This is a genomic window from Sphingobacterium micropteri, from assembly GCF_014692515.1.
GTDB lineage: Bacteria > Bacteroidota > Bacteroidia > Sphingobacteriales > Sphingobacteriaceae > Sphingobacterium > Sphingobacterium micropteri.
The window spans coordinates 57672-114245 of the sequence record NZ_JACOIK010000011.1 but is presented as its reverse complement, the minus strand read 5'-3'; the positions used below and the strand labels follow the sequence as shown (position 1 = coordinate 114245).

Genomic DNA, 56574 nt, shown 5'->3' with positions numbered 1-56574 from the left:
CGGAAGATTCATTGGTATGAAGATAGAATTGATGACATATTGCGAGATAGCCTCGTCATCAAAACCTTCCAGCACGCCGACAAGTATCCGGTACAACTCGCTAATCTTACGACCAAGCTGGCTAAAGAATTTATCTATTTTTATATATACAACGATAACCAGATTGTGCACTGGTCTACCTATATCTACGTTCCTTTCAGTGATGTGGGATTAAGCGAAAAGACTTCTGTCATCCAAACTGAAAATCGTTCTTTCTTAACAAAGAAAAAAGAACTAACAAACGGTATTTCCGTCCTCGCTTTAGTTCCCATAAAGCGGAATTTCGAAAATACAAACCAATTCTTGCACAATAATTTTCTTTCTACTATCGGTGTTAATAATCTTGAAATTGCCGGATACGACGATAATAAAAATATACGTAATATTTATAGTAAAAATGGCAATTATCTATTTTCCGTCAAGTTAATCGAGGGAAAGAAAGATAACTTATTCATCAGTTTACAATTCTTTTGTTGGGTAGCCGGACTGGTATGTTTGATTATCTTGATCAATAGTATTGCAATTTATTTCGCAAAAAAAGGGAAAGCTTGGCTGGGAATTATCTTGTTTGCTAGTACATTGGTAGCTGTACGGTATTTAGATCTAAAATCGAACTGGTTGTTTATCCATTCCAGCCTGGAATTATTTGATCCTAAACATTATGCCTACAACCAATTTTTACCCAATATTTGGTCTTTTTTAGTAAACACATGTGCCATATTTTGGTTTATGTGCTTTATTATGTCTATTCAAAAATACCTTCACCCCCCCGCTTTTTTAACGAATAGAAAGTATGCAATTATCCTCTCCGCGATTGGTATTTTTTCGATCTATTTCTTTGGACATATCATCTATTATTTTCTAGGAACGCTTCTGACGCATTCCCCCGTATATGAAAACGACTTCACCAAAATCCTCAATCTTGGCTACTACGGTTGGTTATGTATTTTGTTATTCTGTATTAATGTACTTACACTGGTATTGTATATTGACCGGGTGGTACAAATGGTGCGTCAACTACTAAATAATATTACCGTTATACTGAATATCGAACTAATCTGCTTGGTTTTTGCCCTAATTGCCACAGCTCTTATAGGTTTTAATATTCTCTTCGGTATTCTTTTTGGTATTTTAGTTTTTCTCCGGACTTACAAAGCCTACCATTTTTCGTCGCCTTATCAGCTCTCTACATTTATTTTAACGGTATTGCTATTTTCAACCATCTCGGTCATCTCTTATAACCACTATAATGAGATAAAAAAGATGAACAGAATGGAGCAGGCCATCGCTCACCTTTTGGCTGAAGATGATGTAAACGCCGTTTCCCTTTTTATTGATCTGGAAAAAAATATCATTAACGATTATCGATTAAGTAAACTCTTTAATCTGCATGATACAATGCCCGATATTCCTTATATTACGGATTATATCAAAACAAGATATATGAGCGGGTATTTGTCAAGATTCGAATTCCAAGCATTCTATTACGACAACGAGGGTACCCCCCTAGAAAACTATACAATAAATAAACCGGCGGAATACCGGGAAAATGTAATTAAAAGTGCTATAAAAATTCCGTTCACCTCAAACTTTTACCGCTTACGTAGCGAGCTGGGGACACATGAATATTTCACCCATTTTTCCATTCCTTATGAGGACAACCCCGATAAGTTTCACCACATTTATCTCAATATAAAAAACCTATCTTATAGTACCTCTCTTCCCTATCCGGAAGTATTAGCGGACAATAATGCGACAAGCTGGCACTTTGAGTCCTTCAGGGATAATTCTTATGCGCTCTATAAAGGCAATAATCTGGTAACACAATACGGCACCTATAGCTATACGGAAAATGACCTAAGCATACCGAATAAACTGCGGGAATATATGCCTTTAACAGTAAACGATCATTATTTTCATCTCGCCTATAAGCCCGATCAATATACAACGATTGTTTTTAGTATGCCAAAAGCCTCCCTTTGGGAACATCTAGCCTTGGCATCTATCGTCTTCATACTCTTGCTCATCTTCTTCGGCCTATTTAATCTCATCAATTATCTTATCAAAACTTTTTCCAGTATATCGTTTCGATGGAATAGGATTCAGTACCATTTTCGCATCCTATTCAACAATATCCAGTATAGTACACGTATTCAAGCGTTGGTTAGTACATCCGTCTTATTGGGCACATTGATATCCGGTGCTGTCGCCTTTATCAGTTTAAACAGGCAGTTGGAAGAAACGACAACCACTAATCGATTAAAGGAAATTGCAGAAATCACTAAAAAGATTGAAAACTATATGGCCGGTAGTCAAAGTCAGGAGGGATTTAAAGAGAAAATTGTAGAAATGCTCAAAGAAATGGCCCCTTCTACCATGACAAACTTCAACCTATACGATAAGTCTGGACGGCTACTTTATTCCTCACAACAACGTATTTTTGATCTGAAGCTTATATCCGACTTTATGAATCCTGCAGCATTAAATAAACTAGCTGTATTGCGGAACTCGGAAGCTTATGAACGGGAACGTATTTCAAATTTTTGGTTCTCTTCTGTATATGCAGCTATCAAATATGAAGATTACACGACGGCTGCTTACCTAAACATCCCGTATTATACGACGGAGAAAGATGCGGCAGATAGTAAGAACCTGTTGCTAAATACCATTTTAAATATCTATACATTTATCATTATTTTATTTGGTTTCATTGCCGTAACATTGTCTCGAAAAATAACCAAACCCCTAGATATTGTACGGATGAAGCTGGCAGAGACACAATTATCCAACAAGATCAACGAACCTCTCTATTGGGATAGAAATGACGAAATCGGGATGCTCATTAAGGAATATAATCATATGTTGATTAAACTGGAAGAGAGCGCCAAACAATTGCGAGACGTGGAACGGGAAACTGCTTGGCGTGAAATGGCAAAACAGGTAGCGCATGAGATTAAAAACCCACTTACACCAATGAAGTTAGGCATTCAGCAGTTGATCCGATCCTATCACGAAAACGACAGCCGCTTTGAAGAACGTTTTCAACGTATATCGACTTCTATTATCGAACAGATTGACCTGTTATCAACTATTGCCACAGAGTTTTCTGCTTTTGCCAAATTGCCGGAGACAAGCCTGGTAAAAATCGATCTTGTTGAAAAAATTCGGAAGGCCATCAATCTCTTTAGCAATACAAGCAATACATCCATCCTTTTAATCAACGAAACATCGGATAAATCGGTCTTTGTGCAAGGCGACCGTGACCAATTCCTTCGGACATTCAACAACTTATTTAAGAATGCGATAGAAGCGAGCCTGGGTCGGAAGAAAATTAAAATTGATATTATTTTACGGTATACCGATGAAGATTTGGTCGAAATCTTGATCCAAGATAACGGTTTTGGTATCCCGCAAGATGTTATTCCTAAAATATTTAAGCCAAATTTCACGACTAAAAGCTCGGGGACCGGATTAGGTTTGGCCTTTGTAAAGCAGACAATAACGGGAATTGGGGGGAAAATTGATTTTATGACTCAAACAAATGTAGGAACAACGTTTGTTATAACGTTACCTATTTATAAAAAGTAATGAGTGATGAGCTAGTTAACTATACAATCACTGATTTACTGGTCACTGATTACTTGTCCACTACCTTAAAACGACACTAGCGCGTCCCATGATCGCATTCTCATTATACAGCAAGACAGTATAGGCTCCCTTTTTGAATTTATCTTGTGACCAAAGGAATTGATACTCTTCCCCATTATTCGTAAAACTAATGGTTTCCTTGAATGTATACTGTAATTTCTCGCCATGCACATAAAACATATTGTTAGCGTCGCCAAATAAATTACCCGATGGATCTATCACCCGAACAAATACTTCTTTATTTCCTTTCGGTGTCAGGACATTGTCTGCGACAGAAAATAAAATCTGTAATTGATCTATTCTACGGGTGCGGGATTCAGTCTCTATTTTGCCTTTTTTTGAGATTGAAATTCCATTAACCTGGATATTGGAAACTTTTAATGCAGAAGCAACATTAACTTTGCCTTTTAGCTCCGTATTTTCCTGTGAAAGAGCGGTTACTTTTTTGTCTGTCGTAGACACCTGTCTAGTCAGCGTTTGGTTCTCTCTTTGAAGAATCTCATTTCTAATTTTTAACTCATTAAGGGCAAGGCGCAAAGTAGATACATCTCCTTTTAATCGCGCAACCTCTCTCGTTGCTACCTGCATATCTTCTTCTGAAATCGTTTGATTTTCAAGCTTCGTCCGCAGTGAACTGATACTCTCCCTAGCCCGTATCTCAGAAGCCTGCATTGTCGAATCTACTCCGACTACTTTTTGCGCAACAAGATTATCTAATTCTGCTTCGATACGGTCAATCTCAATCTGTAAGTCCTGCTTTTGAATAGCCATGGTGTAGAGCTTCTCTCCAGACGACTTGAATTTTACATAAAAATAAACATTGGTTGCAAGCAATGCTGCAATAGCTATAATAAAAAAATAAATCTTCGAATTACTTTTTTTTGACGGCTCTTCGGGATATTTTTTGTTGGTGTCTAGCGCACCTCCTTTATCCTTATTTTGTTCTTTGTACATCCTCTTTTTCACATAAAATGCCGTAAAATCATTGTTATTTCTACGTTAACATCTTACAAAAACTATTCCAATTAAGACTTACGCATATATAGGTATCTATTCAAAATAATTCAGAATGGTGAAGCCTCCTTTTTTCAGGTATTCTTCTTTCCGCATTAACTGCAAATCACTGTCTACCATCTCTTTCACTAACATGGGCAACGTGTATTTTGGGTACCAACCAAGCTTATTGTTTGCTTTGGATGGATCGCCGATTAATAAATCTACCTCTGTAGGTCGGAAATACTGCGGATCAACTTTTACCACAGTTTGGCCCAATTTTATATGTTCCACAGGAATATTCAAGCGGTCCAATATTTCTTCATCACGGTCGATGATAACTCCTTTTTCCTGTTCATCTTTACCACTAAATTCGATCTCTATACCCAGTTCTGCAAAAGCCATACGCACAAAATCTCGAACCGTAGTCGTTACACCGGTCGCAATAACATAGTCTTCAGGTTGTTGCTGCTGCAAAATTAACCACATCGCTTCCACGTAGTCTTTCGCATGTCCCCAATCGCGCTGTGCAGACAGATTGCCTAAAAATAACTTATCCTGTAAACCCAACGCGATCTTTGCGACCGCCCGTGTTATCTTGCGGGTTACAAAAGTTTCTCCGCGTACCGGACTTTCGTGGTTAAACAGAATGCCATTACACGCATACATGCCGTACGCTTCGCGGTAGTTCACCGTAATCCAATAACCGTATAATTTCGCAACGGCATAAGGGCTACGTGGATAAAACGGTGTTCTTTCGCTTTGTGGAACTTCCTGTACCAAACCATACAGCTCCGAAGTAGATGCCTGATATATTTTTGTTTTTCTAGTCAGTCCCAATAGGCGAACCGCATCTAAAATCCGTAATGCACCGATACCATCCGCATTCGCCGTATACTCAGGCGTATCAAAACTTACTTTGACATGGGATTGTGCGGCTAAATTATAGATTTCATCTGGCTGAATTTCCTGAATAATCCGAATCAGATTACTAGAATCTGTCAAATCACCATAATGCAGCATAAAATTACGCTTGTTTGCGTGTGGATCCTGATAAAGATGATCAATACGGTCGGTATTGAATAGGGAAGAACGTCTCTTCAAGCCGTGAACGATGTAGCCTTTCTTTAATAGAAATTCGGCTAGGTAAGCTCCATCTTGACCTGTAATACCGGTAATTAAGGCAACTTTGGTTTTATGTGTATCCATATTTTAGTGAATCGTAATGCGTAAGGAGTGACGAGTAGTCTATACTTTTTACCAGTCACTCCTTATTGATCACTTGATTTAGTCTTGTACGCGCGAGAAATTGAACACCAGATGACCGGTTCCGTTATCCAGTGGGATAGGCATACGCATGATCAATGACTGGCCGTCAGAATACGAAAGATCCAAACGATAACCCGTCGTTACATTCCGAGCTTTCTCACCCGAGTATATTTTCTTAAATTGAAACTGTGGGTGTAAATTATCGTTCGGGATGTCGTATATCGACCATACAATATTCCGTGTCGCGCCATCAGCACATAACGTTCCCGAGGCATTAAAAACAATACTTCCCTGATAGTTACCCCCAGGAAGAGTCCACACACTGCCAATAAAACAATCTACCGGTGCTTCATCAAAAATATTCTTAATCGTGTAGGCGGTAGGAACATCTTCCCGATCTACAGCGTTTAACACCCATTTCCCCTTTAGCCCATTTCGCCACTCACGGGCAGATGGACCGTCATTGCCTAGCGATGTAGCGCTTCCAGCAGAAGATTTTCGTTGAGCTCCACAGGATGCTAAAAGCACCACCAGTGTAAAGATTGTACATACGGATAAGATATGTTTTCGCATAATGTAAAAATTAGTTTTCTGAATTGAGTATATTCGCAAATATATAAATTATAACGCTGCATTGAATGAGCTCATCCAAAAATCATACCATAAGCAAGATTGTTGCAAAGGCTATGCTACGTATTACTATTATCCTTATCGCGTTCCCCATAATTGTTTATTTTACAAATCCCGAGGTGATGTCGCAACGGATTTTCTTTCCGCATCGCTGGGCATTCATTTTCCCCATTTTATTGCTCTTGGTATTTATCGCATTCCTCATACCGGTATTAAGAGATAAATATACAAAAACAGAATATAATTGGCTTTTTTCATTGACCGGTATCTTTGTATGTTTGTATCTTGTGTTGTTCTATACCCGCATTTTATCCGTTTCGTGATGATGGTAATGAAGAAAAGTAAATTCTGGACGTACGTTAAAAACATTTTCAAGATACTCATTACGGTGGCGGCTATCTATTGGGTTTCACAGAAAATATCCTTCATCGAACTGAAGAGCGCATTGGAAAAATGCAATCCAGTATATCTTTTTCTCGCTTTATTGTCTTATGCATTATCGCAATTGATTGCATCATCTCGGTTAAACAGCTTTTTAAAAGTGATCGGGCTTCATATCAGCGAACGTTATAATTTAAGGCTTTATCAAGTCGGTCTGCTCTATAATTTTTTCTTACCAGGGGGTATTGGCGGAGATGGCTATAAAATATATTTTTTAAAAAAGAATTACGCGATCAAAGGAAGAAGGGTATTAACCGCCGTGTTCTTTGATCGGTTGAGCGGATTATGGGCATTATCCATCATTACGGGGTGCCTGATTATGTTTATGCCACGACTAGCCATACCTCATGTCGTCACGATTAGTGTCTTGGTGATAGGTACAGCGACTTATCTGTATTTTTTACAACTTTTTTTCAAAGAATTTCTATCGAAATTCGTCATTACGCACATAAAAGCGCTGGCCGTACAAAGTTTCCAGACCTTGAGTGCCATTGCTATCCTGTATGCACTAGGCTTCGCGGGAAAATTCTCTCCCTATCTATTAATCTTTTTAGTTTCATCGTTGGTTGCTATTGTGCCCTCTATACTGGGAGGTGCCGGTTTACGCGAATCGCTCATGGCATTTGGAGCGACGTATTTTCAACTTGACCCCCACCTTGCCGTGCTGATAAGTTTGCTTTTTTATATTATTTCGTTGCTGGTCGCGAGTTCGGGCCTTTATTATATTTTAAGACCTCAACGTTTGGGAACCAATAAATTGCCCTCAGCGGAAGAGGTAGAAAAAGCTTTAGAAAAAGAAGAATAAATATTATGGCAAATATCATTATTACGGGCGCAAGCAGTGGGATTGGATTTGAAGCGGTTTTAGATTTCACGGCCAAAAAGGAGAACAAAGTAATTGCATTAGCACGCTCGGGAGACAAACTACGCAAACTTCATGAAATCTCTTCTTCGCTCAATCCAGAAGGCGGAGAGCTCTATCCAGCCCAATTTGACGTGATATACGACAACTACCCGGATGCTTTAGTTCCCTTTATCCAATCAAAATTTGACACGGTGGATATCTTGATCAATAATGCGGGAATATTAATTAATAAACCTTTTCTCGAAACGTCATTGGAGGAGTTTGCGCAAGTACTGCAGACCAATCTGCTAGGACATATTAATATGATTAAACATGTTGTTCCGTTTATGAAAAACGGAAGCCATATCGTCAATATAGGAAGCATGGGCGGTTTTCAAGGCGCGTCAAAATTTGCCGGTCTTTCTGCCTATTCCACAAGTAAAGGAGCATTAGCCACTTTAACAGAATGTCTTGCGGAAGAGTTTAAGGAGCAAGGCATTAAGGTAAACTGCCTAGCGTTAGGCTCTTCACAAACGGAGATGTTTGAGGCAGCATTTCCGGGTGCAGAAGCTGGCACACTCGCTTTTGAAATGGGACGTTATATAGCCGATTTTGCGCAAAATGGCCACAAATATTATAATGGGAAGATATTACCCGTTGCAAATACAACCCCGTAGAGACGTAAACATACTGTCTCTACAGATCATTTATCCATTCTGCAAGATCAGAAAGTACCTGCTCATTGAATGTTTCTTCAATTTCAATATATTCCGAAACAGCACCTGTTTCGGCTGTTTGGAAGAGGTGATTTAATCCATCATACGCTTTTAGAAAATTCCTTTCATTTGGAGGTAAATGGTCGGTCAAACTCTCCAAATTAGGCGCGAAGGGAACCTGTACGTCTTTTGTGCCGTAGGCTGCAAACACAGGAACATCTATTTTTTTAATAAAAGGGATGGGATCTATTCGCATAAAATACCGATAAGCCGGTAATACCATCATTTTTATTTCGTCTTTTTGGCTATTGGAAAGGTTTGGCAATGGTAATGACATATTCTCCAGAATTTGGCGGTAAGCATGTTCATCACCCAGATCACTCTTTACAGTGGCAAAATTCCGACGATTCACTTCTTTAGCCTCTTGGAGTTCTTCAACCGACATTCCCATTAGTTTGCCTATTTCGAAAGCTTGCAATACCATAAGCGAATCAATGGGAATCGCCGGTGCTCCTAAAAGACCGATAAAACCTACATCGGCGGAAGATTCGCCAGCAATCAGTTCTGCAATAAGTGCCCCTTCACTATGCCCAATGATTCCCACCCGTGCAGGATCTACTCTTTCTTGTTTTTGTATAAACCCTACAGCAGCAATAACATCACGACTAAAATCACCAATGGTGCTTTTTGGATAGTTCCCGGTAGAAGCACCAATACCACGTTCGTCATACCGCAACACGACCACACCTTGCTTTGTTAGATAATCGGCTATCACTTTAAAAGGTTTATGTCCCATTATCGTTTCGTCTCGATCCTGCGGACCGCTCCCACTCACCAAGACGACAGCTGGTAGCTTCTCACCTTTCCGGGGCGTCGTTATTGTTCCTGCTAACTTGACATCATCGTATTCACTGGAAAACGTAACGTCTACTGTATCATAACTATACGGTGGCTCGGGTAGTTGTGGTCTCCGCCGTTTTGCGAACGTATTCTCCACTTTCGATAGACGCATCGGAAATATCATGCCGTTTTGGGACACAACACCCTCAATTCCTCCATCTGATAACAGTTTACCGTTATAGGTTAAACCAATCGAAGCAACGGCTATCGATATGGAATCCTGGCCAATGTGGATTGCGCTGGCAGGAATTTTAGCGTTTCCTTGCGCAGGGCTCTCCATTGTTCCTTTCCATACCGAAGCATGCTCCAAATGGAAAATCAGCGGAAGTGCAACGCCCTGTACGTTTAGTTCCCCTTGCCAAGTCCCCACAAATTTTTGACTATATCCAAAACAGGATTGAAGCAATCCAATTAAAAAAACAATATAATATTTCATATAAAAAACCCTCTATATACCAATAACGCCATCGCATCCAATACGAACACTACAATTACTATCAAAAAACCATGCCCAAATTTCTTACTATTGATAGAATCCCGGATACCAACTACAAGGAGATAAAAAAATAGACCATCATGAACAGCAAGAAAATAGCGAGAAGGGCGATCCACATCATGTTCGACGGGTCTAATGAGGTGGCAAAATTAATTTCTGATGTTTTTTCAATTGGAATCAGCTTTGCCGTCCAAATAACCAGCAACCCGGCAAATAACATGGGTATACGCGCGATTAGCACATTGTTTAATATATCAACAAAACGAGCTTTTTTATACAGTATCCTCGCGAGTGTAAACAATCCCAATGTTAGGATTGCGATATTCGACAGATTTCCCAATATGATAGCAATTAGACTTGTTGCGCCCATGTGGATTTGAATAACACCATCAAACACAATTTTTCCAAAATAGGAAATTGTTATGCTTGCTACAAAACCAACTAAACCTATCCATAATAGATTTCTCTCCAAATAATCTTCAAATGGGTTTAAGAACAGTCGTTCCATATTATGCTTCATATTTTACCCTTGATTAACTTGACGATATAGTTTTAATATTTCGTTTACCTCTTCCGGCTTTTGTGTCCCAATGAGCATTTTAGCGCTGTTTCTTTGAACCACAAGATGAATTCCATATGAACCCTTCGTCGTAAAAGCTGTTCCTCCTCTACCGAATCGATAGCCCCAACCACCATATTCCCATGGACTATATCGCTTCACATACACATCTCCTATCTCGTCCCAACGCCATGTTTTCTCTTTCCATATAAATGGAAAAAAACGGATATGTATCCCTTCTTCATCTATACGCGATCGAAGCCTCATAAAAAAGATGACGGCAAATACTGCCAAGCCAATTAAGGCTCCTACGGAAAATCCTCCCATTTTCCCTTGATCTGAATTGCTCCATGCTGTGTACACACCTGTTCCTAAAACAAGCAAGTATAATAGACACAGCCACCAAGTTATAAAGCTTTGACTTTCTTTATAGATTTGATTATTCTTCATTTTTCAGCATTTTTATCTTGTTTATCAAATCATCCAGCTTATTCCGTACAGTTGGGTAACTCTTCCCCATTTGATTAGCCATTTCCTTCAGGCTTCCCGAATTTATCAAGAACTGTAAGACAAATTCCTGTTCTTCAATACTTAGCTGCATAAGCACTGGCAAATGATATTTACCGGAAACTTCCGTTTCACAATTCATACAAACCAGTTTTGATACGACTAGTTGATTCTCGCAACTTGGGCAAATTGTCGGTAATTTCATCATACCACCTTCTTTTTTCAAATATAAAAATAAATTATATTAAAATATATATAAATATATTTTAATGCATACTTATCATTATTTATAAAATAAACATATTTCTTTATTTTATTATGATTTAAGGCAATAGCAATTAAGGTACAATCTCGGCGTCGCCACACCCCGATTCCCGATTTCCCGTTAATAATCGTAAATTCGCAAAATTTTGGTCAAATGAGAAAAGCACTTGGTTATATACTTACCCCTATATTTTATATCTGCTTTGCTGTGTCATTGCTAATCTTCCACCCTATTCAATGGCTTTGTCTTAAACTTGGCGGATATGCTGCCCATAAAAAAAGCGTAGACCTCTTAAACGGCTTTTTGGTGGCCTGCAACTACACTTTATTTAATTCAGTACGATTTATAGATAACAAAGGTATTCCGACGGGAAGACCGATTATTTTTGTTGCGAATCACCAGAGTACGTTTGACATTCCGCCCATGATTTATTTTTTACGACGGTTTCACGGAAAATTCATTTCCAAAATTGAGCTAGCTAAAGCAGGAATTCCCAGTATATCTTATAACCTGGTACACGGTGGCGCAGCAAACATAGATCGTAAAGACCCTAAACAATCTATTGCAGAAATATTAAAACTGGCGAACAACATGAAAACCAAAAACTGGTCAGCTTTTATTTTTCCAGAAGGAACACGTACAAAAACAGGTAAAATGAAAGCTTTTTCTGTAGGTGGAATCGCCACCCTCTTGAAAAAGAATCCGGATGCACTCGTCGTTCCTATCGCTATTAAAGGATCCTATTTAATGGTGAAATATGGGATGTTTCCGCTACGCCCGTTCACCTCCATGAGTTGGGAGGTATTGCAACCGTTGGACACGACCGGGCTGAATGCTGAGGAGATTGTCAAGAAAGCTGAAGAGGTTATCAAAGAAAAAGTAGAAGCTTAATTAAGTTAATTGACCTTTCTGCCCTTCCAATCGTATTTTCCAATATTGCCTACTACCCCTATATAGATAAGGTAAACGGCATGAATAAATGACAACGGGAGCAAATTCGCCAACAAAGCATGTCTATTTACAAGACTGCAAAGGGGATAAATAAAAACTAATTCCACCAACACCTTCATTCCGAAAGCCAACAAAAATAATACATGAATGTTAGGTAGATCCACAACAAACTGTAGCAAACCCGCAATTAGCGACAAATTGAACAACCATATACTGACACCTAACCCGACAACCCGTTTGTCTCTATATTTTGTACTCTTGGAGGCCCAACGTCTCCGTTGACTGATAAATCCAGAAAGTGTAACTTTCGCATCGGTGTACACAATAGCTTCTTTTGATTTGCAGAATCTTATTTTTTCAGCATATTTTTCCGCGACTTTATGCAAAAACAGTTCGTCATCACCTGAAGCAAGATTATCTATACCATTAAAACCACCCATTTCGTAGAACAAATCCCGCCGATAAGCAAGATTTGCCCCGTTACAAGTCGTCGGATTCTTATTGCCGATACCCGCTGCTCCTAAACCAATAAGATATAAAAACTCTAACGTCTGAAGTCGTTCAAAATAGCCTTTTTCTTCGGAGTAAGCTACAGGTGATGAAACCATATAAGCACCTGTCTTCTCAAAATAGCTAACCACTGTACGTAGCCAGCTTGTTCCCATGCGGCAGTCTGCATCGGTTGTAATAATTATCTCCCCAGAAGCTTGTGCTATAGCTCGGCTTATCGCTAACTTTTTATACGAGTTGAGCTTGTCCCCCTCATTCAATGAAAGCAGCGTGACACCCCGTGAGGCATACGAAGCGACAATGGTGGCCGTTTTATCGGTAGAATGGTCATCCACCACGATGATCTGCAAAAGTTCTTTTGGAAAGTCTTGCTGCACAATACAGTCTAATGTACGCGCAATATTCTCCTCTTCGTTACGAGCAGCAATCAGTACCGAAACAGGCGTAGATACCGTCGCTTGCTCACTGTTAAAATAAGGAATCTGAAACCATCCGCGCAACATATAGAGCACCAAAACAACATACACGACGGTCATCGTGATGAGAAATATATCAAGACTTGTTGTCACCCACATAATTTACATTTAAAACAAATACAGATCCTATAATAGCGGGCAGAATAAGGTTGACAAACCAAATACAGGAAACGATTGCCATAACTGCTATTTCCTGTGAGGTAATATAACTATATAAATTACTTGCAACAAAACTACGGACGCTAAAATCAAAAATATCGAGGGATGGAACGGCGGATTGGATAAAAAACAGGATGAAAATCATCAACACCATTGAAACAAAAGGCAATTCGGGCAAAAAGACCAACATCAGTACAACATATTGTGAAGTAAATATGATGAAGCGCAGCAATGAAAGAAGAATCACATACAAAAGCTCTCGTGCAGTGAAATCTTCCAGTATAGAGAAGAACGGTTTTATTTTACGCAAAAACCTAAATTTGCCGACAAGATAATCTACCCAATGCACATTAAAATAAAGTACAACAAATGCCACTGCATAAATTATCGCCAATAACCAAACCCCAAATTTGACACTATCCGGTGTCGGCAGATAAGTGGCAACAAACCAAGCGATACTCAAAGAACCAAATACACTCGTGAGAACTAACTGCGCAAAGAGTCCAACGCCCATTGCTATCGCGCCCCTTGCTCTACTGCGCGGTTTTAGAAGAAGAATACGCCCCCCATATTCTCCTATTCTATTGGGTGTAAATATTGCCCAGGTAAGTCCACAAAAGACCGACTTAATTGTTTTCCACCAACTAATAACCTCGATCCGCCGACTGAGATATTTCCATTTAACGACCTCAATTGCCCAATTCATTAGCATCATCAATACGACAAGGATCAGTGTTCCACGAACGGTCCACAGATCAACACTTTGCAATAGAGACTTAAATTCGCGAAGATTCTGTTGGTTGTTAACCTTAGAAACGATGAACCATGTCGCCAATCCTACAATGACCAACTTAATTCCCAGATTCAGATATTTCTTTTGTTGTTTTGTCAATTATTTAAAATAAAAGCACAATGTTACTAATTTTTCATTAAAATAATTTATCTATACGCGTAAGATTTCAGGTTTCAAAATTGTTATATTGCAACATGCAAAGAGAGAAGGCCAAAGAACGTATTATTTTGGGAATTGACCCGGGGACAGTTGTTATGGGCTATGGAGTAGTCAAGCAAACGGGACAAAAAATATCATTATTAAGCCTAGGTGTAGTCAAAATGGGCCATTTAGATGATCAAGGACTAAAACTACAGCGTATTTTTAAAAAAACGATGGCTCTCATACAAGAGTATCAGCCCGATTGTGTCGCCCTGGAAGCACCTTTTTATGGAAAAAACATTCAGGTCATGCTAAAACTCGGGAGAGCGCAGGGTGTTGCTATGGCAGCCGCACTGAGCGTAGATATTCCTATCTTTGAATATGCCCCGCGTAAAATAAAACAATCTGTCACTGGAAATGGAAGCGCTAGCAAAGAACAGGTGGCAGCGATGTTAAAAACAATCCTTCAGTTTAAGGAGACACCCGAATTCTTGGATGCAACGGATGGACTAGCGGTCGCGGTATGCCACGCCTTCCAACAAAATAATGGTTTGGAGAAAAAGAGTTATTCGGGATGGGAAGCTTTTGTAAAAGACAATCAACGTAGATTAAGTTAGAGTTTCACCTGGCGAATGACATTCTTCACATTCAATTCCACGATATCCGTCATGGATCTGCACTCCAAATACGCTTCATTATTGTAAAATGCCCGATAACCTTCTCTTAAATTCTTAATATTCTCAGGTGTTGATAACGCCTGCAATTTAGAAGCGTCGCGTAAATCTTTAATACGATGACGTTCGCTACGTACGCGGTGCACAATCGAAGAACGCTCTTCCTGCTGATATTGCAACACGGTTTTTTCATTCAAATGTTCCATAGCTAATTTCACATAGGGCAGATTTTCCTTGAAATATTGAGGCATATATACCTTTGGATTTCCTTCGTAAAACTGTTGATCGAAATCGATAGCCCGGATACGAAATTGGAAATCGTCAAAATCGGGCGTGATCTGCATAACAAAGTTATATGCCCGCATATCCCCAAGCAGCGAAATAATACAACGTTCATTGAACTTCACAAATTCTTTGGCAATACGGGTCTGGTTATATTCTGGATTATCTATGCCAAATTTACTGAAAACATCACCTGGTATGCCGACGATATGTTCTTCCACCAACGTGTCACGATCTACAAGATAGTTTACCTGATTAGGCGAAAGAATCTCCTCCAACTCCAGCCCATATATCCGGGAGGCATCAGCCTGCTTAATATAAAAATAATCGTACACATCATTTAACCTGTTGATAATACGCACTCGAAAAGGTTTGGTATTCCCGAATGCACAATACTCTATTCTATCAATAATTTTATGCTCTACAATACGCGTATTACCTGATGCTTTAAGTTTTGCATACACTACGCGTAGTGCATCATACAGTTGATCCTGTAAATGAGGCGGGTATAGCGGTGTCTCCCACAGCGTGTCTTCTCCGTTTTTATCCATCACAGGCACAGCTTCCACAAAATTTAGCAGCTCGCTATATGCCAAAGGCAACTTCGCATCCCGCTGATACATACGCAGATATTTGTTTAGTCCGGCACCTACGGGATAAATAGGCTTTTTACGCGATATGGTAACATCATCGATTTCCATCACGGTTTTTTTCGAAAAATACAAAATTTAAAATAAAAGAAAAAGAAAAGATATAATAAAACATTCATAATAAATAGACTGTTTTTTATAAAAAATAAAATTATATAACAAAAATACTTAGTATTTTTACAAAAATAAAAAAATAGTTCAGCATCAGGTTTAAAATAGGAAGGCATAAATGAAGAAACTCCCCGGGGAGAGGAGTTTCTTACGCTAACCAATTATAAACCTATGTTATTTTGAGGGAAGTAACATGCTTTTACTACAACTAGAGATGATTTTCATCCCTTTTGTCAATACAAATATAAAAAACACATGAAAATATTATGTAATTTTATTTTATTTTTACACATATTTTAAAATACGCATCATTTTTTAACAAAAAATACCTTTTTTTATGGACAAAAAGTATTCAAATTACGATTTAGACAATTTAGACATACAAATTTTGTCTATTTTGATGAATGACGCATCAATTCCATACACCGAAATAGCAAAAAAACTAATAGTTTCAGGAGGAACCATCCATGTAAGGATGAAAAAGATGGAAGAACTAGGAATAATCAAAGGTTCCCAGCTTATTATTAATCCACAAAAGGTAGGTTTTGACATTACAGCTTTCTTAGGAATCTATTTAGAGAAAGGTTCGCAATATTCTGATGCTGTCAAACAATTACAAGATATAAAAGAAGTAGTCGAACTGCATTACTGCACAGGGCAGTACAGTATGTTTGCCAAGATTGTATGCCGTGATACAGCACATTTGCGCAAAGTATTAAATGAAGATATTCAGTCGTTGACGGGTATCCAACGCACGGAGACGATTATCTCGCTAGAAGAAAGTATAAAAAGGCAAATAACGTTGTAGATATTTTTTTACACGATATTTTTCAGCAAATCGACATAAAAAATAATACCATGTTCGATTTCCGCTAAAAATATATATTCATCTGCAGAATGTGACCGTGCAGAATCTCCCGGCCCTATTTTTACAGACGGAATAGGTAGCAGCGCTTGGTCACTCATTGTCGGACTTCCAAACGTTTTGGCTCCTAGACGCACTCCCGATTGGACGACAGGATGATCTAGCGCAATCGCGGAAGGGTTGAGTCTAGTGGAACGAGGATTCACTTTGACCGAAACATGTTGCCTAATGATGTCCAGAACTTCTTGGTTATTATAAACATCTGTTGTACGCACATCGACGACGAATGTACAGGATGCGGGGACAACATTATGTTGTGTACCAGCATTCACTACGGTAACGGACATCTTTATGGGCCCTAAGTGTGATGAAACTTTCGGAAACTGAAATGTGCGAAACCAGTTTATCGCCTCCATAGCTTTATATATTGCATTCTCTCCCTCCTCCCGTGCAGCATGTCCAGATACGCCTATCGCTTCACAATCCAAGACCATCAATCCTTTTTCTGCGACAGCCATCTGTAGTTGAGTAGGCTCTCCAACAATAGCGAAATCCATCAACCCAATATGCTTGATCGCTTCTTCGACTCCGTTTTTCCCCGAAATCTCTTCCTCTGCTGAGGCTAATAAACATAGATTATAGCGTAAATCTTCTTGTTCATAATAATACAGAAATGCGGCGATCAACGATACCAAACATCCTCCCGCATCGTTACTTCCCAAACCATACAGCTTATTATCTGCCTCCACGGGATCAAAAGGCCCTTTGGTATAACCGCTATTCGGCTTTACCGTATCATGGTGGGAATTTAACAGGATACAAGGTTTCGAATCGTCTCTATATTTATTATAAGCCCACACATTATTAGCGAAACGTTTATACGCCACGCCACGTTCATGAAAAAAACGACACAGCAAATCCGCTGTGTCGTTTTCTTCTTTACTAAAAGATGGCAGGGCTATCAATTGCTTTAATAGCGATATAGCTTCTTCTGTCAGATGGGCTATATTTTTATTCATTATATAATCCCCCAGCTTTTTCTGCAGACAATTTTATTCCTTTTATAAATGCCGAACTGAACCCATGGTGCTCCATTTCATTCAACCCGGCGATCGTACATCCTTTGGGGGACGTTACCTTATCAATCTCTCCTTCGGGGTGGTTTTGCGTCTGCAGTAACAAATCTGCAGCCCCTTTAGCCGTTTGTACAGCCATCTTTAAGGCATCATGTGCATGAAAGCCTATTTCTACACCACCTTGCGAAGCTGCCCGGATAGCGCGTAAGAAAAAAGCAATACCACACGCACAAAGCGCAGTCGCAGACGTCATGAGATCTTCCTGAATAACTACGACAGCACCTACCGCTTCAAATAATTGTTCCACCTTTTTTATTTCCGTATCCGCAGCATAGTCAGTCGCTATACAGGTCATTGACTGCCCAATAGCAATAGCTGTATTTGGCATAGCGCGAACAACCAATTTATCGTCACCAAGTACTTGCTTGATATCAGCACAGCTTACACCTGACACGACAGAAACAATAATCTGTCCGGCATGCACGGTATCCTTCACTTCTTCCAATACTTTACGAAGTTGTTGCGGCAAGATAGCTAGCACCACTATTTCAGCACCGATAACGGCCTGTGTATTATTATCGTGTACTTGAAAGCCGAGTGCAGCTTCCTCTTGAAGGTTAGCGAGGTACCTGCGCGTGAGCATGATCTCAGCGGCTGTATATTGTCCGGACTTTACAAGTCCTTTGGCAAGGGAAAGTCCGATATTTCCACTACCGATTATTGTTATTTTGCTCATTTTTTGGTTTATTTCGATAATAAACAAGTACCAAATTCCCCCTGTTGATATTTGTGCAGATTTAAGGCATTGCCAATATATACATTTTTGACGCCCTTGCTTAGTGCCTCAAAAGCGTTCTCCAGTTTTGGAATCATCCCTTCGTAAATTACTTTCTCTAATTTTAGTTTTTCGAATTCATCTGGATTTATGGATTTGATAACAGATTCGGAATCATCTACATCACGTAATACGCCCTCTTTTTCAAAACAGTAGATCAGCTTTGTCTCATATATCTTCGCCAACGAGACCGCCAACGCGGAAGCAATAGTATCCGCATTGGTATTTAATAACTGTCCCAAACCGTTATGCGTAATAGCAGAAAATACCGGAGTAAATCCTGCTTCCAAAAATTTCTTTATACTTAGGGTATTCACGGAATCTACTAAGATATCTCCGGCATATCCATAGTCAATTTCTCGAACAGGACGCTTAATTGCCTTAATCGTATTACCATCTGCTCCAGACAACCCTAATGCATCGCAACCAAATTTCTGCAGAGAAGAAACCACATGTTTATTGGTTAGACCAGCATAAACCATGGTTGCCACATCGAGCATAGCCTTATCTGTAATACGTCGGCCATTAATCATTTTCGCCTCAATCCCCAGATCAGCGGCAATTCGTGTAGCAATCTTTCCTCCGCCGTGGACTAATACCTTTTTACCTTGTAATGCCGCAAATTTTTCCAAAAAACTCTGCAACTGTACATCGTCATCAATAACGTTACCTCCGATTTTGATAATATGTAACCCACTTCCCATAGCTAATTAAATACATTTACTTCTTAAGATTCTCCAACATTCGCTTTAACACCACCTGAGCTGCCCACACCCGGTTGGCCGCTTCTTTAACAACCAAAGAGTTAGGCCCGTCAAGAATTTCTGATGACAACTCTAAATCACGTCGCACTGGCAGACAATGCATCACTTTCGCATCGTTTGTCAATCCTAATTTATCGTTGGTCATTAGCCAGTCTTCTTGAACAGGATAAACCTGTCCGTAATCGCTATAAGAAGACCAGTTTTTTACATATACAAAATCAGCTCCGTTCAGCGCCTGGTTTAAATCATACACTATTTGCGCACCCACCGTAAATTCCTCGTTCAATTCGTATCCAGCAGGATGAGCGATCGTAAAATCAACCAAATCCTGCTCCTGCGCTTTGCACATCCATTCCGAAAAAGAATTCGGAACGGCTTGGGGTAATGCCTTCACATGAGGTGCCCAGGCCAACACGACTTTAGGTTTAGCTATCTGTTTATGCTCTGTAATGGTAATTAAATCCGTCAAACTTTGCAAAGGGTGACGCGTAGCGCTTTCCAAAGAAACCACGGGAACCCCACAAAATTTAATAAATTTGTTAAACAGTTCTTCTGTATAGTCTGCTACTTTATCTTTCAAACTAGGAAAAGAACGCAATCCTAATATATCACAATATTCGCCCATCACGGCAGCAGCTTCCCGGATATGTTCCACCGTTGTTCCGTTCATAATGACACCATCTTGCGTCTCTAACGCCCAGCCTTCTTTATCCATATTGATGACCATCACGTCCATCCCAAGACTCATCGCTGCCTTTTGGGTGCTCAAACGCGTACGCAAGCTCGGATTCAGAAATACTAAACCCAATGTTTTATTCTTACCTAATTCCCGCCAAGCATAAGGATCGGCTTTTAGCGACAAGGCTTCTTGCACGACCGAATCTAAATCATCAATATCTGCAACTGAAAAAAAATTATTCATCTTTCCAAGTAAAAAGTAAAAAATAAGGTCATTCCTCCACTTAGTCGAAATGCCTGTTAAATCGTTCGCCAAACAAGCTAAACTGTCTTTAATCGCTCATCCAGCGCCGTTAAAAAAGTATCTGCTATAGCACTTGTAATATTTAAAGCAGGCAAAATCCGTATAACATTTGGTTTTGCTTCCCCTGTAAAAATTCGATTTTTCACCAATAAATCCTTTTTCACATCGGATAATTCTACCGGTAATTCAACACCTATCATCAGTCCTCTACCTCTTACCTCTTTAACTTTATCAAACTTTTTCAATTCTGTGATAAGGTAGTTTCCAATGTGTCGAGCATTTTCCAATAGACAATCCCGTTGAATGATGTCAAGCACAGCGATTGCAGCTGCACAAGCCAGATGATTACCGCCAAAAGTAGTCCCTAACATACCAAAGGACGCCTTGAATTTAGGAGATATACTAATCGCCCCGATAGGAAATCCATTCCCCATCCCTTTCGCCATGGAATAAATATCTGCATTTATACCCGCGTAATCTTGCGAATAAAAATCACCCGTACGACCGTAGCCGCATTGTACAGCATCCGCAATAAATACAGCTTCATGCGTGTCGCAAAGCGAACGGATCAACCGAAGAAAGGAAACTGAAGCTTCTCTTATTCCACCCACACCTTGTATACCTTCAATGATCACAGCGGAGATTTCCTGTCCAAAAACCTGAAAAGCGCGTGTTAGTGCCTCCTCATCATTAAAGGGCAAAAATACTACATTTTCCGTTCTGTTTACCGGAGCCACAATAGTGGGATTGTCTGTCGCGGCTACAGCCAATGAAGTACGACCATGAAAAGACTTCGTGAACGCGATAATCTTTTTTCGCCCATTGTGGAATGATGCCAGTTTTAATGCGTTTTCATTCGCCTCTGCTCCCGAATTACAAAGAAATAGTGCATAATCATCCTTTCCAGATATTTCACCTAGCTGGCGCGCCAGTTGACGCTGTAAAGGAATCTCTACGGAATTTGAATAGAATCCGATTTGATGCAATTGATTGGTGATGGATTCCACATAATGTGGATGACTATGTCCAATGGATATCACGGCATGTCCACCATATAAATCAAGGTATTCCGTACCCGAAGCGTCCCAAACGCTGGATCCCTTAGCTCTAACAATATTAATAGGGTTTATGGGATAAACATTAAATAAATCCATGTATAAAAAAATAAACTGGTATGGATAAAATACTATACGCAAATATAGCGTAACATGCTGAAAATAATAAGTAATTATGAAATAAAAAAGCCCGTCATGATATGTGACGGGCTTTTTTATAAATGAGAAAAATATTAATCTTTTTTCTCTTCCGTTTCCGAAGATTCTTCTTTTGCAGGCGCTTCTTCAGCTGCTGGAGTTTCTTCCGCTGTTGCTTCTGCTTTAGGTGCTTCTTCTTTAACTTCCTCCGTCACCTCTGCTACATCAGCTTCTTCCGCTACTGCGCCTTCAGCCGACTTTTCTGTCGCTTTTTTCTTGCTACTTCCACGACGACGAGTGGCTTTCTTCTCCGTCTTCGCTGTTTGACCGTAGATTTCGTTGTAGTCTACTAACTCGATGAACGCCATTTCTGCGTTGTCACCAAGACGATTTTCCAACTTGATGATGCGTGTATAACCACCTGGACGAGACGCTACTTTTTCCGAAATCTCACGGAATAATATAGTAACCGCTTCTTTGTCTTTTAGGTAGGCGAATACCGTCCGGCGAGAATGTGTTGTATCACTTTTTGATTTCGTAATCAACGGCTCAACATACTTACGCAATGCTTTAGCTTTCGCTAACGTTGTCGTGATACGCTTATGCCTGATCAATGAAGTCGCCATGTTAGCTAACATCGCCTTCCGGTGACTGTCAGTGCGCCCTAATTTGTCTACTTTTTTTCCGTGTCTCATTTTTTTGTGTTTTTGTGCGTACCGTTCTTAAAAGAGGAATTACGCAACAGGTCGCTTATTTATTATTAATATTATTCTTCGTCCAATTTATATTTGGACAGATTCATACCGAACGACAAACCTTTCGATTTAACCAGCTCTTGAATTTCGCTCAAAGACTTCTTACCGAAGTTGCGGAACTTCAACATATCCGCAACGTCATAAGTCACCAATTCTGCCAATGTACGAATATCAGCTGCTTTCAAGCAGTTCAACGCACGAACAGAAAGATCTAAATCCACCAACTCGGTTTTCAATATTTTACGCATGTGTAAAATTTCCTCGTCCACTACCTTGGTTTCTTCTTTTGTTTGAGACTCTAACAACATATTTTCATCAGAGAATAACATGAAGTGTTGAATCAAAATCTTAGCAGCTTCTTTTAAAGCCTCTTCGGGATGAATAGAACCGTCGGTAGAAATATCCAACAACAATTTCTCGTAGTCGGTTTTTTGTTCTACACGATAATTCTCGATGGTGTATTTTACGTTCTTAATTGGCGTGTAAATAGAATCTACAGCGATAAAACCAACAGGACCGTCTGTAACTTTATTTTCTTCAGCATTTACATAACCACGTCCCTTCGCTACAGAGAGTTCAACCTCTATAGTAACGGAATTATCCATATTACAGATAACCAACTCTGGATTTAAAACTGTAAAATTATTGGAGAACTTCGTAATATCGCCCGCTTTAAATTGATCTTGACCATTAATAACGACAAAGATCTTTTCGCTATCGCCCTGCTCACCAGTTTTCTTGAAACGAACTTGCTTCAAGTTCAAAATGATCTCGGTAACATCTTCAACAACACCTTTGATAGTAGAAAACTCGTGCGAAACGCCTGAAAACCTTACCGACGTAATTGCATATCCTTCTAAGGAGGACAATAAAATACGGCGCAAAGCATTACCAATAGTTACACCAAAACCAGGCTCTAATGGACGAAATTCGAAAGTACCATCAAAATCTGTTGATTTTTGCATGATAACTTTATCCGGTCTTTGAAATGCTAAAATTGCCATTTATTTTCTTTTAAAAGTTTTTATTAATAACGTAAAATATAATAAGAGTAAGCATAATCCAAAGATTTGGCTTACTCCTATTAATTACTATTTAGAGTACAACTCTACGATTAAGTTTTCTTTAATGTTTTCTGGAATATCAACTCTTTCAGGGAAAGAAACGAACGTTCCTGTTAATTCATTCGCGTTCCACTCTAACCAACTGAATTTGTTAATCTTTCTTCCTTCTACAGAAGCTACGATAGCTTCTAAAGATTTAGAGCGCTCACGAACGGCAATTACATCGCCCGGACGTAGGCTATATGATGGGATGTTAACGACTTCTCCGTTAACGGTAACGTGCTTGTGTGAAACCAACTGACGAGCTGCTGCACGTGTTGGAGCAATACCCAAACGGTAAACAACATTATCTAGACGAGCTTCTAATAATCTCAAGAAGTTCTCCCCAGTAATACCTTGCTTCGCTGATGCCTTTGCAAACAACGTACGGAACTGACGCTCCAAAACACCGTAGGTGTATTTTGCTTTTTGCTTTTCTAGCAACTGAATAGCGTATTCAGATTGCTTACCTCTTCTTTTTGACGGACCGTGTTGTCCTGGAGGATAATTCTTTTTTTCTAATGCCTTATCAGGGCCAAATATAGGCTCTCTGAATTTACGTGCAATTTTGGACTTAGGTCCTGTATATCTTGCCATTTTTTCTCTCTGTTTGAAGTATCTATCAACCTATAGCTGACGAATCTTATCTTAAACAATAAAATTATTAAACTCTTCTCCGTTTTGGAGGACGACAACCATTGTGCGGAAGTGGCGTGATATCCTTGATGGTAGTCACGTCGATTCCAATGGTCTGTAATGTACGGATTGCCGACTCACGTCCAGCTCCCGGACCTTTTACAAAAACTTCAACCTTGCGTAAACCTAAGTCGTGTGCAACTTTACCACAGTCTTGAGCAGCTTGACCAGCAGCGTACGGAGTATTCTTTTTAGAACCTCTGAAACCCATTTTACCAGCTGAAGACCATGAAATAGTCTGACCTTGATTGTTTGTCAAAGTAATGATGATGTTGTTAAAGGTAGCGTTGATATGAGCTTGACCTACTGGCTCAATAACGACGATACGCTTTTTTGTAACCTTTTTACTTTTAGCCATTTCTTAATTATTATTTAGTAGCTTTTTTCTTGTTTGCAACTGTTTTACGTTTACCTTTACGGGTACGTGAGTTGTTTTTTGTACGTTGACCGCGAAGAGGTAAATGTTTACGGTGACGTAGGCCACGGTAACAACCAATATCCATCAAACGTTTGATGTTTAACTGCACTTCAGAACGCAAAGCACCTTCAACTTTAACTTCTTCGTTGATGATGTTACGGATGGCCGTTAATTGATCATCGTTCCATTCAGATACTTTAACATCCTCACTGATACCCGCTTTTTTCAAGATATAAGCCGCTGTGGAACGACCAATACCGAAGATGTAGGTAAGGCCTATTACGCCTCTTTTGTTTTTAGGTAAATCTATACCTGCTATCCTTGCCATATAATACTTTAAGCGATTATGTTAATAAACTACCCTTGACGTTGCTTAAACTTAGGGTTCTTTTTGTTGATTACAAAAACCTTTCCTTTGCGACGGATAACTTTACAATCCGCGCTACGTTTTTTTATTGATGCTCTAACTTTCATTGTTGTAGTATTTTAAAAGCCTATTATACCGAAAAGAAAAACAACCGCTATTTATAGCGATACGTAATTCTTCCCTTTGTTAAATCATAAGGCGACATTTCCAACTTCACTTTATCTCCAGGTAAAATTTTGATATAATGCATACGCATTTTCCCGGAAATATGCGCAATAATTTCATGCCCATTTTCCAATTCTACACGGAACATCGCATTAGAAAGCGCCTCCTTAATTATACCGTCTTGTTCTATCGAGGCTTGTTTAGCCATATATCCTATGTTAATTTACTTTTTTAGCCTGTACAAACAGGAGTGCAAAGATAAATAAAAAATATTGAAAACCAACTACTTTTTACCCAAAACTTCTTCTACGTGTTCGAATGTCAGCAACACATCCGGCGTACCTTTTCGGATAGCAACCATCTGTTCAAAATGAGCAGATAACTTTCCATCAACAGTACTCACCGTCCAACCATCATCCCAAAACTTCACACCAGCTTTGCCTGCATTGATCATCGGCTCAATACAAATGACCAAACCGGCGTCCAATTTCGGTCCAGAACCACGCTTTCCGTAATTTGGCACTTCAGGTTTTTCGTGCAAATGTAAACCAACACCATGTCCTACTAGTTCTCTTACGATACCATAATGGTAAGGCGCAACATGTTCCTGCACGGCTGCTGAAATATCACCTACACGTTTTCCGGCGACTGCCTGCTCGATGCCTTTATACAAAGCTGCTTTGGTCACCTCCAACAATTGTTGTGCTTCTGCCGAAATATCACCTACACCAAAAGTATAGGCTGAATCACTAATAAATCCCTTTAGATTGACACCACCGTCTACCGAAACGATATCACCTTCCTTCAATACATAATCACTCGGAAATCCGTGAACAATTTGATCGTTTACCGATATACATAGCGAAAAAGGGAAACCTTGATAATTCAGGAATGCAGGGGTACCTCCATTGTCATGAATAAAATCATAGGCTAATTTATCTAGCGATAACGTAGTAATTCCAGGCTTTACTTCCTTTGCAATCTCACCAAGTAATAACGAGAGTACCTTTGCAGACTCTCGTATTTGCTCGATTTGTTCTTCTGTTTTATAATAAACTTTGGACATTTATTAAAGTGCTGATTGATCGATACCTTCTACGGTAGCTGTCGAACGACCCTTTACTCTGCCCGTCTTCATCAAGCCGTCGTAATGACGCATTAACAGATGACTCTCAATCTGCTGTAATGTATCTAACACTACACCTACCAGAATCAATAAAGAAGTACCTCCATAGAAATGTGCGAATTGGTTATTCACACCTAATTTAGCCGCTAAAGCAGGCATCACCGCAATAATCGCAATGAATATAGCCCCCGGGAAGGTAATACGCGAGATGACGTTATCGATAAAAATATTCGTATCGTAACCCGGTTTAATTCCAGGAATAAAACCGCCATTCTTCTTCATGTCTTCAGACATCTGCTGTGGATTTACCATAATTGCCGTATAGAAAAATGTAAACGCAATAATGAGAACAGCAAATGTTACGTTGTAGGCAACGGATGTATAGTTACTTAATGACGCTAAAAAATCAGACTGTAAATCTGGAAAAAACTGTGATAAAGCCATTGGTAAGAACATAATAGCCTGTGCAAATATAATAGGCATAACGCCCGCAGCATTCACTTTTAAAGGAATATACTGACGTACCCCACCGACCTGCTTGTTACCAACAATCTTTTTGGCGTATTGTACAGGGACTTTACGAATACCTTGCACCACCAAGATAGCAAAAATCACAACAAAGAAAAGAGCGACAAACTCTAATAAAAGTGGAATAGGTCCACCTCCACTAGGGCTCATACGAGATCCCCACTCCGCGACAATACCTGCTGGCAACTGTGCAATGATACCTGCCATGATAATTAAGGAGATACCATTACCAATACCTTTATCTGTAATTTTTTCACCAAGCCACATCACAAACAAGGTACCTGCTGTTAACACAATTGCAGAAAGAATAGTGAACATTGGTTCTGCTAATGTTTTCGCTTCTGCAGGGACTTGTGTTTTCACATAAGCTACTGCTTGCACCAACGTAATCGCCAATGTTAGGTAACGCGTAATCTGTGTCATTTTTTTACGACCCGATTCGCCTTCTTTTTGCATTTTCTGAAATGCAGGAACCGCTATCCCCAATAACTGAACAACGATTGATGCAGAAATGTAGGGCATTACACCCAACGCGAAAATTGCCGACCGGGAGAACGACCCTCCAGCAAACATATTGATTAAGTCCAATATGCTGTTTCCTTCGCTACTTCTAGCCACTAATGCATCAGGGTTGACACCCGGCAGAACCACGTGACAACCAATACGGTAGATAAGAAGAAGAAGCAATGTGGTAATAATACGATTGCGTAAATCTTCTATTTTCCATATATTGGTTAAGGTTGTGATTAGTTTCTTCATGTAATTTTATAGTTTTTCGATAGAACCACCTGCAGCTTCAATCGCTTTCTGTGCCGAAGCAGAAAAAGCATGGGCTTTAACTTCTACTTTAGTAGTCAACTCGCCGCGACCTAAGATTTTCACTAAGTCTTTTTTGGCAACTAATCCATGCGCTTTTAAAGTATCGAAGTCGATAGCTGTTAAATTGTACTTAGCTACCAGCTCCTGCAATACGTCCAAGTTAATTCCTTTATACTCGACGCGATTCATGTTTTTGAAACCGAACTTAGGTACGCGACGTTGCAAAGGCATTTGACCACCTTCGAAACCAATCTTCGTAGAGTGTCCTGAACGCGAACCAGCACCTTTGTGGCCACGAGTTGATGTACCGCCACGACCAGATCCTTGACCTCTACCGATACGCTTTCTGTTTTTTACAGAACCTTTAGCTGGTTTTAAACTACTTAAATTCATTTTGTTTTAAAATGTTGTGTTACGCCTTCGCTCTCACTAAACAGGTCGTAACGATGAATAATTAATTAATAAACGGAATGGAAAGAATCCGAAAATCCTTTCCATTTACCTATTCTATCTTAAACAGTCTCTACCGCTACTAAGTGGTTGACTTTTCTGACCATACCGATAATGGATGGTGTAGCTTCAACTTCTACGAAGTGGTTGATACGTTTCAAGCCAAGGGCCTGAATAGTTCTCTTTTGGCGCTCGCTTCTGTCGATAACGCTCTTTATCTGGGTGATTTTGATTTTTGCCATGATAATTAACCGTTAAATACTTTGTTTAAATCGACACCGCGGTTTTGGGCAACGGTGTAGGCATCACGAAGTTTAACCAATGCATCAACTGTTGCTTTCACAACGTTGTGCGGATTGGATGAACCCAATGATTTCGCTAATACGTCCTTAATACCCGCACTCTCCAATACCGCACGCATTGCACCACCTGCTAGTACGCCCGTACCGCCAACAGCTGGCTTAATCAAAACGCGACCTCCAGAGAATTTGCCATGTTGTTCATGAGGAACCGTACCGTTGATGATAGGAACTTTAATCAAGTTTTTCTTCGCATCATCGATACCTTTCGTAATAGCCTCAGTAACCTCTTTTGCTTTACCAAGTCCGTAACCCACGATACCATTTTCGTCACCCACAACAACGATAGCCGAGAAACTGAAGGTACGACCGCCTTTAGTCACTTTCGCTACGCGTTGGATGCTTACTAAGCGATCTTTTAATTCAATTTCGCTTGATTTTACTCTTTTTATATTGCTTAATGCCATGTTCTTATTGATTAAAAGTCCAAACCGCCTTCGCGAGCACCTTCAGCCAATGATTTCACACGGCCATGGTATAAGTACCCATTACGGTCAAAAACTACTTTGCTAATACCTGCTGCTACAGCTTTTTCTGCCACTAATTTTCCGACAGCCTTCGATTGCTCTATTTTTGTACCGCTTGCGGCAAAATCCTTCGAACCTGAAGACGCTGAAGCTAACGTTTTTCCAGCCTCATCATCGATAATTTGAGCATAGATACCTTTATTGCTTCTGAAAACGGATAAACGTGGACGCTCAGCCGTTCCAGTCAGGCTCTTTCTTATTCCTTTTTTGATTCGCTCTCTGCGAGATGTTTTATTTCCTGCCATGGTTATTATTTTTTAGCTGATTTACCTGCTTTTCTTCTTAATACTTCACCTACAAATTTAACACCTTTTCCTTTGTAAGGCTCCGGCTTACGGAAGCTACGGATTTTCGCAGCAATCTGACCGATTAACTGCTTATCAGCACTTTCCAACGTAATAGTAGGGTTTTTACCTTTTTCTGCAGTAGTAGTTACTTTAATTTCCTTTGGCAATATAAAAACAATCGGGTGAGAGAACCCTAAGGCTAACTCCAATGTATTACCTGTACTTGTTGCACGGTAACCTACACCAACTAGTTCCTGTGTAGTTTTGTATCCTTCCGTAACACCTACAACCATATTATTGATTAAGGCGCGGTACAAACCATGTAATGATTTGTGTCTTTTTTGTTCAGTAGGACGTGATACTATAATATTATCGTCTTCTTGTTTTACGGTAATATCACTATCCACTTGTTGTGTTAGTTCGCCTTTCGGTCCTTTTACCGTTACCAGATTTTTATCTGATACGTTGATCGTTACTCCCGAAGGAATAGCGATAGGCGCTTTTCCAATTCTTGACATTTCTTCTGTGTTTTTACCTAGATTAATAAACGTAACATAAAACCTCACCACCTACGTTTTGCAGACGGGCCTCTTTATCTGTCATTACTCCTTTGGAAGTCGACAGAATTGCGATACCCAGACCATTCAAAACACGAGGCATGCTGTCAACACCTGCATACTTTCTTAAACCAGGTTTACTCACACGTGTCAATGTGCGAATAGCCGGAATTTTGCTAATCGGATGGTACTTCAAAGCTATCTTAATGTTACCTTGAGGACCGTTTTCTTCGAATTTGTAATTAGCAATGTAACCTTTATCGAAAAGAACTTTAGTGATTTCTTTCTTAAGGTTCGATGCAGGAATTTCAACAACCCTGTGGTTGGCCTTAATGGCATTCCTTACTCGTGTAAGGTAATCCGCTATTGGATCTGTATTCATTATGTATAAAAATTGCGATAATGGTTTCTCACGGACTAACCAAAGTCTGGAGACCTGTCATCTGTTAATAAAATTTGCAAAACAAATTGCCCCGATAAACCGATTCACGATTTATCCGGGCAAAAGTAAATGTTTTTTTCTTGATTACCAAGAAGCTTTTTTCACTCCCGGGATTTTACCGTCCAAAGCCATCTCACGGAAAGTTACACGAGAGATACCAAATTGGCGCATATATCCTTTAGGACGACCAGTTAATTTACAACGGTTGTGCAAACGTACTGGTGAAGCATTCTTCGGCAACTTATCTAACGCAGCGTAGTCGCCAGCAGCTTTCAAAGCTGCACGTTTCTCCGCAAATTTAGCGACCAGTTTTTGACGTTTGAGTTCGCGTGCTTTTATTCCTTCTTTAGCCATTATTGTTTGAATTTTGATTTTTGAATGGTAAACCGAATTGTTTCAACAACTCCAAAGCCTCCACATCATTGTCGGCCGAAGTTACAAAAGTGATATCCATACCTTGGATTTTATTGATCTTATCAATATTAATCTCTGGAAAGATAATCTGCTCGGTGATACCTAAATTATAGTTACCTCTTCCGTCAAAACCTTTTTCGTTGATACCACGAAAATCGCGGATACGAGGCAAAGATACAGCTACCAAACGATCAAGGAATTCATACATATTGTTGTCACGTAATGTTACACGTGCCCCAATTGGCATTCCTTTACGTAGTTTAAAGTTCGAGATGTCCTTTTTTGATTTTGTAGGAACCGCTTGCTGACCTGTGATCAAGGTTAATTCAGCCACTGCATTGTCAATCAACTTCTTATCAGCAGTAGCAGCACCGATACCTTGCGATACAACAATCTTCTCAAGCTTCGGAACTTGCATAACGCTTTTATACTGGAATTTTTCCTTTAGCGCTGTACGGATTTCATCCGCATATTTCGCTTTTAATCTTGGTACGTAAGTCATTATTTAATTTCCTCCCCTGATTTTTTTGCGTAACGAACAATTTTGCCATCTGCATTCACACGACGACCAACACGAGTAGGCTCACCTGATTTCGGATCGATCAACGCGATATTGGAGATGTGGATAGCAGCTTCTTTTTCAATAATACCACCGTTAGGATTAGCTGCACTAGGTTTAGTATGTTTTTTAACAATATTAGCGCCTTCTACAACCGCTCTATTAGTTTCTTTTATAACCTGTAGAACTTTACCCTGAACACCTTTAGCGTTACCGGCGATAACTTTCACTAAATCACCTTTTTTAATTTTGATTTTGTGCGTAGTTGTTTTTTTCTTCTGTGCCATAATTATAAAACCTCCGGTGCTAGTGATACAATTTTCATGAACTGCTTCTCACGTAGTTCCCTAGCTACTGGGCCGAAGATACGTGTTCCGCGTGGTTCATCGTTATTATTTAATAATACAGCAGCATTGTCATCGAAACGGATGTAAGAACCATCTTTACGACGGATTTCTTTTTTCGTACGTACGACTACTGCCTTGGAAACGGTTCCTTTCTTCACATTTCCTGAAGGTAAAGCGCTCTTTACGGTAACAACAACTTTATCACCGATAGATGCATAGCGCTTACGCGTACCGCCTAATACACGGATTACTAAAACTTCTTTAGCTCCTGAGTTGTCGGCTACATTTAATCTTGATTCCTGTTGTACCATTATTTAGCCCTTTCTAATATTTCAACCAATCTCCAATTCTTTGTTTTACTCAGCGGACGTGTTTCCATGATTAATACCGTGTCGCCGATACCGCAGGTATTCTCCTCGTCATGAGCTTTGAATTTGGTAGTTTTTTTCACGAACTTACCATAGATAGGGTGCTTCACTTTACGTTCAACAGCCACCACGATAGACTTGTCCATCTTGTTGCTAACTACCAAGCCGATTCTTGTTTTTCTTAAATTTCTTTCCATTTTTCGACTTTACATTTATGCCTCAGCGGCTGTTTCGGATTGTGCAGCAATTCTACGTTTTGAAATCTCTGTAGAGATACGAGCGATAGTTTTGCGCCCTGCTTTGATCGCATTGGGGTTCTCAATAGCAGAAACAGCATGTGCAAATTTCAACTTGTTAAGAGCAGCTTTCTCTTGTGCGAGACGAGCTGTAAGTTCCTCTTGTGATAATTCGATAATTTCTGAATTCTTCATTTTCTTTCAGTATTGTGTCGGGTTATCTTAAGGTTTATATATCATCTTGTGGGTAACGGCCACAAGATCTAAACCCATTGACATTACCAACGTTTATGCTTCTACGTAGTCTCTACGTATAACAAACTTTGTTTGAACCGGTAATTTTTGAGCAGCTAAACGCAATGCTTCTTTGGCAATCTCTAAAGGTACACCTTCTGCTTCAAATAACATACGGCCTGGACGCACTACGGCTACCCAGTATTCGGGAGCTCCCTTACCTTTACCCATACGTACCTCTGCAGGTTTTTTGGTAACAGGTTTGTCAGGGAAAATACGGATCCACACTTGACCTTCACGTTTCATGTAACGTGTTACGGCAATACGCGCAGCCTCAATTTGGCGGCTAGTGATCCATGCTGGCTCCATTGACTTGATACCGAAAGAACCGAAAGCTAACTCTGCTCCACGAGAAGCGTTACCTTTCATGCGGCCTTTCTGCATCTTTCTGAACTTCGTTCTTTTTGGCTGTAACATGTTCGTATTTTTTTAATCCGCCAAGCTGACGGATATCTGTTTTAATCTATTAATTAATTATCCTCTGTTTGAACCACCACGGTTTCCGCCACGGTCACGATTGCTTCCACCACGATTTCCACCGCGTCCACCGCCTTTACGGTTGTCACGACGATCGCCTCCGCCTCCGCCTTCGTTTCCACCACGGGTTTTCGTGTTAGACGTTTGTCCGATATTAGGGGATAGGTCACGTTTACCGTAAACTTCACCTTTACAGATCCAAACTTTCACACCGATTTTACCGTAAGTAGTCAAGGCCTCTGCTAATGCATAGTCGATGTCAGCACGTAATGTATGCAAAGGCGTTCTTCCTTCTTTATATTGTTCGGTACGTGCCATTTCAGCACCACCCAAACGACCTGAACACATTACCTTGATACCTTCGGCACCCATACGCATGGTTGAAGCAATTGCTGTTTTCATTGCACGACGGAATGAAATACGTGCTTCTAATTGTTTAGCAATACCTTCTGCTACCAATTTCGCATCAAGCTCTGGGCGTTTGATTTCAAAGATGTTGATTTGAACGTCTTTTTTCGTCAATTTTTTCAACTCTTCTTTAATCTTGTCAACTTCTTGACCGCCTTTACCGATAACGATTCCCGGACGAGCCGTGTGAATAGTAACTGTGATGCGCTTCAAAGTTCTTTCAATAACAACTTTTGCTACGCCTCCTTTTGCGATACGTACAGAAAGATATTTTCTGATTTTTTCGTCCTCAACTAACTTATCAGAATAGTTGTTGCCTCCGAACCAATTAGAGTCCCATCCTTTGATGATCCCTAATCTGCTACCTATTGGATTTGCCTTTTGTCCCATTCTTATCTAAATTAGTTGTTTACGTTATTTAAACTATCTACGACCAAAGTTACATGGTTTGAACGTTTACGAATTCTATAGCCACGACCTTGTGGAGCTGGACGCAATCTCTTCAATTGACGACCTCCGCCTACCTGTATTTCTTTCACATACAAAGCGCTGTCTTCCAAAGAAGCACCTTCATTCTTTGCTTCCCAGTTTTTGATCGCTGATAATAATAATTTCTCAACACGAGCAGCAGCTTCTTTTCCAGAATGCTTCAAGATATAAAGAGCCGATTCCACTTTTTCGCCGCGGATAAGATCTACCACTAAACGCATTTTACGCGGTGAAGTAGGGCAGTTCAATAACTTGGCAGTAGAAGCTCCTCCTACTTGAGCTTTTTCCTGCTCTTTGCGCTGTCTGATTAAGACAGATTTTTTGAGTTTTTTTGTTGCTTCCATTACCTAATTATTTTTTCTTTTCTGCGTGGCCTTTGAATGTACGCGTAGGCGCGAATTCACCAAGCTTGTGACCAACCATATTTTCTGTTACATAAACAGGGATGAACTTATTCCCGTTGTGCACTGCGAAGGTATGGCCAACAAAATCAGGTGAAATCATTGATCTACGAGACCATGTTTTGATTACTGATTTTTTGTTTGTTTCATTCATAGAAAGAACTTTTCTTTCTAAGTTGTGATCGATATAAGGACCTTTTTTAATTGAACGAGCCATTATTTTTTCCTTCTCTCAATGATGTAACGATTCGATATTTTCTTCTTAGAGCGTGTTTTGAAGCCTTTAGCCAACACACCTGTACGTGAACGAGGGTGACCTCCTGATGAACGGCCTTCACCACCACCCATTGGGTGATCAACCGGGTTCATAGCCACACCACGAACGCGAGGACGACGTCCTAAATGACGTTTACGACCTGCTTTACCCAACACTTGATTCGCTCTTTCCGCGTTCGATACCGAACCGATAGTCGCAACACAGGTTAACAAAATCATACGGGTCTCGCCTGAAGGTAATTTAATAATAGCATACTTACCATCACGAGCGGACAATTGTGCGTACGTACCAGCCGAACGAGCGATTGACCCACCTTGACCAGGATTCAACTCAATATTATGAATGATAGAACCTAGCGGGATATTTGCTAATGGCAATGTATTTCCTACTTCTGGGGCTGCATGATCACCTGCTATTACCGTTTGACCAACTGTTAATCCAGCCGGGGCAATGATATAACGTTTTTCACCATCAGCGTAGTGCAATAAAGCAATACGCGCCGTACGGTTTGGATCGTACTCAATAGTAGCAACTTTTGCAGGGATATCTTTTTTATCGCGTTTGAAATCAATTAATCGGTATACTTTTTTATGTCCCCCACCGAGATAACGCATAGTCATTTTACCGGACTTATTACGACCACCTGATTTCTTGTTGATACCAACTACTAATGATTTCTCCGGAACGTTAGTTGTAACGTCCGAGTAGTCAGCACCTACTCTAAAGCGAGTACCAGGGGTAACCGGTTTGAATCTTTTAACTGCCATTTCTTATTATAGTGTACTGTAAAAGTCAATAGTTTCACCATCTTTAACTGTAATGATGGCCTTTTTATATTTAGGAGCTCTTCCAGATACAAAACCTGCTTTTGTATAACGGCTTTTTGCTTTACCGGCAACAACCGCGGTGTTAACTGCCAAAACAGTCACACCAAACATTTCTTCTACAGCTTGTTTAATCTGAATTTTATTTGCTCTGTGGTCAACTTTGAAAGCGTAACGGTTTAATTTCTCCGTCAATAACGAAGCTTTCTCTGTTAAAATAGGTTTTTTGATAATTTCCATATTATTTAGCGAATGCTTCCTCCAAAGTTTTAACAGAATCTGCCGTCAACAACAGCTTTGTAGCATTTAATACGTCATACGTATTTAATTCTGCTGCAACAATAACTTTTGTTTTCTTCAAGTTTCTGCTTGATAAATAAACGTTCTTGTTTTCTGCTGGTAATACGAGAAGTGTTTTCTCATCGGCACAATTTAATGCATTGATGAACGATACATAATTTTTGGTTTTGATCGCGTCGAAGTTTACATCGTCCAACACCAATATATTGTTCTCCTGAGCTTTATAGCTCAATGCAGATTTGCGCGCTACCTGCTTCATTTTTTTGTTCAATTTGAACGAATAGTCACGAGGCTGTGGACCAAATACACGACCACCACCATTAAACAATGGAGATTTGATAGAACCCGCGCGGGCACCACCAGTACCTTTTTGTTTGTGTAATTTACGAGTAGAACCCGCGATTTCGTTACGTTGTTTGGATTTGTGTGTTCCTTGGCGTTGGTTCGCTAAGTATTGTTTCACATCCAAATAGATCGCATGGTCGTTTGGCTCTACACCGAATACAGACTCAGGAAGCTGCACCTTGGCACCTGTTTCTTTACCTGATAAATTTAATACATTAACTTCCATCTCTACTATTTGTCTACGATTACATAAGAACCTTTAGCTCCTGGAACGGAACCATTAACAACAATCAGGTTTTGCTCAGGATAAACTTTCAAAACCTGTAGGTTCTGAATCTTTACTCTATCACCACCTGTACGGCCTGCCATACGTTTTCCTTTGAATACGCGGGAAGGCCAAGAAGCTGCACCTAATGAACCTGGAGCACGTAGCCTGTTGTGCTGACCGTGAGTCGCACCACCTACACCACCAAATCCGTGACGCTTCATTACACCTTGGAAGCCCTTACCTTTTGAAGTACCAACCACGTCCACGTACTCACCTTCTTCAAAGATAGTGACATTCACGGTGTCACCTAGTTGTTTCTCATCCTCGAAGGTTTTGAATTCAACTAGCTTACGCTTAGGACTAACCCCTGCTTTTGCAAAGTGTCCTTTTAAAGGAGCTGTCGTGTTCTTTTCCTTGGCATCATCATAGCCAAGTTGAACAGCCGAATAGCCATCCTTTTCTACCGTACGTATCTGCGTAACCACGCACGGCCCAGCCTCAATTACTGTACAAGGGATGTTCTTCCCTTCCGCATCGAACAGGCTGGTCATTCCTACTTTTTTACCAATAATTCCTGACATCTTATATATTAATTAATTAATCGTCCATCGAAGCAGTAGGGCTTCGCTCAAGACACACTTCCCCCATAAAGGGATTGCAAAGGTAGAAAGAATTTTATAAGTATCAAATAGTTAGCGAATTATTTTTTCATGCAAGAATACATGATGGAGATACAGGAGTTGCATCTCCACAAGATTTATATCTACCTGACGGCCAAAAAATCCAAATCAAACGCCTCTTATCGCGTTTTCTTGTATTTTGCAGCGTACAACATTATATCCGCACTAATATTGTTCGGTATTCAGCATTACAAGCGTACAAGCTTCCACAGCCTCAATCCCTGCTTCTTCGAGCCGTCGTTTAAGATCCTCGTTCTCTGTGCCCGGATTAAAAATTACCCGTTTCGGTTGTGTCTGCAAAATATAATCATAATAAATAGCTTGATTCTGCGGCCCTACGTACAATGTAATCGTATCAATATCTGTATGGATATCATCCATATTCTCTATATCTACGCCGGCTACTTTTCCTTTTTTTCTTCCCACGTTCACAATTGGGTATCCCTTGCGAACCAACTTATTTGCTACCAAATAAGCATATCGAGCAGGATTATTGCTCGCACCAACGATAAGTGTCTTTTTCATAAATTGAACATAAGTTAGTTGACAATAAAGTCTCCATTTGCACTATAAGCGTTTTGCCTTAAAATAGGCATTTTCAAAATCTTATACAAGTCGTCTAGTTTCACTAAACTACCGTTTACCATATTGGACAATAAGACAATCGTAATATCGTTTGTCAAATCCCGTACATATAGATTGCGAAATCCGTGCCACCATCCGGTGTGATAAACCACCTGTGCCTTTTCCGGTGAAAATGTTCGCCAACCATAACCGTAGCTAAAAAGGCTACGTCTCGCGTCACTACGGGGCACATAAGCCGAGTCTAATATCGCTTCATTGACAATCCTCCCCTCTTTCAACGCTATATCTAATAAAAACAAGTCTTGTACGGTACTATAGATACCTTTATCACCAACAGGTCCATCCAAATAGTTCTGTACTACGGATCTTCTCCACACCCGGTCATGTCCGACAACATCTGTCGGAATCTTATCATACACCGCTTTCGACAATACCGCCGTATTTTTCATACCTGCTGGGTTAAAGATCGATTCTTTCATGTACACGGCGAAATCCTGGCCCGTCACTTTTTCTACAATTGCAGCCAGCACCATGTAATTGGAATTATTATAATGAAAACGTCCATCAGGAGCTCCATACCGCATAGGTTTATGTTCGATCAATAAATCCATCGCATCCATGTTATTCATCGCTTTTGTCCTGTCCTTCCAAGCCTCTTCCGAAAAATAAATATAATTCGGGAGACCGCTGCGATGGCTTAATAGCATCTTTATCGTGATACCCGAATATGGAAAACCCGGAAAAAAATCGTTCACCGTCTGATCCAATCGTAATTTTTCTTCCTCCACCAATTTCAGCACACCCAATGCCGTTAGCGGTTTAGAAACCGAAGCCAGTTCAAACTTCGAGGTAATTTTCAGACTATCTTTATGCAAGTAGTCTGCCCATCCAAATGTATTTTGGTAAATGATCTTTCCCTTTTTAGCGATCAATACGTTTCCGTTAAAAGCCGATTTCCGATGTAAATTCTGCATAAAAGCATCTATTTCAGGGTCTGCATCTGCTGGATTGTAAACCAACGCAATACTATCCTTCTCTTGTTGCTTTTGTTGCTTCTCTTCTACTTTCTTTTGCTTCGCTGCCGGCGAAGAACAAGACATCAAACCGACAAATAAACTGATAATTAAGATCTTCAAAAAATGTATACTCACTGAACTGCCTCTCCGATATATTACGGTTTAATTAAATAAATGTTACCGCTCCAAATTAATATTTATTAAGAAAAAAATCAAGAATTATTCGCTATCATTTACACAAAAAGGACATCTTTCCATAGATGTCCTTTTCTTTATATTAATATGAAAACAATTACGCTAAAAGCCTAATTGGAGCTTCCAATAATCCTTTTAATGTTTGTAAGAATGCGGCTCCAGTAGCACCATCAACCACGCGGTGATCACAACCTAGTGTTAGCTTCATGACATTCCCCGGAACAACAGCACCATTTTTCACTACAGGAACCTGCTGGATAGCTCCTACAGATAGGATAGCACCATCAGGTGAATTAATAATAGACGTAAATTCGTCTATTCCAAACATCCCTAGATTGGATACCGTGAAAGTTGAGCCTTCCCAATCTGATGGTTGCAGCTTTTTCGCTTTTGCTTTCTGACCGTATTCCTTCACTTCAGCTGAAATATGAGATAATGACTTGCCATCAGCAAAACGCACAACCGGCACCAATAAGCCGTCTTCTACGGCCATGGCCACACCCACGTTCACATGCTCATTAAAGCGAATCGTATCCCCTTGCCATGAAGAATTTACGGCAGGGTGTTGTTTTAATGCTACGGCAACTGCCTTAATAACAATATCATTAAACGATACCTTCACCGGCGCTACCGTATTAATTTGACCACGTGCTTCCATAGCGTTGTCCATATCTACTGAAATTGTCAAATAGAAATGTGGCGCTGTGAATAGGGATTCTGATAAACGGCGAGCAATCGTTTTACGCATTTGCGAGACTTTTTGCTCCGTATATTTTTCTTCACCGATATATTGTGGCAAAGAAATTGTTTTGGTTTCTGTACTTGCTGCAGCAGATACCGACGCAGGTGCAGAAGTTGTCTCTTTTGCTTTTGGCACAAAGTTCTCTACGTCTTTCTTTACAATCCGTCCACCATCAGCAGAACCTTTTACATCATTCAAATTGATGCCTTTATCTTTCGCAATTTTGCGAGCCAACGGCGATGCTTTTACGCGCGAATCATCGGATGCACCAGAAGCATCACTTGATGATGAAACCTCTTCTTTTTGTTTCGTTTCAGCCTTTTCCTGCGTAGCGCCTTCCGATGTCGATGCTTTAGTTGGAGCACTTGATTTCTGTTTTAATAAAGGCGTTACATCTGTACCTTCCGGCCCTACGATAGCAATAATATCATTTACTTTCGCAGCTTGCCCTGCTTCTACACCAATATACAACAATGTACCTTCTGCGTAAGCAGTTACCTCCATCGTTGCCTTATCGGTTTCTACATCTGCAATAGCGTCGTCAGATTTAATGGCGTCCCCTACTTTAAAGTTCCATTGGGCAATTACGCCTTCGGTCATGGTATCACTCAATAACGGCATCGTGATAACCGTACAGTCTAAATCTTCTGCGGAAACAGAAGCAGAATCATCACCAGCATCATCAGAAGCGCCTTCTTCGACGTTGGTGGAATCTTCTTTTTCTTCTTTAGCCTCTTCTTTAGAAGATGATGAACCATCTCCCTCCAATAAGGCTTTATAATCCTCACCTTCTTCACCCAAAACGGCAATTACAGCATCAACTGCTACCGCTTCACCTTCTTTTGGGCCTACGTACAACAATGTTCCCTCTTGATAGGATTCAAAATCCATTGTTGCTTTATCTGTTTCAACTTCGGCAATTAAATCCCCGGAGTTTACCTTATCACCGACTTTTTTGTGCCATTTAGCAATTACACCTTCGGTCATGGTGTCGCTCATTTTCGGCATTCTTACTACTTCAGCCATATTGTATAGTAGATTATATCTATTAAGTTAAAGTAATTCGCTAAATCATTCCTTTATAAAAGGATAATCCTCTTGTACATACACATCTTCATAGATGGCTGAAGGATCTGGATAGGGAGATTCCTCTGCAAACTTCACCGCATCATCTACTACTTTCTTCACTTCAGCTTCCACCTCTTTAAACCAAGCTTCATCCGCATATTTATTCTCCATAATAGCAGCTTTGGTCGTAATCAGCGGGTCTTTCCCTTTATATTCCTCTAATTCTTCTTTTGTACGGTATTTAGCTGGATCGGACATGGAGTGTCCTTTATAACGATACGTACGGATTTCTAAGAAAGTCGGCCCTTCACCAGCACGAGCTCGTTGCACAGCCTCATCCATAGCATTGTGTACCGCCACCGGATCCATACCATCTACTGGAGCACTAGGCATATCAAAAGCGTGTCCCATCTTATAGATATCCATCATATTTGTGGTACGCTGTACCGAAGTACCCATTGCATATCCGTTGTTCTCACACACAAAAATAACCGGTAATTTCCATAGCATTGCCATATTGAAAGCTTCGTTTAAAGCTCCTTGACGAACAGCACCATCACCCATGAAACATACGTTAACATTGTCCGTACCCAAGTATTGCTCTGCAAAAGCGATACCTGCACCCAAAGGGATCTGCCCACCGACGATGCCATGTCCTCCCATCATTTTATGCTCTTTCGAGAAAAAGTGCATGGAGCCACCTTTACCCTTCGAACAACCTGTTGCTTTTCCAAAAAGCTCTGCCATACATTCGTTAGCAGACATACCTTTTGCCAAAGCATGCGCATGATCACGGTAAGATGTTATAACGGAATCCTCTGGCCTGGTAGCAGAAATAGTACCTGCCATAACAGCTTCTTGACCAATGTAAAGGTGACAAAATCCGCGGATTTTTTGCTGACCATATAATTGGCCTGCTTTCTCCTCGAATTTACGCATAAGTAACATAGACTTATACCATTCTAAGTATGTTTCTTTTGTTATAGGTGTTGAACTCATTTTGAAGTATTGAATTTCTTAACTAATCCGACTACAAATCTAATCATTTATAACGATATATTGAACAATATTTAGTTAGAAAGTGAAGAAGTTATGCGGTTTCTAACCCTTTAACAAATCTATCAATTCGTCGGTCCGCAGCTTCTGTTGCTCACCCGATGTCATATCTTTCAGCGAATACATCCCAGACGCTATCTCCTCCTCTCCCACCAGCAGTACATAAGGAATTTGCTTTCCATCTGCATACCCCATTTGTTTCTTCAACTTGGCAGCAGTAGGATAGAGCTCTGCTGCAACATTCGCCTCCCGAAGCTGATACAACAAAGGAAGAGTATATGAATAGACTTCTTCTCCAAAATTCGCAATAAGTACTTGGGTCGAAGTAGAAGAAGAAACCGGGAAAAGATTCAATTCTTCCAATACATCGTAAATGCGATCGGCACCAAAAGAAATACCCACCCCCGTTAGATCTTTTAATCCGAACATCCCGGTTAGGTCATCATATCTTCCTCCGCCTCCGATACTACCCATCGAAACTTCGTTGGTCTTTACTTCAAAAATACAGCCGGTATAATAATTTAATCCACGTGCAAGCGTAATATCGACTTCTACCTCACGATCCAATAAGCTCGCTGCACCAAAATCCCGCAGGTAGCGAAAAACATCTTCTACTTCGGAAACACCTTGCAAACCAATTGCGGACGCAGCCAGCACTTGTTTTAAAGATGCCAGTTTATCCATGTTAGAACCGCCGAGAAGAATGATCGGTTTCAAAACTTCCAAATCTGCTTCCGTAAAGCCACGACCTAGCAATTCCTTATTCACGCCATCCAATCCGATCTTATCCAACTTGTCGATAGCCACCGTCATATCCACCATCAACTCCGGTTTTCCGATTACCTCCGCGATACCGGATAAAATCTTACGGTTGTTGATTTTTATTGTAAAATCTTTCAAACCCAAGGCCTTCAACGCCTCTTGATAAACCAATACAAATTCTGCTTCATTAAGCAACGACGAAGACCCCACGACGTCGACATCACATTGATAAAACTCCCTATACCGCCCACGCTGTGGCCTATCTGCACGCCACACCGGCTGTATCTGAAAGCGTTTGAAAGGAAGTACAATTTCGTGTTGATGCATAACAACGTATCGGGCAAAGGGTACAGTCAAATCGTAACGCAACGCTTTTTCCGAAATATGAGGAATGAGCCTATTGGACGATTTAACATTCAAAAGCTCCGCTGGCGTTTTCGCCAGATACTCGCCAGAGTTGAGTATTTTAAAAATCAGTTTATCGCCCTCTTCGCCGTATTTCCCGGTCAGGGTTGATAAGTTTTCGAACGATGGGGTTTGAATCTCGTTATAACCAAATTTCTTAAAGACAGTTCTTAAGGTATTGAATATATAATTTCGCTTTTCCATTTCTCGAGGAGAGAAATCACGCGTACCTTTAGCTAATGAAGGTTTGATATTTGCCATAAGGCAAAGGTAATAAAACTGTTTATTACTTTTTTTCCCTCAAAAAAAGTAATAAAAAAAAATCGTCGCTTCAAATCTTTGAGTACAGTGATAGTGCTAATATGAGTTTCTACAGACCTCAAAAATTTGGATGCGACCTTTAAGGTCAAGATCGGGATAGTGCAATGCTGTATAGGTCAATTACAGAACGCTACGGGAATCATATTCATCACATAAATCATAAGAACCGAGCCTCTGGCGAGCTCAACGAAGTTAATCATAGTTCAAGACAAGAGTTCAGATTACCTCAAACACTTTCAATTCTTCGCAAGCCTTTTCTGCTGCCAATTTTTCGGCACTCTTCTTATTAAAATCTTTTCCTACTCCATGCACCTCACCATTTATCACGACTTTCACCGTAAATAACTTTGGTGATTCCCCCGGCGGATTCTCGACCGGTATAAACTGAATCTCCTTACCAAAATGTTGACACCATTCGATAAGCCGACTCTTAAAATTAGTTTCGGTAATTTCCAATAAGTGGATATCCACATGTGGCTTGATAATCCTCGTCAACAGAAACTCCCGGGTAAACGAATATCCTTTATCCATATATACAGCCCCAACGATAGCTTCAAAAGCATCTCCCAACAAAGACCCTTGTTTGTTAGGATAGTTAATCATGCGAGCATCATATTCTATTAACTCGTTAAAACCTAGTTTACGGGATAACTGGTTTAGATTGGCTCGGCTAACGATTTTGGAGCGAAGCTCTGTCAAAAAACCTTCGTCTTTGTAGGGATATAACTTAAATAATAACTCTGCAACGACACAGCCCAATACCGCATCTCCTAAAAACTCAAGCCGTTCGTTACTATTCTTTACACCATCTTTAATCGTTGTTGCCACAGATTTATGGCGAAAAGCCATCTTATACAACTTTATATTCCCCGGAACAAATCCAAGAATATTCTTCAGTTTACGAACGTAAGCTTTATGCGGAGAAAAGTATAAATAGTATATCCTCAAGAAAGGCATTAAGTATATAATATAAATAAGTAATAGGCAGTTTCTCTTCGAAACCACCTATTATTTGTACCTCAATAATCTCCTCTTAATATTAAGATCTTAGGAGTGGTATTTCTTTACAATAATGGATGCATTATGACCGCCAAAACCGAACGTATTGCTCAATGCCGCTTTTACTTCACGTTTCTGTGCTTTATTAAATGTAAAGTTCAGGTTACTATCAATCTCAGGATCATCCGTAAAATGATTAATAGTAGGCGGTACGATATCATTTTTTACTGTCAAAATAGAAGCAATAGCCTCTACAGCCCCAGCTGCACCTAGAAGATGCCCCGTCATGGATTTTGTCGAACTGAGATTCATTTTATACGCATGTTCGCCAAATAAGCCGATAATAGCTTTTGGTTCACTGAGATCACCAACTGGCGTCGATGTACCGTGAAGATTGATATAATCAATATCCGAATACTCGAGCCCTGCATCCGCAACAGCCATATTCATCGCTAATTTAGCACCCAACCCTTCGGGATGAGACGCGGTAATGTGATGTGCATCTGCACTCATTCCACCTCCGGCAACTTCTGCATATATTTTGGCTCCTCGAGCCAATGCATGTTCCAAGCTTTCTAAGACGATCGCACCCGAACCCTCACCTGAAACAAAGCCATCACGATCCTTATCAAAAGGGCGAGACGCTGTTTTCGGATCATCGTTACGGGTAGATAGGGCATGCATTGCATTAAAACCACCTATCCCGGCTTCGTTTACCGTAGCTTCCGACCCACCGGTGATAATGATATCCGCCTTACCTAACCGAATATAGTTAAAGGCATCAATCATCGCATTCGTGGCAGAAGCGCAGGCAGAAACTGCCGAAAAATTTGGCCCGTGCAAACCATAGCGCATCGAAATATGGCCAGGAGCTATATCGATAAGCATTTTGGGGATAAAGAAAGGATTGAAACGTGGCGTTCCGTCTCCTTTGACAAAGTTTGCCACTTCTTCTGTAAAAGTGGTTAACCCACCAATACCAGCTCCCCAAATCACACCTATTCGGTTTCTGTCTACTTTATCGAATTCTAATCCAGCATCCTTTACTGCCTCATCGGTAGAGGCAATAGCATACTGAACGAAAGGATCGACCTTGCGAGCCTCTTTACGATCCATATAGTTATGTGGATCAAATCCCTTCACTTCACAAGCGAATTGGGTCTTAAATTTTGATGCATCGAAATGCGTAATAGGAGCAGCGCCGCTCACACCATTAATCAATCCGTTCCAATAACTTGAAACATCATTCCCTAAAGGTGTAAGGGCGCCTAACCCTGTTACAACTACTCTTTTAAGCTCCATTAAATATGTTTGGCCTAATAAATTAGTTATTAACGTTCTTTTCTAAGTAAGAGATAGCTTGACCAACTGTACTGATGTTTTCAGCTTGATCATCTGGAATAGCTACGTTAAATTCTTTTTCGAACTCCATGATCAACTCAACTGTGTCAAGTGAGTCTGCACCTAAATCATTCGTGAATGAAGCTTCTGGTGTTACTTCTGCTTCGTCTACACCTAACTTTTCAACGATAATTGCTTTTACTCTTGATGCGATATCTGACATGATTTTATAATTTAATTGTTTAATAAATCTGTGCAAAGAAAAATAAATTTCCCCAAATATCAAACCCTTTTTTGACTTGATGATGGGAAAGAAGAACGTACGGACTCCCTAACTAGTCTAAAAACCGCTTCCATAAAGAGCGTATCCAATATTAACAATTTTTTTTGTTTATAACAAGAACTTTAAAATCAACCCGTATTTTCGCTATAAAAATAAGCAAAAACATACTTTACAGGCGATTTTTTCCTAATTTCGAAAACTGTGAGCATAACAAAAAAACATCTAACATTAGATCTCGATTTTGATATCGAACTTGATTTTGCATTGATTGGTATCAGTTCCCCCCTGCGCGACTATAGACTTTGTCATTTTCTGTACAAACATGCCGGCCTCGCATTTGTGCGCGGAAAAGAAGACTATGTAGACCATAAAGGATATGTAAAAGAAAAGGAACGAGATGAGATGGATTACCATATCGTGTATGAAAAAAACAAACAAAAAAAGCTTCTCAAACATTATTTTACGATCTACCGCTATTGCGACGACAATTTTGAATTTGAGTTTTACATCGTAAACAATCGCAGTTTAGAGGGTACTTTTCTTCTACCCGAGCTACCAAATTTCGACTATTTTTTAATCATTAAACACTATATAGACCGGGACGACCTTCGTACGTTATTATCAGAAATAAAGAATATCAGCGAGGTCATCCTCGCCAAAAAGTTAGACCCAGCTTCATTGAAATCCAAAGAAAATCTTATATTTTAGCACTTTAAAATAATGCAAAGTGTAAATTTTACACTTTCTTAAACCTGACTTATTAAACAGATTGCTATTTTTGCACCATACTATTACTTCTTAAAGAAGATAAAAAATATATATAAATAAAACACTGTAAATGAACAAGATTCAAAAAAGGACAAAAATTGTTGCCACACTAGGTCCGGCATCGTCGGATAAGACAATATTGACCAACATGATTGCAAAAGGTGTGGATGTTTGCCGCCTTAATTTCTCCCACGGCAGCCAAGACGACCACCTCAAAGTGATTAAGACCATTCAAGAAATTAATAATGAACACCCCTTTAATGTTGGAATTTTAGCGGATCTTCAGGGTCCCAAAATCCGTATCGGAAAAATGAAAGAAGGTGGCGCTATTTTAGTAAATGGTGCAGAGGTGGAAATCACTACCGAGGAACTCATCGGTGATGAAAAGCGCATATATATTACCTACGAAAACTTCCCGAACGACGTTAAAGAGAATGAAATTATTCTATTGGATGACGGGAAGTTACAATTGAGAGTCATCAGCACGAATCACAAAGACACCGTAAAATGTCAGGTAGTACACGGTGGCGTATTGACTTCCCGCAAAGGTGTCAATCTCCCCAACACAAAAGTTTCCATCCCGTCTCTTACAGAAGAAGATCTGGACAACCTCCATTTTGCTTTAGACAACGGAGCCGACTGGATCGCCATGTCTTTTGTACGTTCGGCAGAAGACATCCACCAATGTAAAGAAATTATCAACGCAAAAGGAAGCCATGCATTAGTGATTGCTAAAATAGAAAAACCGGAAGCTATTGATAATATTGATGCCATTATAGAAGCTACAGACGCGATTATGGTAGCTCGCGGAGACCTTGGCGTAGAAATGCCGATGGAAGTAGTACCTGGCTTACAGAAAATGATCGTACAAAAATGCCGTGATCTTTCGAAACCGGTTATCATCGCTACGCAAATGCTAGAAAGTATGATTACGACACCTCGGCCGACACGTGCGGAAGTCAACGACGTTGCCAATTCTGTCTTGGATGGTGCTGATGCTGTCATGTTGAGTGGCGAAACCTCTGTCGGAGAATTTCCAGAAATTGTTATCGAAACCATGGCAAAAGTAATTACACAAGTGGAACGCACGTCTTATCCATATTATAGTCATAAAGACAGCATTCACGCGAATATAACGAAAATACCAGATGCCATTTGCAGTTCCTCTATACATCTCGCTAAAAACACAAATGCATCGGCTATCGCAGTTATGACATCGTCGGGATACACCGCATTTGAAATATCAAGCTACCGTCCGAATACCGATATTTATGTATTTACAGGCAATAAAAAATTGATAAACTTGCTGAGTTTAGTATGGGGGGTACGCGTTTTTGTATATAGCAAATTTGAAAGTACCGACGGAACTATTCAAGATGTGAACGGACTACTGAAAGAGTTAAATCTCGTTTCTCCAGGCCAGATCGTCATTAATACTGCTTCTACACCTTTACACCAAAAAGGGAAAACAAATACCATTCGAGTATCCCAATTAGACTAACTTGAGGCAACTCCACGGGAACTAGCGTAGATTTAAAATCTACGCTTTTTTTATGCCCATTTGTATCAAAGCTATTACAAGTGTCTTTTTAACATGATTTTACCCATTTTCTTCTTTTCTTTGAACCACTAGCTTTAATGAATGAAAAGGTGTACACTTATTTTTCTGTGCATAATCAACCATTACCTGTTTGCACAATCCGTACAGGGAGTGATTGTTGACCAAGCAGACCAAAACGCATTGGAAAACGCTTCCATCGTTCTTTTGGATACAGATTCCATCATGCGATATTTTACACGGGCCAATCCGAGCGGAAAATTTAATCTGGAGAAAATAGAAAAAGGAGAGTACCTTTTATTGGTCACCTATCCCAAGTTCGAGATTTACAGTCAACCAATAACCATAAAAAACGACAATATTGACCTGAAAACCATCGGGATAAATTCGCAATCCAACTTACTCGAAGAGGTTGTCATCAACCAAAAAATCCCTATTAAAATTAAAGGTGATACGATAGAATACGATGCAGGTAGCTTTGAAACAGAAAAGAATGCCAAACTAGAAGATCTCTTACGTCGACTACCCGGACTAACCGTATCGGCTTCCGGTGAAATTACCGCACAAGGAAAAAGTGTTTCAAAAGTATTGATCGACGGAGAAGAATTTTTTGGTTACGACCCAAAGATTGCCATCCGTAATGTTAGAGCTGATGCCGTCGATAAGGTACAAGTATATGAACGAAAATCGGAAGAAGCGGAATTGACCGGCATCGACGATGGTGTAAGGCTTCAAACGGTTAACGTGGTATTAAAAGAAGAAGCACGACGAGGAATATTCGGAAATGCCAATGCCAGCGTGGGCACGAACAGTCTTTTCGACGTTAATGCTTTCGCCGCAAAATTCAATAGATCGGAACGCCTAGCCATTACTGGAAATTGGAATAACATGGGTAATAGTGGCGATGCCAGCCGGATTCGTATGAACAACCAAATCGTTGGACGTCCGATGCATAAAAGTGCAGGCATGAACTACGAAAACAATTTTTTAGAAAAAAAGCTGCACTTAACCTCCAGCTACAATTTTACAAACAACGGTACTGCGAATGAATCCAACAGCTATAACAAACGTGTGTTGAATGACGACCAGACACAAGAAACGACACGAGAAAGCACGTCAGAAAACGACAATAAAAACCATGCTCTGCGCTCCCAAATTCGTTATCGCATCGATTCTATAAGCAATTTAAACATACAGCTAAACGGCGGCAAAGGACAACAAACGGCTGCTTCCAGTTCGTCCAGTAACACCTTGCGAAACGAAAATATAAAAGCAAACGAGTTTGAAGGTCGGAACAATAGCGAAAGTGATAGTGAAAACCTCAATTTACGGGTAGACTATCGAAGACGATTAAACAAAAAAGGTAGAAGTTTAAACCTTCATCTGAATACACAAGTAGACAATTCTACATCCGCCAATCAAGTAGATGAACGAACAAATTTATATGATACATTCGGTGTTATTCAAGATACGGTTATTGTTGACCAAACACGTTTATCGGAGAACAAAAGCAATAACCTGGGCGCATCTATAAATATCAGTGAGCCGTTAACGAAACAATTAAACCTTACATTGGGCTACAACTTCAACACTTCCGCCCGAAATGCCCTCGTTAATGCGTATGACAACGATAGGGATGCCATTAGCGCCCTAGATAGTCTTTATTCAAAAAACGAAACAAATAATGCGCATACCAATGGCATGAATGTCAACTTAAACTTCCATAGCGATAAGTTTAATGTAAATCTTTCTAATCGGATCACGCATAGACATCAAGAGCTAACGGACAGTTATCGGAATATCGGACTTTCCAGAAATTTCTGGCAGAATAACTTAAACGCCAATGTGTCTTATAGAATTACGAACAACAAGAACCTGACAATAGGCTACCAAAACAACACCAACGTACCTAGTTTTTCGCAGCTCCAACCCATACAACCTCCTACTAATGAATTGTACCGACAACTCGGAAACCCCGATTTGAGACGGGAAATTAACAACAATATAAACTTCAACTTTAATAAGTTTAGTCTGTTGAAAGCATCGTCCTTTAACATCAATGCGAACAGTGGTTTCACCAAAAATGCTATTGTAAACCGATCGATTATCGATGACGAGGGAAGAACTACCACGACATTCGTCAATATTCAAGACCACGTTAACTGGAATGGCCGTATTTACGCCAACTATACCCGACCAATCTTAAACGGTAATGTACAGTTTGGTCCGTTTACATCTGCACAGTTCAGCAACAATTATGGATATATTAACGGTGATCTCAATCGTAGCAACAACACAAATGCGCAGGGAGGCATTAATGCAAATAAGCAAAACTCAAAAAATATCGATTTTAATCTCAATCTAAGCTTTGGAGTGAACAATGAAGTAAATACCATCCAGCGACAGCTCAATAATACGGCGTTTCGATCGTCAGCAAATGCCGACTTAAAATATTTTCTTCCGTTTAAATTCAGCCTAACCCAAGTACTGTTCTACAGCTATACCGGAAAATCTAAGGTGTTCCCCGATCCTATCCAGCAATTCTATATGAATTTGGAGCTTACCCGCAAACTATTAAAAGATGAATCGCTTTTACTAAGCGTAAAAGCTTTCGATGTATTCAATAGCTTTAACAATACAAATCGTTCTTTCAACAACAATAGTTTCTCCGAAACGCAACAAGAGATGCTTACCCAATACTTTATGGTTGGTGTAAAATGGGATTTTAACAAGAATTTAGGAAAGAAAAGTGGAGATTAAAAAATGAGCAAACTGATTTTACTATATATCGTACTGATATGCTGCTATTTTGAGACAGCAGCACAACATGCGTATTTCCCAAACAAAGGCATTATTAGCTTTGAAAAAGAAGTATATGTAAGGGCAAGAATGCGTGAAATGACCAACCGAGCTGACGGAAGAAATCGAGGCATGATGATGCGGTTTGGCGGCAACATCGATGATGTACCGGAGAAAAACTCATCGATGTTTACCCTGCGATTTGACGATGACGAAACACTCATGACTCCAGCAGAAGAAGCAGAAACAACGGGAAGCACAGCGAGCTCCGGCCGCAGTGGCACGGGTGGGGGCAGAGGAGGCAATAGAAATATGAATCGTGCGCCGAATGTTCGACAATCCACAAGGCCAGGCGAACAGAAAGTGTATTATCAGAATTTCCGTGAAGGCACAAGCGAATTGGAATTGAATTTGGACGAAAAATACCTATTGCAAGATTCATTACAGCAAATTACCTGGCGTTTTACCGATGAATATCGAAACATAGCAGGCTATGATTGTCGGCGGGTCAATGGTGCCACGCCGGATTCACTTTATATAGTAGCTTTTTATACTGATCAAATCCCTATATCCGGAGGACCTGCATTAGTACACGGGCTCCCAGGCATGATACTAGGACTCGCCATTCCCGAAATGCACATCAATTATTGGGCACGCAAAGTAGATTTTGTGGTAGATAATGTCCCAAACCAATGGCGAGACAAAAAAAGTAAACCCATGACGATGAACGACTTTTTCGATGCATTGGGTAATAATCGGTTTTTCGGAGGTGGCTCCAACCCACAGCAACAACGGCGGAATCTATTGGAGAATTTGATTTACTAATGTGTTACTACTTTATAGTTTCCTTTACTGCTTTAGATAGCGAATTGTATACCAATGCATAGCTGTCATCTATAAACATCCTCAAACGCTCATCCGAAAATTGGCGGTTACAATATACCGTATTCCAATGCTTTTTGTTCATATGATAACCGGGAATAACCGTTTCAGGATAGTTTAGTCGTAATTCAACGGCTTCGTCAGGGTCGCATTTCACGTTGAAGCTTAAAGATTCTACTTGATCCAGTCCTACCAACAAGAACACCTTTCCGCCCACTTTAAAGACCAAAGTATCCGGACCGAAAGGTAATTCTTCTGTTACTGCCGGCTTAGTAAGACAGTACTCCCGAATGTCTTCAATATTCATCCTATTAAACGGTTGTTAACTTAACTTAACTGTGTAAGCAGTTCTCTTTGCAGTACCTCTCCTTTATCTTCATTATACCACTTTTGTATAACTTCGTTAATTTCTGCGAAAGCCTTTCCTTCCGCTTTCATCTGCATATATATATCCTGCAATGGTTGTGGACGAGGCCCCCAAATAAATTTGTCATGACCTACATCATTCCGGATGATAAGTTTAGGTATAGATTTGCTTCCGTTCGTAAGATAATCTTCAATGAGGAATGGTTCCTTATCACGGAGTTGTATTTCAAAATCGATGTTAGGATTGTTTTTCACTATCTGATAAAGCTGTGCCACAGAGTGGGCCGCATCGCCGCACCAAGGTTCGGTGATTACAATCCAGTGTTGAGGTTCGGTTATGCTTGCGATTAAGCTTTTTACTGCATCATTCGGTTCAAACCGTTTCAACCACCGGTTCATCCTTGACCAATTTAATTTTGTGTAATTTAAATATTCCTCATCTCCATAGGGATCGTAATCCTCAGGAGAGGCTAAAATTTGTTCAAAATAGTCTAAGTATTCCTGAAAGGTCATGTTTATGTTATCTTACCAGACGAATTTACTAATTTATTCTGGGTAAAAAAATATTTTAGCCGTATGTTACTAGCCGCAAGCGAAGGGTTCTGGATAATATTATGACAGATTGACAGCGGAGATAAGAAGAAAAACGACATAAACTACATTTTTATGACGATTTTAACCTTGGCACAAGTGTTGTTAAAGACATAGCATATTAAAAACAACGTTAATTACTAATTCGTAAATATTAAAAAACAAGATATGTCAAAAATTATTGGAATCGACTTAGGTACTACAAACTCATGTGTTGCCGTGATGGAGGGTAACGAGCCGGTAGTTATTGCAAACAACGAAGGAAAGCGTACCACCCCTTCTATTGTTGCTTTTGTGGAAGGTGGTGAACGTAAAGTGGGTGATCCTGCAAAACGTCAAGCGATCACTAACCCCAACAAAACAGTTTATTCTATCAAACGCTTTATGGGTTTGTCATACGATGAATCCATCAAGGAAGCCGAGCAAGTACCTTATAAGGTTGTAAAAGGTGATAACAATACACCTCGCGTTGAAATCGATGACCGCAAATATACACCGCAGGAAATTTCAGCTATGATTCTTCAGAAAATGAAGAAAACAGCAGAAGATTTCTTAGGTCAGGAAGTAACCGAAGCCGTTATTACGGTACCTGCTTATTTTAACGACGCACAGCGTCAAGCGACGAAAGAAGCTGGTGAAATTGCAGGATTGAATGTGAAGCGTATCATCAACGAGCCAACTGCAGCCGCATTAGCATACGGTTTGGACAAAGCCCACAAAGACATGAAAATCGTCGTGTTTGACTGTGGTGGTGGTACACATGATGTTTCTGTACTGGAACTTGGAGATGGTGTATTCGAAGTTAAATCAACAGATGGTGACACGCACTTAGGTGGTGATGACTTTGATAATGTAATCATCAACTGGTTAGCAGAAGAATTTGCAAATGAAAACAATGGCTTCGACCTTAAAAAGGATGCGATGGCGCTACAACGCTTGAAAGAAGCTGCAGAGAAGGCTAAAATCGAATTATCCAGCACCACCTCGACAGAAATCAACTTACCTTACATCACTGCTGATGCAACAGGTCCTAAACACTTAGTACGCACACTTTCTCGTGCTAAATTTGAATCTTTAGCCGCAGATTTGATTAAACGTACAATAGACCCTTGTAAATCGGCATTGAAAAATGCAGGATATGCTACTTCCGATATTGATGAAATCATTTTGGTGGGAGGTTCTACTCGTATTCCGGCTATCGTAGAAGCCGTCAAAAACTTCTTTGGCAAAGAGCCGTCAAAAGGTGTAAACCCCGACGAAGTGGTGGCTCTTGGAGCTGCTATCCAAGGTGGTGTATTAACGGGAGAAGTAAAAGATGTATTGTTGCTAGACGTTACACCGCTTTCATTAGGTATCGAAACCATGGGTGGCGTGATGACCAAGTTAATTGAAGCAAATACGACTATCCCGACAAAAAAATCAGAAGTATTCTCTACTGCATCGGATAATCAGCCATCTGTAGAAATCCACATTCTACAGGGAGAGCGCCCGATGGCATCACAAAACCGTACGATTGGACGTTTCCAGTTAACGGATATTCCGCCAGCGCCTCGTGGTGTGCCTCAAATCGAAGTAACATTTGATATTGATGCCAACGGTATTATTAAAGTATCGGCAAAAGACAAGGCTACAGGTAAAGAGCAAAATATCCGCATCGAAGCTTCCTCTGGATTATCTGAAGAAGAAATCCAAAAAATGAAGCAAGAAGCGGAAGCGAATGCGGAAGCAGATAAAAAAGTTAAAGAAGAAGCAGAAAAAATAAATGCGGCTGATGCCTTAGTCTTCTCTACAGAGAAACAATTGAAAGAATATGGCGATAAGCTATCTGCCGATAAAAAAGGTGCTATCGAAGCTGGATTAGAGAAATTGAAAACAGCTTATGCTGCAAAAAACTTTGCCGACATCGATACAGCATCGGCTGAACTTCAGAATGCTTGGAATGCCGCTTCGGAAGAGATGTACGCTGCTTCACAACAAGGAGGAACAGAACAACCGCAAGGTGACGCCGGTCAAGCACAAGACAATAACAAACAAGGTGGTGACGACGTGCAAGACGTAGAGTTTGAAGAAGTAAAATAGTTTTATTTTGATAACCGCATACATAAAAAGTCCCGATGGATTTTCCATCGGGACTTTTTTATAAAAACCATCATTATATAGCTATCCTCGAGCGTCTGATCGATCAAAAAGTATTTTAAGAGATACGCAGATAGAATCCGTGGAGACATTACGTACTTCGATATCCATCTTCAACAAATCTCCTTCCAGTACACCTACCTTAATACCGTCAATTTCTGCACAAAAGGACTCCACTAATGTCTTCTCTAGTCGCTCTTCCTGAAGAGAAGCGACAACTAACCACATCAAAGCTCCGGCTGCCAAAACTCTAACTGTCCTTAAAATAAATCGTATAAAATACATAAGTTTATAATTTAGCGTTTACTTACATACTAAAACAACTTGTCCGGGTATACCCCCTCCTGAACCAAATTGGAAATAGAGTCCTGTACAATAGGTTTGTCCTCTTTGTATGTTACCCCAAACCACTTAGAAGAAGTTGGAATAACCCGAAAGCTAGCCATATCGTTTTTTACCATATAATCCGGAACAGAAGGAATAAAAAACTCCGACTTTGGATTGTCGCCGTTCTCTTCCACAAACTTAGAAAACATATTTTGAGCTACTTCAAAAATTCGTGGCGTGAAACCCCAGAAGTTCATCGAAACCCTGGTATCTGGATCTAAATCATGTTGTACACCATCTTCTTCGTAAACGATTTTCTTCGTACCGACATCATTTGTTACATAATAGATATTTGTACGCTCCGTTACCGATACCATATTCCCCTCTCCGTCTACATCGCACACTCCTCTGGAAACATATCCATAATCTGACATGGTATTGCCGACCTTAAATCCCATAAGGGCCATTTTTTTATCTGTAACTTCATCACGCAAGAAAGCAGCCATCTTCTCAAAAGCATCCTTACCGTAAAAATCATCTGCGTTAATTACACAAAAAGGTTCATTGATATGATCCTTTGCACTCATAACAGCATGGGCAGTTCCCCAAGGTTTAGTACGTTCGATTACGCTGTCAACACCAAATTTCGTTAAGTCAAAACTTTGAAAAGCATAATCCACCTCAATCTTACCTTGCAACTTTTTATCGAAAACTTCACGCATCTTTTCTAAAAATTCCTCGCGAATAATAAATACTACTTTTCCAAAACCAGCGCGGATAGCATCATAAATAGAATAATCAATGATGGTTTCTCCATGCGGACCAAATCCATCAATCTGTTTTAACGATCCATATCTACTCGCCATTCCTGCGGCTAGAATTAACAATGTTGGTTTATTCATTATCTATTTTGTTGTTAACAATTACAAAATCCACCTCTAACAAAGATAGAAATTTATTCCTTCTATTTCTTTTTGAACAGAGCATTTAAGATGCCGTTTGCTAATTTCCCTAAGAGCTTGGCTCCCTCCCGAGCCAATGTACGAGAGGCCTGTGTTTTAGCGGCTTCCATTGGCGTCTGTCTCGAACTTCGCCTACTCGTGCCACGGCTTTTCGATTTTTCCACCACTTTCTTCGCTTTTTCTTGTTCCTGTTTTGCTTCAAAGACAGCCATCTTTTCATCCACAATTTCCGCGGCACTTCTTCGCTCTACCCGTCCTTGGTACTTGCCATAAAACGCCGAATCCACTGTAATCCGGGTATAGCTTTCCGGTTGACAAGGTCCCATAACTGCTCTCGCAGGTACTAAATGCGTAGCC

Annotated in this window: 69 protein-coding genes (2 of these 69 running past the window's edge); 12 read left to right on the top strand and 57 right to left on the bottom strand. The window is 40.1% G+C overall.

Annotated elements, in window-relative coordinates; all coding sequences use genetic code 11:
* Positions 1 to 3627 carry the 3' portion of an ATP-binding protein gene (locus H8B06_RS15895; protein ID WP_223857713.1) on the top strand. It extends 123 nt beyond the left edge of the window, so the window shows 3627 of its 3750 coding nt (coding positions 124-3750); the start codon falls outside the window, past its left edge; the stop codon is at positions 3625 to 3627.
* A 60-nt stretch (positions 3628 to 3687) separates the two neighbouring features.
* Here H8B06_RS15895 and H8B06_RS15890 read toward each other — a convergent pair whose 3' ends face one another.
* The 3 genes from H8B06_RS15890 to H8B06_RS15880 form a co-directional block, all read right to left on the bottom strand.
* Positions 3688 to 4641 carry a hypothetical protein gene (locus H8B06_RS15890; protein WP_190995200.1) on the bottom strand — a complete coding sequence of 318 codons (954 nt, stop codon included), beginning with the start codon at positions 4639 to 4641 and terminating at the stop codon, positions 3688 to 3690.
* Between the two features lie 96 nt (positions 4642 to 4737).
* Positions 4738 to 5889 (bottom strand): GDP-mannose 4,6-dehydratase, encoded by a 1152-nt coding sequence (gmd, locus tag H8B06_RS15885; protein WP_190995199.1) that lies wholly within the window; start codon positions 5887 to 5889, stop codon positions 4738 to 4740.
* Positions 5890 to 5967: 78 nt separating this feature from the next.
* Positions 5968 to 6522: a hypothetical protein gene (locus H8B06_RS15880; protein WP_190995198.1), complete on the bottom strand. Its 555-nt coding sequence runs from the start codon at positions 6520 to 6522 to the stop codon at positions 5968 to 5970.
* A 65-nt stretch (positions 6523 to 6587) separates the two neighbouring features.
* Between H8B06_RS15880 and H8B06_RS20715 the strand changes: the two genes are divergently transcribed.
* The 3 genes from H8B06_RS20715 to H8B06_RS15870 are packed head-to-tail and all read left to right on the top strand — an operon-like array spanning position 6588 to position 8541.
* Complete coding sequence (locus tag H8B06_RS20715) at positions 6588 to 6902, top strand: hypothetical protein (RefSeq protein WP_223857712.1); 315 nt, start codon at positions 6588 to 6590, stop codon at positions 6900 to 6902.
* Positions 6903 to 6910: 8 nt separating this feature from the next.
* On the top strand, positions 6911 to 7825 hold the full coding sequence (locus H8B06_RS15875) for a lysylphosphatidylglycerol synthase transmembrane domain-containing protein (RefSeq protein ID WP_190995197.1): 915 nt from the start codon (positions 6911 to 6913) through the stop codon (positions 7823 to 7825).
* A gap of 5 nt (positions 7826 to 7830) precedes the next feature.
* A complete protein-coding gene (locus tag H8B06_RS15870) occupies positions 7831 to 8541 on the top strand; it encodes an SDR family NAD(P)-dependent oxidoreductase (RefSeq protein WP_190995196.1) in 711 nt (236 codons plus the stop codon).
* Positions 8542 to 8560: 19 nt separating this feature from the next.
* Here H8B06_RS15870 and H8B06_RS15865 read toward each other — a convergent pair whose 3' ends face one another.
* The 4 genes from H8B06_RS15865 to H8B06_RS15850 form a co-directional block, all read right to left on the bottom strand.
* Positions 8561 to 9916 carry an alpha/beta hydrolase family protein gene (locus H8B06_RS15865; RefSeq protein WP_190995195.1) on the bottom strand — a complete coding sequence of 452 codons (1356 nt, stop codon included), beginning with the start codon at positions 9914 to 9916 and terminating at the stop codon, positions 8561 to 8563.
* Between the two features lie 112 nt (positions 9917 to 10028).
* Positions 10029 to 10496, bottom strand: a complete 468-nt coding sequence (locus tag H8B06_RS15860; RefSeq protein WP_190995194.1) for a hypothetical protein — start codon at positions 10494 to 10496, stop codon at positions 10029 to 10031.
* A 3-nt stretch (positions 10497 to 10499) separates the two neighbouring features.
* Entirely contained in the window at positions 10500 to 10985 is a 486-nt protein-coding gene (locus H8B06_RS15855) for a hypothetical protein (protein ID WP_190995193.1), read from the bottom strand.
* The gene (locus tag H8B06_RS15850; RefSeq protein ID WP_223857718.1) at positions 10975 to 11247 is read right to left on the bottom strand and encodes a DUF2089 family protein; all 273 of its coding nucleotides are present in this window, start codon (positions 11245 to 11247) and stop codon (positions 10975 to 10977) included. Before H8B06_RS15850 ends, H8B06_RS15855 begins: the two co-directional genes overlap by 11 nt.
* Positions 11248 to 11460: 213 nt before the next feature.
* On the opposite strand from H8B06_RS15850, the gene H8B06_RS15845 reads away from it, so the two are divergent.
* Entirely contained in the window at positions 11461 to 12198 is a 738-nt protein-coding gene (locus H8B06_RS15845; protein WP_190995191.1) for a lysophospholipid acyltransferase family protein, read from the top strand.
* A 5-nt stretch (positions 12199 to 12203) separates the two neighbouring features.
* On the opposite strand, the gene H8B06_RS15840 is transcribed toward H8B06_RS15845, so the two are convergent.
* Entirely contained in the window at positions 12204 to 13343 is a 1140-nt protein-coding gene (locus H8B06_RS15840) for a glycosyltransferase family 2 protein (protein ID WP_223857711.1), read from the bottom strand.
* Positions 13321 to 14295, bottom strand: coding sequence for a lysylphosphatidylglycerol synthase domain-containing protein (locus H8B06_RS15835; protein ID WP_190995190.1), 975 nt, complete (start codon positions 14293 to 14295; stop codon positions 13321 to 13323). The genes H8B06_RS15840 and H8B06_RS15835 overlap by 23 nt, the downstream gene beginning before the upstream one ends.
* Before the next feature lie 95 nt (positions 14296 to 14390).
* Here H8B06_RS15835 and ruvC point away from each other — a divergent pair, with 95 nt between their 5' ends.
* Positions 14391 to 14954, top strand: coding sequence for a crossover junction endodeoxyribonuclease RuvC (gene ruvC, locus H8B06_RS15830; RefSeq protein ID WP_190995189.1), 564 nt, complete (start codon positions 14391 to 14393; stop codon positions 14952 to 14954).
* Here the strand turns inward: ruvC and H8B06_RS15825 are convergent.
* Positions 14951 to 15994 carry a hypothetical protein gene (locus H8B06_RS15825; RefSeq protein WP_190995252.1) on the bottom strand — a complete coding sequence of 348 codons (1044 nt, stop codon included), beginning with the start codon at positions 15992 to 15994 and terminating at the stop codon, positions 14951 to 14953. The genes ruvC and H8B06_RS15825 overlap by 4 nt on opposite strands.
* Positions 15995 to 16391: 397 nt before the next feature.
* Here H8B06_RS15825 and H8B06_RS15820 point away from each other — a divergent pair, with 397 nt between their 5' ends.
* Entirely contained in the window at positions 16392 to 16862 is a 471-nt protein-coding gene (locus tag H8B06_RS15820; RefSeq protein ID WP_190995188.1) for an Lrp/AsnC ligand binding domain-containing protein, read from the top strand.
* Between the two features lie 8 nt (positions 16863 to 16870).
* On the opposite strand, the gene H8B06_RS15815 is transcribed toward H8B06_RS15820, so the two are convergent.
* The 42 genes from H8B06_RS15815 to H8B06_RS15610 form a co-directional block, all read right to left on the bottom strand.
* Entirely contained in the window at positions 16871 to 17938 is a 1068-nt protein-coding gene (locus H8B06_RS15815) for a M20 family metallo-hydrolase (protein ID WP_190995187.1), read from the bottom strand.
* On the bottom strand, positions 17931 to 18731 hold the full coding sequence (gene proC / locus H8B06_RS15810) for a pyrroline-5-carboxylate reductase (protein ID WP_190995186.1): 801 nt from the start codon (positions 18729 to 18731) through the stop codon (positions 17931 to 17933). The genes H8B06_RS15815 and proC overlap by 8 nt, the downstream gene beginning before the upstream one ends.
* Before the next feature lie 8 nt (positions 18732 to 18739).
* Entirely contained in the window at positions 18740 to 19534 is a 795-nt protein-coding gene (gene argB / locus H8B06_RS15805) for an acetylglutamate kinase (RefSeq protein WP_190995185.1), read from the bottom strand.
* A gap of 16 nt (positions 19535 to 19550) precedes the next feature.
* Complete coding sequence (locus H8B06_RS15800) at positions 19551 to 20516, bottom strand: Rossmann-fold NAD(P)-binding domain-containing protein (RefSeq protein ID WP_190995184.1); 966 nt, start codon at positions 20514 to 20516, stop codon at positions 19551 to 19553.
* Between the two features lie 77 nt (positions 20517 to 20593).
* On the bottom strand, positions 20594 to 21730 hold the full coding sequence (locus H8B06_RS15795) for an aspartate aminotransferase family protein (RefSeq protein WP_190995183.1): 1137 nt from the start codon (positions 21728 to 21730) through the stop codon (positions 20594 to 20596).
* Positions 21731 to 21864: 134 nt separating this feature from the next.
* Complete coding sequence (gene rplQ, locus H8B06_RS15790) at positions 21865 to 22464, bottom strand: 50S ribosomal protein L17 (RefSeq protein ID WP_190995182.1); 600 nt, start codon at positions 22462 to 22464, stop codon at positions 21865 to 21867.
* A 71-nt stretch (positions 22465 to 22535) separates the two neighbouring features.
* Positions 22536 to 23528, bottom strand: coding sequence for a DNA-directed RNA polymerase subunit alpha (locus tag H8B06_RS15785; RefSeq protein WP_130143060.1), 993 nt, complete (start codon positions 23526 to 23528; stop codon positions 22536 to 22538).
* A gap of 87 nt (positions 23529 to 23615) precedes the next feature.
* Positions 23616 to 24224 carry a 30S ribosomal protein S4 gene (gene rpsD / locus H8B06_RS15780; RefSeq protein ID WP_130143059.1) on the bottom strand — a complete coding sequence of 203 codons (609 nt, stop codon included), beginning with the start codon at positions 24222 to 24224 and terminating at the stop codon, positions 23616 to 23618.
* Between the two features lie 67 nt (positions 24225 to 24291).
* Positions 24292 to 24681: a 30S ribosomal protein S11 gene (gene rpsK / locus H8B06_RS15775; RefSeq protein ID WP_130143058.1), complete on the bottom strand. Its 390-nt coding sequence runs from the start codon at positions 24679 to 24681 to the stop codon at positions 24292 to 24294.
* Between the two features lie 10 nt (positions 24682 to 24691).
* A complete protein-coding gene (gene rpsM / locus H8B06_RS15770; RefSeq protein ID WP_130143057.1) occupies positions 24692 to 25069 on the bottom strand; it encodes a 30S ribosomal protein S13 in 378 nt (125 codons plus the stop codon).
* A gap of 29 nt (positions 25070 to 25098) precedes the next feature.
* A complete protein-coding gene (gene ykgO, locus H8B06_RS15765; protein WP_130143056.1) occupies positions 25099 to 25215 on the bottom strand; it encodes a type B 50S ribosomal protein L36 in 117 nt (38 codons plus the stop codon).
* Between the two features lie 47 nt (positions 25216 to 25262).
* The gene (infA, locus tag H8B06_RS15760; protein ID WP_021071231.1) at positions 25263 to 25481 is read right to left on the bottom strand and encodes a translation initiation factor IF-1; all 219 of its coding nucleotides are present in this window, start codon (positions 25479 to 25481) and stop codon (positions 25263 to 25265) included.
* A gap of 75 nt (positions 25482 to 25556) precedes the next feature.
* Positions 25557 to 26339, bottom strand: coding sequence for a type I methionyl aminopeptidase (gene map, locus H8B06_RS15755; RefSeq protein WP_190995181.1), 783 nt, complete (start codon positions 26337 to 26339; stop codon positions 25557 to 25559).
* 3 nt (positions 26340 to 26342) lie between these two features.
* Positions 26343 to 27686 (bottom strand): preprotein translocase subunit SecY, encoded by a 1344-nt coding sequence (secY, locus tag H8B06_RS15750; protein WP_130143054.1) that lies wholly within the window; start codon positions 27684 to 27686, stop codon positions 26343 to 26345.
* Between the two features lie 6 nt (positions 27687 to 27692).
* The gene (gene rplO, locus H8B06_RS15745; protein WP_130143053.1) at positions 27693 to 28139 is read right to left on the bottom strand and encodes a 50S ribosomal protein L15; all 447 of its coding nucleotides are present in this window, start codon (positions 28137 to 28139) and stop codon (positions 27693 to 27695) included.
* Positions 28140 to 28258: 119 nt separating this feature from the next.
* Positions 28259 to 28438 (bottom strand): 50S ribosomal protein L30, encoded by a 180-nt coding sequence (gene rpmD / locus H8B06_RS15740; protein WP_130143052.1) that lies wholly within the window; start codon positions 28436 to 28438, stop codon positions 28259 to 28261.
* Between the two features lie 5 nt (positions 28439 to 28443).
* Entirely contained in the window at positions 28444 to 28962 is a 519-nt protein-coding gene (gene rpsE, locus H8B06_RS15735; RefSeq protein WP_130143051.1) for a 30S ribosomal protein S5, read from the bottom strand.
* Positions 28963 to 28973: 11 nt separating this feature from the next.
* A complete protein-coding gene (gene rplR, locus H8B06_RS15730) occupies positions 28974 to 29327 on the bottom strand; it encodes a 50S ribosomal protein L18 (RefSeq protein WP_130143050.1) in 354 nt (117 codons plus the stop codon).
* Between the two features lie 5 nt (positions 29328 to 29332).
* Positions 29333 to 29887 carry a 50S ribosomal protein L6 gene (rplF, locus tag H8B06_RS15725; RefSeq protein WP_190995180.1) on the bottom strand — a complete coding sequence of 185 codons (555 nt, stop codon included), beginning with the start codon at positions 29885 to 29887 and terminating at the stop codon, positions 29333 to 29335.
* A 22-nt stretch (positions 29888 to 29909) separates the two neighbouring features.
* Positions 29910 to 30308: a 30S ribosomal protein S8 gene (gene rpsH / locus H8B06_RS15720; RefSeq protein WP_130143048.1), complete on the bottom strand. Its 399-nt coding sequence runs from the start codon at positions 30306 to 30308 to the stop codon at positions 29910 to 29912.
* A gap of 144 nt (positions 30309 to 30452) precedes the next feature.
* The gene (gene rpsN / locus H8B06_RS15715; RefSeq protein ID WP_130143047.1) at positions 30453 to 30722 is read right to left on the bottom strand and encodes a 30S ribosomal protein S14; all 270 of its coding nucleotides are present in this window, start codon (positions 30720 to 30722) and stop codon (positions 30453 to 30455) included.
* A complete protein-coding gene (gene rplE / locus H8B06_RS15710; protein WP_190995179.1) occupies positions 30715 to 31284 on the bottom strand; it encodes a 50S ribosomal protein L5 in 570 nt (189 codons plus the stop codon). The genes rpsN and rplE overlap by 8 nt, the downstream gene beginning before the upstream one ends.
* A complete protein-coding gene (gene rplX / locus H8B06_RS15705; protein WP_223857710.1) occupies positions 31284 to 31628 on the bottom strand; it encodes a 50S ribosomal protein L24 in 345 nt (114 codons plus the stop codon). The genes rplE and rplX overlap by 1 nt, the downstream gene beginning before the upstream one ends.
* A gap of 2 nt (positions 31629 to 31630) precedes the next feature.
* Complete coding sequence (gene rplN, locus H8B06_RS15700; RefSeq protein WP_130143044.1) at positions 31631 to 31999, bottom strand: 50S ribosomal protein L14; 369 nt, start codon at positions 31997 to 31999, stop codon at positions 31631 to 31633.
* Positions 31999 to 32253, bottom strand: coding sequence for a 30S ribosomal protein S17 (gene rpsQ, locus H8B06_RS15695; protein WP_130143043.1), 255 nt, complete (start codon positions 32251 to 32253; stop codon positions 31999 to 32001). Before rpsQ ends, rplN begins: the two co-directional genes overlap by 1 nt.
* A gap of 15 nt (positions 32254 to 32268) precedes the next feature.
* On the bottom strand, positions 32269 to 32487 hold the full coding sequence (gene rpmC, locus H8B06_RS15690) for a 50S ribosomal protein L29 (RefSeq protein ID WP_130143042.1): 219 nt from the start codon (positions 32485 to 32487) through the stop codon (positions 32269 to 32271).
* 93 nt (positions 32488 to 32580) lie between these two features.
* A complete protein-coding gene (rplP, locus tag H8B06_RS15685; protein WP_099365474.1) occupies positions 32581 to 33003 on the bottom strand; it encodes a 50S ribosomal protein L16 in 423 nt (140 codons plus the stop codon).
* A 57-nt stretch (positions 33004 to 33060) separates the two neighbouring features.
* On the bottom strand, positions 33061 to 33861 hold the full coding sequence (rpsC, locus tag H8B06_RS15680) for a 30S ribosomal protein S3 (RefSeq protein WP_190995178.1): 801 nt from the start codon (positions 33859 to 33861) through the stop codon (positions 33061 to 33063).
* 11 nt (positions 33862 to 33872) lie between these two features.
* Positions 33873 to 34304 carry a 50S ribosomal protein L22 gene (gene rplV, locus H8B06_RS15675; RefSeq protein WP_206367345.1) on the bottom strand — a complete coding sequence of 144 codons (432 nt, stop codon included), beginning with the start codon at positions 34302 to 34304 and terminating at the stop codon, positions 33873 to 33875.
* 7 nt (positions 34305 to 34311) lie between these two features.
* Positions 34312 to 34578, bottom strand: coding sequence for a 30S ribosomal protein S19 (gene rpsS / locus H8B06_RS15670; RefSeq protein WP_037498931.1), 267 nt, complete (start codon positions 34576 to 34578; stop codon positions 34312 to 34314).
* Positions 34578 to 35405, bottom strand: coding sequence for a 50S ribosomal protein L2 (rplB, locus tag H8B06_RS15665; RefSeq protein WP_190995177.1), 828 nt, complete (start codon positions 35403 to 35405; stop codon positions 34578 to 34580). The genes rpsS and rplB overlap by 1 nt, the downstream gene beginning before the upstream one ends.
* Positions 35406 to 35411: 6 nt before the next feature.
* On the bottom strand, positions 35412 to 35702 hold the full coding sequence (gene rplW / locus H8B06_RS15660; RefSeq protein ID WP_130143038.1) for a 50S ribosomal protein L23: 291 nt from the start codon (positions 35700 to 35702) through the stop codon (positions 35412 to 35414).
* Position 35703: 1 nt separating this feature from the next.
* The gene (gene rplD / locus H8B06_RS15655; RefSeq protein WP_190995176.1) at positions 35704 to 36333 is read right to left on the bottom strand and encodes a 50S ribosomal protein L4; all 630 of its coding nucleotides are present in this window, start codon (positions 36331 to 36333) and stop codon (positions 35704 to 35706) included.
* A gap of 5 nt (positions 36334 to 36338) precedes the next feature.
* Positions 36339 to 36956, bottom strand: coding sequence for a 50S ribosomal protein L3 (rplC, locus tag H8B06_RS15650; protein ID WP_130143036.1), 618 nt, complete (start codon positions 36954 to 36956; stop codon positions 36339 to 36341).
* Between the two features lie 264 nt (positions 36957 to 37220).
* Positions 37221 to 37580: a CoA-binding protein gene (locus H8B06_RS15645; RefSeq protein WP_190995175.1), complete on the bottom strand. Its 360-nt coding sequence runs from the start codon at positions 37578 to 37580 to the stop codon at positions 37221 to 37223.
* Positions 37581 to 37594: 14 nt separating this feature from the next.
* Positions 37595 to 38740: a serine hydrolase domain-containing protein gene (locus H8B06_RS15640; RefSeq protein ID WP_190995250.1), complete on the bottom strand. Its 1146-nt coding sequence runs from the start codon at positions 38738 to 38740 to the stop codon at positions 37595 to 37597.
* Positions 38741 to 38948: 208 nt separating this feature from the next.
* On the bottom strand, positions 38949 to 40619 hold the full coding sequence (locus tag H8B06_RS15635) for a 2-oxo acid dehydrogenase subunit E2 (protein WP_190995174.1): 1671 nt from the start codon (positions 40617 to 40619) through the stop codon (positions 38949 to 38951).
* Between the two features lie 45 nt (positions 40620 to 40664).
* The gene (gene pdhA / locus H8B06_RS15630; RefSeq protein WP_190995173.1) at positions 40665 to 41660 is read right to left on the bottom strand and encodes a pyruvate dehydrogenase (acetyl-transferring) E1 component subunit alpha; all 996 of its coding nucleotides are present in this window, start codon (positions 41658 to 41660) and stop codon (positions 40665 to 40667) included.
* A gap of 102 nt (positions 41661 to 41762) precedes the next feature.
* Positions 41763 to 43145 carry a histidine--tRNA ligase gene (hisS, locus tag H8B06_RS15625; protein WP_190995172.1) on the bottom strand — a complete coding sequence of 461 codons (1383 nt, stop codon included), beginning with the start codon at positions 43143 to 43145 and terminating at the stop codon, positions 41763 to 41765.
* A gap of 276 nt (positions 43146 to 43421) precedes the next feature.
* The gene (gene rnc, locus H8B06_RS15620) at positions 43422 to 44162 is read right to left on the bottom strand and encodes a ribonuclease III (RefSeq protein ID WP_190995171.1); all 741 of its coding nucleotides are present in this window, start codon (positions 44160 to 44162) and stop codon (positions 43422 to 43424) included.
* A gap of 90 nt (positions 44163 to 44252) precedes the next feature.
* Complete coding sequence (gene fabF / locus H8B06_RS15615) at positions 44253 to 45506, bottom strand: beta-ketoacyl-ACP synthase II (protein WP_190995170.1); 1254 nt, start codon at positions 45504 to 45506, stop codon at positions 44253 to 44255.
* Between the two features lie 22 nt (positions 45507 to 45528).
* Positions 45529 to 45768, bottom strand: a complete 240-nt coding sequence (locus H8B06_RS15610; RefSeq protein WP_105717695.1) for an acyl carrier protein — start codon at positions 45766 to 45768, stop codon at positions 45529 to 45531.
* A 261-nt stretch (positions 45769 to 46029) separates the two neighbouring features.
* Here H8B06_RS15610 and H8B06_RS15605 point away from each other — a divergent pair, with 261 nt between their 5' ends.
* From H8B06_RS15605 to H8B06_RS15590, 4 genes are all read left to right on the top strand, one after another.
* The gene (locus H8B06_RS15605; protein ID WP_317170935.1) at positions 46030 to 46536 is read left to right on the top strand and encodes an IPExxxVDY family protein; all 507 of its coding nucleotides are present in this window, start codon (positions 46030 to 46032) and stop codon (positions 46534 to 46536) included.
* 130 nt (positions 46537 to 46666) lie between these two features.
* A complete protein-coding gene (pyk, locus tag H8B06_RS15600) occupies positions 46667 to 48097 on the top strand; it encodes a pyruvate kinase (RefSeq protein ID WP_190995169.1) in 1431 nt (476 codons plus the stop codon).
* Positions 48098 to 48238: 141 nt separating this feature from the next.
* Positions 48239 to 50914: an outer membrane beta-barrel protein gene (locus tag H8B06_RS15595; RefSeq protein ID WP_190995168.1), complete on the top strand. Its 2676-nt coding sequence runs from the start codon at positions 48239 to 48241 to the stop codon at positions 50912 to 50914.
* A 3-nt stretch (positions 50915 to 50917) separates the two neighbouring features.
* Positions 50918 to 51778 (top strand): GLPGLI family protein, encoded by an 861-nt coding sequence (locus H8B06_RS15590; protein WP_190995167.1) that lies wholly within the window; start codon positions 50918 to 50920, stop codon positions 51776 to 51778.
* Between the two features lie 7 nt (positions 51779 to 51785).
* On the opposite strand, the gene H8B06_RS15585 is transcribed toward H8B06_RS15590, so the two are convergent.
* Positions 51786 to 52142, bottom strand: coding sequence for an MmcQ/YjbR family DNA-binding protein (locus H8B06_RS15585; protein ID WP_190995166.1), 357 nt, complete (start codon positions 52140 to 52142; stop codon positions 51786 to 51788).
* A 20-nt stretch (positions 52143 to 52162) separates the two neighbouring features.
* Positions 52163 to 52714, bottom strand: coding sequence for a thioredoxin family protein (locus H8B06_RS15580; protein WP_190995165.1), 552 nt, complete (start codon positions 52712 to 52714; stop codon positions 52163 to 52165).
* A 246-nt stretch (positions 52715 to 52960) separates the two neighbouring features.
* Between H8B06_RS15580 and dnaK the strand changes: the two genes are divergently transcribed.
* Entirely contained in the window at positions 52961 to 54871 is a 1911-nt protein-coding gene (gene dnaK, locus H8B06_RS15575) for a molecular chaperone DnaK (RefSeq protein WP_190995164.1), read from the top strand.
* A gap of 81 nt (positions 54872 to 54952) precedes the next feature.
* Here the strand turns inward: dnaK and H8B06_RS15570 are convergent, their stop codons facing one another.
* The 3 genes from H8B06_RS15570 to H8B06_RS15560 all read right to left on the bottom strand — a co-directional run.
* Positions 54953 to 55213: a hypothetical protein gene (locus tag H8B06_RS15570; protein ID WP_190995163.1), complete on the bottom strand. Its 261-nt coding sequence runs from the start codon at positions 55211 to 55213 to the stop codon at positions 54953 to 54955.
* A 29-nt stretch (positions 55214 to 55242) separates the two neighbouring features.
* The gene (locus tag H8B06_RS15565) at positions 55243 to 56157 is read right to left on the bottom strand and encodes a sugar phosphate nucleotidyltransferase (protein WP_190995162.1); all 915 of its coding nucleotides are present in this window, start codon (positions 56155 to 56157) and stop codon (positions 55243 to 55245) included.
* A 62-nt stretch (positions 56158 to 56219) separates the two neighbouring features.
* Positions 56220 to 56574, bottom strand: partial view of a helicase HerA-like domain-containing protein gene (locus tag H8B06_RS15560; RefSeq protein ID WP_190995161.1) — the final stretch only. It continues 1202 nt past the right edge of the window; 355 of the gene's 1557 nt are visible here — the last part of the coding sequence; the start codon falls outside the window, past its right edge; it ends in the stop codon at positions 56220 to 56222.

Coding starts and splice junctions, on each gene's coding strand:
- H8B06_RS15890 (WP_190995200.1), bottom strand. CDS start 4,641: ATGTACAAAGAACAAAATAAGGATAAAGGAGGTGCGCTAGACACCAAC.
- gmd (WP_190995199.1), bottom strand. CDS start 5,889: ATGGATACACATAAAACCAAAGTTGCCTTAATTACCGGTATTACAGGT.
- H8B06_RS15880 (WP_190995198.1), bottom strand. CDS start 6,522: ATGCGAAAACATATCTTATCCGTATGTACAATCTTTACACTGGTGGTG.
- H8B06_RS20715 (WP_223857712.1), top strand. CDS start 6,588: ATGAGCTCATCCAAAAATCATACCATAAGCAAGATTGTTGCAAAGGCT.
- H8B06_RS15875 (WP_190995197.1), top strand. CDS start 6,911: ATGAAGAAAAGTAAATTCTGGACGTACGTTAAAAACATTTTCAAGATA.
- H8B06_RS15870 (WP_190995196.1), top strand. CDS start 7,831: ATGGCAAATATCATTATTACGGGCGCAAGCAGTGGGATTGGATTTGAA.
- H8B06_RS15865 (WP_190995195.1), bottom strand. CDS start 9,916: ATGAAATATTATATTGTTTTTTTAATTGGATTGCTTCAATCCTGTTTT.
- H8B06_RS15860 (WP_190995194.1), bottom strand. CDS start 10,496: ATGAAGCATAATATGGAACGACTGTTCTTAAACCCATTTGAAGATTAT.
- H8B06_RS15855 (WP_190995193.1), bottom strand. CDS start 10,985: ATGAAGAATAATCAAATCTATAAAGAAAGTCAAAGCTTTATAACTTGG.
- H8B06_RS15850 (WP_223857718.1), bottom strand. CDS start 11,247: ATGAAATTACCGACAATTTGCCCAAGTTGCGAGAATCAACTAGTCGTA.
- H8B06_RS15845 (WP_190995191.1), top strand. CDS start 11,461: ATGAGAAAAGCACTTGGTTATATACTTACCCCTATATTTTATATCTGC.
- H8B06_RS15840 (WP_223857711.1), bottom strand. CDS start 13,343: ATGTGGGTGACAACAAGTCTTGATATATTTCTCATCACGATGACCGTC.
- ruvC (WP_190995189.1), top strand. CDS start 14,391: ATGCAAAGAGAGAAGGCCAAAGAACGTATTATTTTGGGAATTGACCCG.
- H8B06_RS15825 (WP_190995252.1), bottom strand. CDS start 15,994: ATGGAAATCGATGATGTTACCATATCGCGTAAAAAGCCTATTTATCCC.
- H8B06_RS15820 (WP_190995188.1), top strand. CDS start 16,392: ATGGACAAAAAGTATTCAAATTACGATTTAGACAATTTAGACATACAA.
- H8B06_RS15815 (WP_190995187.1), bottom strand. CDS start 17,938: ATGAATAAAAATATAGCCCATCTGACAGAAGAAGCTATATCGCTATTA.
- proC (WP_190995186.1), bottom strand. CDS start 18,731: ATGAGCAAAATAACAATAATCGGTAGTGGAAATATCGGACTTTCCCTT.
- argB (WP_190995185.1), bottom strand. CDS start 19,534: ATGGGAAGTGGGTTACATATTATCAAAATCGGAGGTAACGTTATTGAT.
- H8B06_RS15800 (WP_190995184.1), bottom strand. CDS start 20,516: ATGAATAATTTTTTTTCAGTTGCAGATATTGATGATTTAGATTCGGTC.
- H8B06_RS15795 (WP_190995183.1), bottom strand. CDS start 21,730: ATGGATTTATTTAATGTTTATCCCATAAACCCTATTAATATTGTTAGA.
- rplQ (WP_190995182.1), bottom strand. CDS start 22,464: ATGAGACACGGAAAAAAAGTAGACAAATTAGGGCGCACTGACAGTCAC.
- H8B06_RS15785 (WP_130143060.1), bottom strand. CDS start 23,528: ATGGCAATTTTAGCATTTCAAAGACCGGATAAAGTTATCATGCAAAAA.
- rpsD (WP_130143059.1), bottom strand. CDS start 24,224: ATGGCAAGATATACAGGACCTAAGTCCAAAATTGCACGTAAATTCAGA.
- rpsK (WP_130143058.1), bottom strand. CDS start 24,681: ATGGCTAAAAGTAAAAAGGTTACAAAAAAGCGTATCGTCGTTATTGAG.
- rpsM (WP_130143057.1), bottom strand. CDS start 25,069: ATGGCAAGGATAGCAGGTATAGATTTACCTAAAAACAAAAGAGGCGTA.
- ykgO (WP_130143056.1), bottom strand. CDS start 25,215: ATGAAAGTTAGAGCATCAATAAAAAAACGTAGCGCGGATTGTAAAGTT.
- infA (WP_021071231.1), bottom strand. CDS start 25,481: ATGGCTAAACAAGCCTCGATAGAACAAGACGGTATAATTAAGGAGGCG.
- map (WP_190995181.1), bottom strand. CDS start 26,339: ATGTCCAAAGTTTATTATAAAACAGAAGAACAAATCGAGCAAATACGA.
- secY (WP_130143054.1), bottom strand. CDS start 27,686: ATGAAGAAACTAATCACAACCTTAACCAATATATGGAAAATAGAAGAT.
- rplO (WP_130143053.1), bottom strand. CDS start 28,139: ATGAATTTAAGTAGTTTAAAACCAGCTAAAGGTTCTGTAAAAAACAGA.
- rpmD (WP_130143052.1), bottom strand. CDS start 28,438: ATGGCAAAAATCAAAATCACCCAGATAAAGAGCGTTATCGACAGAAGC.
- rpsE (WP_130143051.1), bottom strand. CDS start 28,962: ATGGCATTAAGCAATATAAAAAGAGTAAAATCAAGCGAAATTGAATTA.
- rplR (WP_130143050.1), bottom strand. CDS start 29,327: ATGGCAGGAAATAAAACATCTCGCAGAGAGCGAATCAAAAAAGGAATA.
- rplF (WP_190995180.1), bottom strand. CDS start 29,887: ATGTCAAGAATTGGAAAAGCGCCTATCGCTATTCCTTCGGGAGTAACG.
- rpsH (WP_130143048.1), bottom strand. CDS start 30,308: ATGAATACAGATCCAATAGCGGATTACCTTACACGAGTAAGGAATGCC.
- rpsN (WP_130143047.1), bottom strand. CDS start 30,722: ATGGCTAAAGAAGGAATAAAAGCACGCGAACTCAAACGTCAAAAACTG.
- rplE (WP_190995179.1), bottom strand. CDS start 31,284: ATGACTTACGTACCAAGATTAAAAGCGAAATATGCGGATGAAATCCGT.
- rplX (WP_223857710.1), bottom strand. CDS start 31,628: ATGGCACAGAAGAAAAAAACAACTACGCACAAAATCAAAATTAAAAAA.
- rplN (WP_130143044.1), bottom strand. CDS start 31,999: ATGGTACAACAGGAATCAAGATTAAATGTAGCCGACAACTCAGGAGCT.
- rpsQ (WP_130143043.1), bottom strand. CDS start 32,253: ATGGAAAGAAATTTAAGAAAAACAAGAATCGGCTTGGTAGTTAGCAAC.
- rpmC (WP_130143042.1), bottom strand. CDS start 32,487: ATGAAGAATTCAGAAATTATCGAATTATCACAAGAGGAACTTACAGCT.
- rplP (WP_099365474.1), bottom strand. CDS start 33,003: ATGTTACAGCCAAAAAGAACGAAGTTCAGAAAGATGCAGAAAGGCCGC.
- rpsC (WP_190995178.1), bottom strand. CDS start 33,861: ATGGGACAAAAGGCAAATCCAATAGGTAGCAGATTAGGGATCATCAAA.
- rplV (WP_206367345.1), bottom strand. CDS start 34,304: ATGGAAGCAACAAAAAAACTCAAAAAATCTGTCTTAATCAGACAGCGC.
- rpsS (WP_037498931.1), bottom strand. CDS start 34,578: ATGGCTCGTTCAATTAAAAAAGGTCCTTATATCGATCACAACTTAGAA.
- rplB (WP_190995177.1), bottom strand. CDS start 35,405: ATGGCAGTTAAAAGATTCAAACCGGTTACCCCTGGTACTCGCTTTAGA.
- rplW (WP_130143038.1), bottom strand. CDS start 35,702: ATGGAAATTATCAAAAAACCTATTTTAACAGAGAAAGCTTCGTTATTG.
- rplD (WP_190995176.1), bottom strand. CDS start 36,333: ATGGAAGTTAATGTATTAAATTTATCAGGTAAAGAAACAGGTGCCAAG.
- rplC (WP_130143036.1), bottom strand. CDS start 36,956: ATGTCAGGAATTATTGGTAAAAAAGTAGGAATGACCAGCCTGTTCGAT.
- H8B06_RS15645 (WP_190995175.1), bottom strand. CDS start 37,580: ATGAAAAAGACACTTATCGTTGGTGCGAGCAATAATCCTGCTCGATAT.
- H8B06_RS15640 (WP_190995250.1), bottom strand. CDS start 38,740: ATGTCTTGTTCTTCGCCGGCAGCGAAGCAAAAGAAAGTAGAAGAGAAG.
- H8B06_RS15635 (WP_190995174.1), bottom strand. CDS start 40,619: ATGGCTGAAGTAGTAAGAATGCCGAAAATGAGCGACACCATGACCGAA.
- pdhA (WP_190995173.1), bottom strand. CDS start 41,660: ATGAGTTCAACACCTATAACAAAAGAAACATACTTAGAATGGTATAAG.
- hisS (WP_190995172.1), bottom strand. CDS start 43,145: ATGGCAAATATCAAACCTTCATTAGCTAAAGGTACGCGTGATTTCTCT.
- rnc (WP_190995171.1), bottom strand. CDS start 44,162: ATGCCTTTCTTGAGGATATACTATTTATACTTTTCTCCGCATAAAGCT.
- fabF (WP_190995170.1), bottom strand. CDS start 45,506: ATGGAGCTTAAAAGAGTAGTTGTAACAGGGTTAGGCGCCCTTACACCT.
- H8B06_RS15610 (WP_105717695.1), bottom strand. CDS start 45,768: ATGTCAGATATCGCATCAAGAGTAAAAGCAATTATCGTTGAAAAGTTA.
- pyk (WP_190995169.1), top strand. CDS start 46,667: ATGAACAAGATTCAAAAAAGGACAAAAATTGTTGCCACACTAGGTCCG.
- H8B06_RS15595 (WP_190995168.1), top strand. CDS start 48,239: ATGAAAAGGTGTACACTTATTTTTCTGTGCATAATCAACCATTACCTG.
- H8B06_RS15590 (WP_190995167.1), top strand. CDS start 50,918: ATGAGCAAACTGATTTTACTATATATCGTACTGATATGCTGCTATTTT.
- H8B06_RS15585 (WP_190995166.1), bottom strand. CDS start 52,142: ATGAATATTGAAGACATTCGGGAGTACTGTCTTACTAAGCCGGCAGTA.
- H8B06_RS15580 (WP_190995165.1), bottom strand. CDS start 52,714: ATGACCTTTCAGGAATACTTAGACTATTTTGAACAAATTTTAGCCTCT.
- dnaK (WP_190995164.1), top strand. CDS start 52,961: ATGTCAAAAATTATTGGAATCGACTTAGGTACTACAAACTCATGTGTT.
- H8B06_RS15570 (WP_190995163.1), bottom strand. CDS start 55,213: ATGTATTTTATACGATTTATTTTAAGGACAGTTAGAGTTTTGGCAGCC.
- H8B06_RS15565 (WP_190995162.1), bottom strand. CDS start 56,157: ATGAATAAACCAACATTGTTAATTCTAGCCGCAGGAATGGCGAGTAGA.